This window comes from Psychrobacter sp. Arc9 (assembly GCF_041431295.1).
Classification (GTDB): domain Bacteria; phylum Pseudomonadota; class Gammaproteobacteria; order Pseudomonadales; family Moraxellaceae; genus Psychrobacter.
On record NZ_JASMRK010000005.1, the window covers coordinates 115343 to 173013 of the forward strand.

General features: G+C 42.5%; 51 protein-coding genes, 1 tRNA gene and 1 pseudogene (2 of these 53 running past the window's edge). 23 read left to right on the forward strand and 30 right to left on the reverse strand.

Annotation, left to right across the window (positions count from 1 at the left end; genetic code table 11):
• The 3 genes from glyS to QO187_RS04500 all read right to left on the reverse strand — a co-directional run.
• Positions 1-1625 carry the 5' portion of a glycine--tRNA ligase subunit beta gene (gene glyS / locus QO187_RS04490; protein WP_371547519.1) on the reverse strand. 469 nt of this gene lie to the left of the window's left edge, so the window shows 1625 of its 2094 coding nt (coding positions 1-1625); its start codon is at positions 1623-1625; the stop codon falls past the left edge of the window.
• A 9-nt stretch (positions 1626-1634) separates the two neighbouring features.
• Positions 1635-2636 carry a glycine--tRNA ligase subunit alpha gene (glyQ, locus tag QO187_RS04495; RefSeq protein WP_102092582.1) on the reverse strand — a complete coding sequence of 334 codons (1002 nt, stop codon included), beginning with the start codon at positions 2634-2636 and terminating at the stop codon, positions 1635-1637.
• Positions 2637-3111: 475 nt separating this feature from the next.
• Complete coding sequence (locus tag QO187_RS04500) at positions 3112-3324, reverse strand: PspC domain-containing protein (RefSeq protein WP_102092570.1); 213 nt, start codon at positions 3322-3324, stop codon at positions 3112-3114.
• 722 nt (positions 3325-4046) lie between these two features.
• On the opposite strand from QO187_RS04500, the gene nadR reads away from it, so the two are divergent.
• The 3 genes from nadR (at position 4047) to QO187_RS04515 (ending at position 6620) form a co-directional block, all read left to right on the forward strand.
• Entirely contained in the window at positions 4047-5105 is a 1059-nt protein-coding gene (gene nadR / locus QO187_RS04505; protein WP_102092571.1) for a multifunctional transcriptional regulator/nicotinamide-nucleotide adenylyltransferase/ribosylnicotinamide kinase NadR, read from the forward strand.
• A 126-nt stretch (positions 5106-5231) separates the two neighbouring features.
• Positions 5232-5963, forward strand: a complete 732-nt coding sequence (gene pnuC, locus QO187_RS04510) for a nicotinamide riboside transporter PnuC (protein ID WP_102092572.1) — start codon at positions 5232-5234, stop codon at positions 5961-5963.
• A 222-nt stretch (positions 5964-6185) separates the two neighbouring features.
• Complete coding sequence (locus tag QO187_RS04515) at positions 6186-6620, forward strand: DUF962 domain-containing protein (RefSeq protein ID WP_102092573.1); 435 nt, start codon at positions 6186-6188, stop codon at positions 6618-6620.
• 182 nt (positions 6621-6802) lie between these two features.
• On the opposite strand, the gene QO187_RS04520 is transcribed toward QO187_RS04515, so the two are convergent.
• From QO187_RS04520 to QO187_RS04530, 3 genes are all read right to left on the reverse strand, one after another.
• Positions 6803-7414 (reverse strand): nitroreductase family protein, encoded by a 612-nt coding sequence (locus QO187_RS04520; RefSeq protein ID WP_057761493.1) that lies wholly within the window; start codon positions 7412-7414, stop codon positions 6803-6805.
• Between the two features lie 109 nt (positions 7415-7523).
• Positions 7524-8237 (reverse strand): pirin family protein, encoded by a 714-nt coding sequence (locus QO187_RS04525; RefSeq protein WP_102092574.1) that lies wholly within the window; start codon positions 8235-8237, stop codon positions 7524-7526.
• A 349-nt stretch (positions 8238-8586) separates the two neighbouring features.
• The gene (locus QO187_RS04530; RefSeq protein WP_102092575.1) at positions 8587-8964 is read right to left on the reverse strand and encodes a DoxX family protein; all 378 of its coding nucleotides are present in this window, start codon (positions 8962-8964) and stop codon (positions 8587-8589) included.
• 137 nt (positions 8965-9101) lie between these two features.
• Between QO187_RS04530 and QO187_RS04535 the strand changes: the two genes are divergently transcribed.
• Positions 9102-10007 carry a LysR family transcriptional regulator gene (locus QO187_RS04535; RefSeq protein ID WP_102092576.1) on the forward strand — a complete coding sequence of 302 codons (906 nt, stop codon included), beginning with the start codon at positions 9102-9104 and terminating at the stop codon, positions 10005-10007.
• Between the two features lie 34 nt (positions 10008-10041).
• Here the strand turns inward: QO187_RS04535 and QO187_RS04540 are convergent, their stop codons facing one another.
• Both QO187_RS04540 and QO187_RS04545 read right to left on the reverse strand, forming a co-directional pair.
• A complete protein-coding gene (locus QO187_RS04540; protein ID WP_102092577.1) occupies positions 10042-11448 on the reverse strand; it encodes a Na+/H+ antiporter NhaC family protein in 1407 nt (468 codons plus the stop codon).
• Between the two features lie 210 nt (positions 11449-11658).
• Positions 11659-11733: transfer RNA gene (locus QO187_RS04545), tRNA-Gly, on the reverse strand.
• A 530-nt stretch (positions 11734-12263) separates the two neighbouring features.
• Here QO187_RS04545 and QO187_RS04550 point away from each other — a divergent pair.
• The 4 genes from QO187_RS04550 (at position 12264) to QO187_RS04565 (ending at position 14709) form a co-directional block, all read left to right on the forward strand.
• The gene (locus QO187_RS04550) at positions 12264-13076 is read left to right on the forward strand and encodes a M48 family metallopeptidase (protein ID WP_057761502.1); all 813 of its coding nucleotides are present in this window, start codon (positions 12264-12266) and stop codon (positions 13074-13076) included.
• 316 nt (positions 13077-13392) lie between these two features.
• Complete coding sequence (locus QO187_RS04555) at positions 13393-13713, forward strand: BolA family protein (RefSeq protein ID WP_371547528.1); 321 nt, start codon at positions 13393-13395, stop codon at positions 13711-13713.
• Between the two features lie 74 nt (positions 13714-13787).
• A complete protein-coding gene (locus QO187_RS04560; RefSeq protein WP_057761505.1) occupies positions 13788-14147 on the forward strand; it encodes a SirB2 family protein in 360 nt (119 codons plus the stop codon).
• A gap of 166 nt (positions 14148-14313) precedes the next feature.
• Complete coding sequence (locus QO187_RS04565; protein WP_371547533.1) at positions 14314-14709, forward strand: hypothetical protein; 396 nt, start codon at positions 14314-14316, stop codon at positions 14707-14709.
• Positions 14710-14915: 206 nt separating this feature from the next.
• Here the strand turns inward: QO187_RS04565 and trxC are convergent, their stop codons facing one another.
• The 3 genes from trxC to QO187_RS04580 form a co-directional block, all read right to left on the reverse strand.
• Positions 14916-15353, reverse strand: a complete 438-nt coding sequence (trxC, locus tag QO187_RS04570) for a thioredoxin TrxC (protein ID WP_102091852.1) — start codon at positions 15351-15353, stop codon at positions 14916-14918.
• Positions 15354-15509: 156 nt separating this feature from the next.
• A complete protein-coding gene (locus tag QO187_RS04575; RefSeq protein WP_102094090.1) occupies positions 15510-16130 on the reverse strand; it encodes a class I SAM-dependent methyltransferase in 621 nt (206 codons plus the stop codon).
• A 29-nt stretch (positions 16131-16159) separates the two neighbouring features.
• Positions 16160-17032, reverse strand: coding sequence for an MBL fold metallo-hydrolase (locus QO187_RS04580; protein WP_102094092.1), 873 nt, complete (start codon positions 17030-17032; stop codon positions 16160-16162).
• A 378-nt stretch (positions 17033-17410) separates the two neighbouring features.
• Here QO187_RS04580 and QO187_RS04585 point away from each other — a divergent pair, with 378 nt between their 5' ends.
• From QO187_RS04585 to QO187_RS04610, 6 genes are all read left to right on the forward strand, one after another.
• Positions 17411-17698, forward strand: a complete 288-nt coding sequence (locus QO187_RS04585; RefSeq protein WP_057761516.1) for a helix-turn-helix transcriptional regulator — start codon at positions 17411-17413, stop codon at positions 17696-17698.
• A 46-nt stretch (positions 17699-17744) separates the two neighbouring features.
• On the forward strand, positions 17745-19448 hold the full coding sequence (locus tag QO187_RS04590; RefSeq protein WP_102094093.1) for a SulP family inorganic anion transporter: 1704 nt from the start codon (positions 17745-17747) through the stop codon (positions 19446-19448).
• Between the two features lie 236 nt (positions 19449-19684).
• Positions 19685-20011, forward strand: a complete 327-nt coding sequence (locus QO187_RS04595) for a beta-lactamase hydrolase domain-containing protein (protein WP_057761519.1) — start codon at positions 19685-19687, stop codon at positions 20009-20011.
• Positions 20012-20078: 67 nt separating this feature from the next.
• Complete coding sequence (locus QO187_RS04600) at positions 20079-20411, forward strand: TIGR01244 family sulfur transferase (protein ID WP_057761521.1); 333 nt, start codon at positions 20079-20081, stop codon at positions 20409-20411.
• 387 nt (positions 20412-20798) lie between these two features.
• Entirely contained in the window at positions 20799-21656 is an 858-nt protein-coding gene (locus QO187_RS04605; protein ID WP_102078816.1) for a bile acid:sodium symporter family protein, read from the forward strand.
• A 198-nt stretch (positions 21657-21854) separates the two neighbouring features.
• On the forward strand, positions 21855-22613 hold the full coding sequence (locus QO187_RS04610; RefSeq protein WP_102094095.1) for a glutathione S-transferase family protein: 759 nt from the start codon (positions 21855-21857) through the stop codon (positions 22611-22613).
• A gap of 84 nt (positions 22614-22697) precedes the next feature.
• On the opposite strand, the gene QO187_RS04615 is transcribed toward QO187_RS04610, so the two are convergent.
• Together QO187_RS04615 and ahpF are read right to left on the reverse strand one after the other, a co-directional pair.
• Positions 22698-24146: a sodium:alanine symporter family protein gene (locus QO187_RS04615; RefSeq protein ID WP_102094096.1), complete on the reverse strand. Its 1449-nt coding sequence runs from the start codon at positions 24144-24146 to the stop codon at positions 22698-22700.
• A gap of 258 nt (positions 24147-24404) precedes the next feature.
• Positions 24405-25982, reverse strand: a complete 1578-nt coding sequence (ahpF, locus tag QO187_RS04620; RefSeq protein WP_371547542.1) for an alkyl hydroperoxide reductase subunit F — start codon at positions 25980-25982, stop codon at positions 24405-24407.
• Between the two features lie 439 nt (positions 25983-26421).
• On the opposite strand from ahpF, the gene QO187_RS04625 reads away from it, so the two are divergent.
• Complete coding sequence (locus QO187_RS04625) at positions 26422-26670, forward strand: YdcH family protein (protein WP_057761532.1); 249 nt, start codon at positions 26422-26424, stop codon at positions 26668-26670.
• Positions 26671-26840: 170 nt separating this feature from the next.
• On the opposite strand, the gene ahpC is transcribed toward QO187_RS04625, so the two are convergent.
• A complete protein-coding gene (gene ahpC / locus QO187_RS04630; protein ID WP_102094099.1) occupies positions 26841-27407 on the reverse strand; it encodes an alkyl hydroperoxide reductase subunit C in 567 nt (188 codons plus the stop codon).
• A gap of 268 nt (positions 27408-27675) precedes the next feature.
• Between ahpC and QO187_RS04635 the strand changes: the two genes are divergently transcribed.
• Positions 27676-28587 carry a hydrogen peroxide-inducible genes activator gene (locus QO187_RS04635; RefSeq protein WP_101206008.1) on the forward strand — a complete coding sequence of 304 codons (912 nt, stop codon included), beginning with the start codon at positions 27676-27678 and terminating at the stop codon, positions 28585-28587.
• Between the two features lie 40 nt (positions 28588-28627).
• Positions 28628-29299 carry a hypothetical protein gene (locus QO187_RS04640; protein ID WP_102094101.1) on the forward strand — a complete coding sequence of 224 codons (672 nt, stop codon included), beginning with the start codon at positions 28628-28630 and terminating at the stop codon, positions 29297-29299.
• On the opposite strand, the gene QO187_RS04645 is transcribed toward QO187_RS04640, so the two are convergent.
• The 7 genes from QO187_RS04645 to QO187_RS04675 form a co-directional block, all read right to left on the reverse strand.
• Positions 29277-29879 carry a methyltransferase domain-containing protein gene (locus QO187_RS04645; RefSeq protein ID WP_371547547.1) on the reverse strand — a complete coding sequence of 201 codons (603 nt, stop codon included), beginning with the start codon at positions 29877-29879 and terminating at the stop codon, positions 29277-29279. The two genes, QO187_RS04640 and QO187_RS04645, sit on opposite strands and share 23 nt — an antisense overlap.
• Before the next feature lie 197 nt (positions 29880-30076).
• Entirely contained in the window at positions 30077-30610 is a 534-nt protein-coding gene (locus QO187_RS04650; protein ID WP_371547600.1) for a M48 family metallopeptidase, read from the reverse strand.
• 216 nt (positions 30611-30826) lie between these two features.
• Complete coding sequence (locus QO187_RS04655) at positions 30827-32389, reverse strand: DUF1513 domain-containing protein (RefSeq protein WP_371547550.1); 1563 nt, start codon at positions 32387-32389, stop codon at positions 30827-30829.
• 3 nt (positions 32390-32392) lie between these two features.
• Positions 32393-33544: an imelysin family protein gene (locus QO187_RS04660; protein WP_371547553.1), complete on the reverse strand. Its 1152-nt coding sequence runs from the start codon at positions 33542-33544 to the stop codon at positions 32393-32395.
• A gap of 82 nt (positions 33545-33626) precedes the next feature.
• Positions 33627-35303, reverse strand: a complete 1677-nt coding sequence (locus QO187_RS04665; protein WP_371547555.1) for a di-heme oxidoredictase family protein — start codon at positions 35301-35303, stop codon at positions 33627-33629.
• A gap of 307 nt (positions 35304-35610) precedes the next feature.
• Positions 35611-37071, reverse strand: coding sequence for an imelysin family protein (locus tag QO187_RS04670; protein WP_371547558.1), 1461 nt, complete (start codon positions 37069-37071; stop codon positions 35611-35613).
• A gap of 355 nt (positions 37072-37426) precedes the next feature.
• On the reverse strand, positions 37427-38083 hold the full coding sequence (locus QO187_RS04675; protein ID WP_057761553.1) for an OmpA family protein: 657 nt from the start codon (positions 38081-38083) through the stop codon (positions 37427-37429).
• 374 nt (positions 38084-38457) lie between these two features.
• Here QO187_RS04675 and QO187_RS04680 point away from each other — a divergent pair, with 374 nt between their 5' ends.
• From QO187_RS04680 to minE, 5 genes are all read left to right on the forward strand, one after another.
• Positions 38458-39420: an acyltransferase gene (locus QO187_RS04680; RefSeq protein ID WP_160022419.1), complete on the forward strand. Its 963-nt coding sequence runs from the start codon at positions 38458-38460 to the stop codon at positions 39418-39420.
• Between the two features lie 381 nt (positions 39421-39801).
• Positions 39802-40899 (forward strand): hypothetical protein, encoded by a 1098-nt coding sequence (locus QO187_RS04685; protein ID WP_371547562.1) that lies wholly within the window; start codon positions 39802-39804, stop codon positions 40897-40899.
• Between the two features lie 71 nt (positions 40900-40970).
• A complete protein-coding gene (gene minC / locus QO187_RS04690) occupies positions 40971-41795 on the forward strand; it encodes a septum site-determining protein MinC (protein ID WP_371547564.1) in 825 nt (274 codons plus the stop codon).
• Positions 41796-42084: 289 nt separating this feature from the next.
• Positions 42085-42897, forward strand: a complete 813-nt coding sequence (gene minD / locus QO187_RS04695; RefSeq protein WP_057761560.1) for a septum site-determining protein MinD — start codon at positions 42085-42087, stop codon at positions 42895-42897.
• Positions 42898-42899: 2 nt separating this feature from the next.
• Positions 42900-43190 (forward strand): cell division topological specificity factor MinE, encoded by a 291-nt coding sequence (minE, locus tag QO187_RS04700; RefSeq protein ID WP_057762631.1) that lies wholly within the window; start codon positions 42900-42902, stop codon positions 43188-43190.
• Between the two features lie 85 nt (positions 43191-43275).
• Here the strand turns inward: minE and QO187_RS04705 are convergent, their stop codons facing one another.
• The 9 genes and pseudogenes from QO187_RS04705 to pilG all read right to left on the reverse strand — a co-directional run bounded on the left by QO187_RS04705 (position 43276) and on the right by pilG (position 56435).
• A complete protein-coding gene (locus QO187_RS04705; protein WP_371547567.1) occupies positions 43276-43803 on the reverse strand; it encodes a cytochrome b in 528 nt (175 codons plus the stop codon).
• 139 nt (positions 43804-43942) lie between these two features.
• Entirely contained in the window at positions 43943-44440 is a 498-nt protein-coding gene (locus tag QO187_RS04710; protein WP_201579153.1) for a hypothetical protein, read from the reverse strand.
• 17 nt (positions 44441-44457) lie between these two features.
• Positions 44458-45453 (reverse strand): chemotaxis protein CheB, encoded by a 996-nt coding sequence (locus QO187_RS04715; protein WP_371547570.1) that lies wholly within the window; start codon positions 45451-45453, stop codon positions 44458-44460.
• Positions 45443-52318 carry an Hpt domain-containing protein gene (locus tag QO187_RS04720; protein ID WP_371547573.1) on the reverse strand — a complete coding sequence of 2292 codons (6876 nt, stop codon included), beginning with the start codon at positions 52316-52318 and terminating at the stop codon, positions 45443-45445. The genes QO187_RS04715 and QO187_RS04720 overlap by 11 nt, the downstream gene beginning before the upstream one ends.
• Positions 52319-52348: 30 nt before the next feature.
• Positions 52349-53206: a protein-glutamate O-methyltransferase CheR gene (locus QO187_RS04725; protein ID WP_371547576.1), complete on the reverse strand. Its 858-nt coding sequence runs from the start codon at positions 53204-53206 to the stop codon at positions 52349-52351.
• A 185-nt stretch (positions 53207-53391) separates the two neighbouring features.
• Positions 53392-54678: pseudogene (locus QO187_RS04730) on the reverse strand (methyl-accepting chemotaxis protein); the annotation flags it as partial.
• A gap of 303 nt (positions 54679-54981) precedes the next feature.
• Positions 54982-55512 carry a chemotaxis protein CheW gene (locus QO187_RS04735; RefSeq protein ID WP_160022438.1) on the reverse strand — a complete coding sequence of 177 codons (531 nt, stop codon included), beginning with the start codon at positions 55510-55512 and terminating at the stop codon, positions 54982-54984.
• Between the two features lie 3 nt (positions 55513-55515).
• Positions 55516-55878: a PleD family two-component system response regulator gene (locus QO187_RS04740; RefSeq protein WP_057761573.1), complete on the reverse strand. Its 363-nt coding sequence runs from the start codon at positions 55876-55878 to the stop codon at positions 55516-55518.
• Positions 55879-56057: 179 nt separating this feature from the next.
• Complete coding sequence (pilG, locus tag QO187_RS04745) at positions 56058-56435, reverse strand: twitching motility response regulator PilG (RefSeq protein WP_057761576.1); 378 nt, start codon at positions 56433-56435, stop codon at positions 56058-56060.
• A 683-nt stretch (positions 56436-57118) separates the two neighbouring features.
• On the opposite strand from pilG, the gene QO187_RS04750 reads away from it, so the two are divergent.
• Positions 57119-57671, forward strand: the beginning of a protein-coding gene (locus QO187_RS04750) for an efflux RND transporter periplasmic adaptor subunit (RefSeq protein ID WP_371547579.1). The gene runs 668 nt beyond the window's last position; 553 of the gene's 1221 nt are visible here — the first part of the coding sequence; its start codon is at positions 57119-57121; the stop codon falls past the right edge of the window.

The window sequence follows — 57671 nt, forward strand, 5'->3', positions numbered from 1 at the left end:
ATCGCACGATAGCGCGAGTTTAAAAATGCCATGACTTGGGTAAAAGTATCGCCCATTTTGGCAATTTTTCTACCCTCAGCATCGCTATAGCCTTTAATCGCTTGCTCAACCAATGCCACCAGATTAATCGGTAACTGCTTTTCAATCAAAATGCGTAAGATGCCAATGGCAGAACGACGTAAGCTAAACGGATCCTTTGAACCCGTCGGTGCTTGGTCAATCGCAAAAATACCAACCAATGTATCCAAACGATCAGCTAATGCTAAGCAAATACCAATTGGTGTTTGTGGTAGCACATCGCCGCTGAATTTCGGCAGATACTGCTCTTCCAAGCTGGCAGCGACAGCTGCTGGCTCATCGTTTAGACGCGCATAATAAGTACCTGCAATACCTTGTAATTCAGGGTACTCGCCGACGAGCGAGCTGGCCAAATCCGCTTTAGACAAAATACCTGCACGTACGGTTTCATCGACATTGATATCGTGACCCTGCTGCTGCATCAACGTGGCGATGAATGCAGCTAGCTTGGCTATACGCTCAGATTTCTCCCAAATCGTACCCAATTTATCTTGGAATACGCGATTTTTTAGGCTTTCTGTGAGTGCAAACAACGGCTGCTTTTGATCTTGTAAGAAGAAAAACTCTGCATCAGCCAAACGTGGACGCACGACTTTTTCATTACCTTCAATGATTTGGTTAGGATCTTTTGATTCAATATTGGTAATAAAAATGAAATACGGCTGCAATTTGCCAGTCTTATCAGTCAAGCAAAAATACTTTTGATCCGCTTGCATAGTCGAAATAAGCGCTTCTTGCGGTACTTGTAAAAAGCGTGCTTCAAAGCTTGCGCGTAGCGCAATTGGAAAATCGACCAATGCGGTGACTTCGTCTAATAAATCTTGCGGTACGATGGCATCAGAATTAACCTCATCTGCCAATGCTTTAACTTGGTTTTTGATCAGCATTTGACGCTTATCAAAATCTGCTACTACTTTTAGACCACTTAGTAATTCTTCATAATCATTAGCATGGGCAATATTGTGATAATCAAGGCTGTGGAAGCGATGACCACGCGTTTGCGTACCCGTCTGATGACCTTGGATAGTGGCATCGATGACAGTATCATCCTGCATCAATACTGCCCACTGTACTGGACGCACAAACTCGTTACGGCTAGCACCTGAGCGCATACGCTTAGCAATTGGCAGATTATCTAGCGCGGTTTGGAAAATAGCAGGCAGTAGCTCAGTGGTCGCTTGACCACGGATGGTTTGCTCAAAACCAACATAATCACCTTTATCGGTATTAATCGTCGTAAGCTCGCTAGCTTCAATACCCAAACCTTTAGCAAAACCCATGGCCGCACGTGTTGGGTTACCCTCTGCATCAAACGCCGCTTTAATCGCAGGGCCACGTTTTTGCTCTGTACGATCAGGCTGCTTATCGCTAATACCTTGAATCTGAATTGCCAAACGGCGCGGAGCAGCAAAGGCTTTGATGCTATCAAAGGTAATATCTGCTGCCGTCAATTGCTCAGTGACACTGGTTTGTAGTGCATCACGTAATGGTTTTAGGCTTTTTGGAGGTAGCTCTTCACACCCCAGTTCAAATAGAATAGTACTCATGGGATGCTCCTATTTATCGTTAGTAGATTGGTTAGTGTCAGTAGTTTCTTTTGCTGAGTTGTCAGCTGCTAAGCTGTCTGCTGCCACGTCTTCTTTTGGCAAATACTTATCAAGCGCGGCTTGGCGATGTTCTTCATCAGCCAACGGGAAGCCCAATTTGGCACGAGCTTCGACATAACCAAAGGCAACCTTACGAGCAAGTGTACGCACACGTAGGATAAAACGCTGACGCTCAGTCACTGAAATAGCGCCGCGTGCATCAAGCAAGTTAAACGCATGAGATGCTTTTAATACCATCTCATACGCTGGTAGTGGCAATCCTGCATCGACCAATTTGTCTGCTTGTTGCTCATAAAAGTCAAACATCTCGCCCATCATCGGCACATCAGCGTGCTCAAAGTTGTAGGTAGACTGCTCGACTTCGTTTTGATGGAACACATCGCCATAGGTGACGCGGCCAAACTCACCATCTGCCCAGACTAAATCATAGACACTATCGACGCCCTGCACATACATAGCCAAACGCTCAAGCCCGTAAGTGATTTCGCCAGTGACTGGGAAACACTCGATACCACCGACTTGCTGGAAGTACGTGAACTGCGTGACCTCCATACCGTTTAACCAAATCTCCCAACCAAGTCCCCACGCACCAAGCGTTGGCGATTCCCAGTTGTCTTCTACAAAACGCACATCATGCACCAATGGATCAATACCAATGGCTCGTAGTGAGTCCAAATACAGCTCTTGGATGTTCGGTGGGTTTGGCTTTAATACGACTTGGAACTGATAATAATGCTGCAAGCGGTTTGGATTGTCACCATAGCGCCCGTCAGTAGGACGACGTGATGGCTGTACATACGCTGCATTCCAGCGCTCAGGACCTAATGAGCGCAAAAACGTCGCGGTATGAAAAGTACCTGCACCGACTTCCATGTCGTAGGGCTGCAATACAACGCAGCCTTTATCGGCCCAATAATTTTGCAAAGTTAAGATTAAATCTTGAAAAGTCATCGGTTGGGAGTCTTTATCTTGTGTCATCGGGGTTATCGCTTGGGATGTCATAGTTTCGGTTTTCATAGTAAAGCCACTGTGAAATGAGTATTATTAAATAAATCTCTGATAGCGCTCGCGCGACCTATTCGGCAACGACTCTATCTGCCTGCTCACCTTACTAAAAATTGACTATTTTATCCATATTTACATCAACTAAATTTGCATAGTGGGCACAAAACCTCGGTTGTATAGCGCATTTTCAGGCAAATCATCATGGAAGTAGTACTAATACAATAAATAAAAAAATACCCAAATGCGCTAGCATTCGGGCAGGAGGAAAATTGTGTCTTGGGCATCCTGATTGGTCAGGCTTTTTATTTTTTGAAAGTTTACTGTTTTTAGCAATTACGTCTAACTTAAATTTGGCTCTTTAACTGGTTCAGAAAACCTAATTTTAAAAAAGCTAATTTTAAAAATAACTATCAGACTCCTATTATTGATAAGACTGACTATTGGCTTTTGGCATGATTATCCATAGGATGATATAAATCAAAATGCCTGGTACTGCTGCGCTTAACGATGAGATGATTACGAATAATACTCTCACCCATATTGGCGACCAACCAGCATATTCTGCAATGCCACCCATCACACCTGCTATCATGCGATTGTTTGGTGAGCGATGTAATTTTGCTAACTTAGCCAAATCAAATACCTCTCTATTTTCTATTCTTGTTTATTTTTTTATTCTATTTTTCCGATTGTCTTACGTATTTAGCTAAAACATTATCTTGCTTTGCTAACTTACGAATCAGTATATCAATAATTCAGGATTTATCTGTTTAAGGTATAGCAGTACTTTGTGAGTTTATGCTACTCAAGCTTACCCTAATCTGTCATAGCACCATGCAAGCCCCTGATTTTAAATAGTTATTTCAAAATGTTTCAGAACCATCTTTGTTGCTATAACCTTGCAATTTCGTTTTACATATCTTGTTATTTTTAATTTAATCAAAGAGATAAGCTTGCTTTATCACGCTAAAATCGAGTCAAATTTTTAATAGTCTGAATAATATTTTAGCTAACCAATTTTACTCAGTTAAAAAATCCTCAATTAAAAAACGTGCGATTCCGCGTACATCCGATATACCTTATTTTTACAATAACCCACCTGCAAATCCTCCAAAAGCTTTATACCATGCTGATAAGCAACTTAAGTTTTCAGACGTTCTATGATGAAAGTTGTAACACTGCTCAACTATTAGATAAAAATACCTTTACGAAGAATACTAGAAGTAAAGAACGTGGTTGGTATTACTGTTCTTAATAAATGTCTACTTTGGATCATTTAACTTAGACAGTATTAGCCGTATTCTTTGGAATAGACATGGAACACTGAGATTAAAATAAAAAATAATAAGGATAACTATGTACGACACTGGATTGATGATTGGACATTTTGAGCCCCTGCACTTAGGGCAGATGCGCAGCATATTGGATGCAGCAGGACAAGCCAAAACCTTGCATATCGTTATTATGGCGCATCCATTGCCGCATCCTGATTTTACGATTACCTTACAAGACAAAGCGCGTTGGCTACAGATGGCCTGTGCCGACTTGCCATTTATTCATATTCATACTACTCATGAGAGCGAACTACCGCTGCACGAAAATCTGTATAGTGCCAGTGATGATGTCAGTATTGATGTCGCTGCTAGTAATGCCAAATTGCAACGCTTAATGGACGCACTATCACTATCAGCAGAGACTGTATTGTTTATGGCGAACAACCATCCGCTCACTCGCAATGACATACAAGAGCAGCTGCTTTTGCCAGTCGTTACTACGCCGCTACAGTCTGAGTTTGACTCTTATGCGATTGCGCGTGATCCAGTTGCCCATTGGTCAGCACTTCATCCGCAAGTACGCGCCGACTATACCAAGACTGTCGCTATCGTCGGCGGTGAAAGCTCAGGTAAGACAACGCTAGTCCATAAGCTTGCCAATTATTATGGTGCCAGCTTTGCCCTAGAGATGGGGCGGCTGTATGTCGGTACAGAGTTGGGTGGTAGCGAGGTTGGATTACAGTACAGTGATTATGGCCCTATTTGTCTCGACCATGCTGAGGCAATCCGAGAAGCCAAAGCCCGCGCAACTGCCCCTATCACCATCGTTGATACTGATTTTGTCACTACGCAAGCATTTTGTGAAGAATACGAGGGTCGCACGCATCCTTTTGTGGCTGCTTGTATTGATGAGTTTCGCTTAGACCACACCATCATGCTAGACAACAATACGCCGTGGGTTGATGATGGTATGCGATCTCTAGGTACGCCTGAAGCGCGTGGACGCTTTGAGCACCGTTTGATAGATATTTTTGCGCGTCACGATATTACGCCGCATATGATCGATCAGCCCGACTATGATGCTCGCTACCAGCAAGCACTGTTATTGATTGATCAATATATCTATGGCAAAAAATCATAAACTGTACTGAGCATATTTATAATAATTTATTCACTAGCGCACGTTATTTAACTAGCACACTTTATTTAACTAGCACATGGTAGTTAGCACTATATTGATATCAGTATTTACTTTAGGGGAAAAGCGATGCGTATTCAGCTATTGGACAACATCACCGGAAAATGGGCGATGCAATGGATTATCATTTGGTTTATTTGCGGTGTCATTGCCTTATCTGCGGGTTTTTGGCTCACGACAGACCATACCACGCTTGATTGGTTTTATTTAGCAGTCTCGTTCATTGGTTTGGTCTGCGTAGTCTCGCTATCATTCCGCAAAAACGTCATGGGCAATGGCTTTGGTATGGGGGCAACGGCAGGCGAAGTCATCGTACAGGCAACGTCTGGCGCAGTAGGTTTGATGCTTGCTCCACTATTTAACTTTTTTACCCATGTTTACGGTATCTTTTATTGGTCGAAGCATACTGACCCTGATGGCGACATGATACCCAAGTCAGCGAGTAAAGCTGTTTGGTTAATCACTGCTGCATTTATTATTGTAGGCCTCGCCCTTTTCCCAACCGTCAATGATCTACTGGCGAGCTATGGTTATGCCGTCGTAGAAGATGATAACAGTCTGTTTTTAGGGTTTATTTCTTTCTTTTGGATTAACGTCATTGCCTTTGTGCTATCTATCACGGCTCAGGCAGCTATGATTCTGCGTTACTCATTTAACTGGTGGCTGTGGATCATTGTTAACTTTGTCTGGCTCATCGTGAACCTCATGTCTGGCAACTATATCTTTGCTATTCAGACTATGGTGTATCAAGTAAACGCCTTTATCGGCCTGTATGAATGGCATCGCAGCGAGCAAGGATAATGTGTTTCTTGTAGAAAAGAACCCTTGGGAGTTTGAATAAAATTTCGCTGATATAGCATCAATAGTACGAGTAAACTTGACTGTGCCGTCTATCAGATAACATGGTAGACAGGCGCAATTAGTGCTACAACTGATATTAACAATCATCTTCATACTGAGATTAGTAGCGAGTCCATTAGCTAGTATGAGTTACTCATCTTATTTACTAACAGGCAGGTTAGTATGTCTCGTCAACCAAAAATGTCCAAACGTACGCTAGAGCAATGGCTTAGTGAGTACTCGGTCAGTCACCAGAACTTGGTCAATAAAAAAATCCATTGGCTATGTGTGCCAACCATTTTTGTCAGCCTGTTAGGCATGGGCATATCGCTATCCGTATGGTTTACCTTGGTGCTTAGCGCATTGGTATTATTGTTTTATATACGCTTATCTACGCCACTGTTTTTAGCCATGGGGATGTTTATTCTTATCTGTCTGTCAGTGATGGCAGCGATGCCATGGGGCTTTAAAGCGTGGGCAGCGGTATTTATCGTTGCATGGATTGGCCAATTCATTGGGCATAAAATCGAAGGTAAAAAACCTTCTTTCTTTAAGGATCTACAGTTTTTGTTAATCGGTCCAGCATGGGTGGCTAATAGTTTGATGCAGCGTAAATAGTCGTCAATCTCTGCGTAATTTTTGCAGGAATTTAGATTAGCTGCAGGCTATTGATAACCTCAACAAGAAAATATTACCAATAAAAAAGCGCCACCCAGAGATTACTGAGTGGCGCTTTTTGTTTTACGTAAGCTTTTGGGGCTATTAAGATTTTAGGCCTATATAAAATAGACTACCCTATCTTACGCACCAAACACTTTCATACGCTCTTCGACTGGCTTAAATGCTTTTTCGCCTGCTGGCTGCTCAATTGTTCCAAATACCAATTGTGCATTTAGCGTCCAGTCTTTGTCGATATCCCAAGCGCTGGCTACTTTTTGATCGATTACTGGATTGTAGTGCTGTAAGTTTGCGCCAACATCGATACTGGCTAATGCCGTCCAAATAACATACTGATGCATGGCACTGGTTTGACTTGCCCAGATTGGGAAGTTGTCAGCATATAGTGGCGCGGCTTCTTGCATGCCTCTGACGACTGCTTGATCTTCAAAAAACAGTACCGTACCAGCACCATTACGGAAACCATTGACACGCTCTTTGGTCGATTTGAACTTCTCTTCGTCACCAACGATTTCGCGTAATGTATCTTCGGTCATATCCCACAACTTACGATGGTCATCGCCAAACAATACAACGATACGCGTTGATTGCGAGTTAAACGATGATGGCGTGTGCAAAATAGCATGCTCAACTATTTTCACGATTTCGTCGTTAGCTACTGGCAGTTGGTTGCTTAGCGCATAGATAGAACGACGTTTTTCTGCTAGCTGCTGTAATGTTGTTAAATCTGACATAGTGTTTCTCCATGTTGTTAGTAAAATAATTGTTAATAAAAATAATTTTTAGCGTTAATATTTATTGGTATGAGTACTTTAATTGATAAAGCACTTTGCTATCCGATGACTACATAAATAGCGGCACTTCCATCACCAATACTTTTGCGGCTTCTTTTACGTCTATATCAAAGCTCGCAGTATCCCAAATACCCAAACCATCTCTACTAACCAAAGTATTACCATCTATTACGACTTCACCGCTGAGGACAAATACGTAGACACCGTTGTTAGGATTATTTAATTGGTAAGTTTGCGATATACCTTCGTCAAAATCACCCATGCTAAACCAAGCATCTTGATGAATCCAAACCCCTGCATCATCAGAATAAGGTGATAGCACTTGGCTAAACTCGTTAGGTCGCATGATATCGCCCATATGCACTTGCTGATAACGCGGTGCGACATCCATTTTGTTTGGTATTACCCAAATCTGCAAAAACCTCACAGCCTCTGCATCGTCACCGTTCATTTCACTATGCGTAATGCCTGTACCCGCTGACATCACTTGAATTTCACCAGTCTCTATGACGCCCTCGTTACCGATACTATCGCCATGAGCGAGCTTGCCGGATAGAGGAATACTGATAATTTCCATGTTACGGTGCGAGTGATTGCCAAACCCCTGACCGCCAATGACAAAATCATCATTAATAACGCGTAAGGCACCAAATCCCATACGCTCAGGATTATGATAATTGGCAAAGCTAAAGGTATGTCTGCTTTTAAGCCAGCCATGATTGGCATCGCCACGTGAGGCTGCTGCATGATAGATTGTTTTCATAATTCGTCCTTAGCTATCAACAGATTAACCCTCTATATACTTATTATCGATTAATCTATTTAAACAATGGGCTTATTATAATTATTAATTCTACATAGATAAACAACGCTAAATGCAATTAACTATTCTGTTTTGTAGAACAATCGGAGCAGTTCTAACGTAACATAGATTTTTTACATATATTAGCACAGCTAACTGTATATAAATCACTTTAAGTTATGCTTATATAAAAAACTGTCTGCTGTTGAAATTTCCTGTGAAAATGTACATGACGCTCTTTATTTGAAACTACCCCTTTATGATTGTTCTTCGTAAACGTATAAGAGGTAACTCAGCTACTTATTTTCTATCACTTACTGTCTATTGAGTAAACACCCGCACCATGAGCAAAAATCATCAAAAACCCACCTGCGATCGAAATATTTTTCATAAATGAGATCATCTGTGATTCGTCAGTCCAGAACTGATGAAAAATAATAGCTGACACGATGCTAAACCCAGCAAACAAGAAAGCGATTGGGCGAGCTTTATAACCTAGCAAGATAGCAATACCACCTAGTACTTCAAACGCGATTACCAATGGTAATAACATACCAGGCACACCTACTGACTCCATATAGCCTTGAGTAGTCGCATAATCTGTGATTTTACCAATGCCTGCAAAGATGAAAATGACTGATAATAATAGACGACCGAGCGGTGCGCTCAATTGCTGTAACTTGTCCATAATAATGCTCCAAAAGTGTGTTTAATCATGTCTCTAAGTAGAGAATAGCGCGATTATAGGCGTTGACTAGCATGGGATAAACAGCAATAATCACAAGTATAAGTTCTTGGTGTAAGAACAATCATGAGGCATCGATAATGGGTCAATTAGAAGACATGGCGATGTTTGTACGCATTGTTGAGGCAGGTAGTATTACCAAGGCTGCTGAGCAGTTAAATATTGCAAAATCAGCCGTCAGTCGCCGACTCAAAGAATTGGAAGAGCGTTTAGGCAGTCAATTAATCAGCCGTACTACCCGCCAATCTAAATTGACGCAAGCTGGTGAGCAATATTATCAGCAAGTGAATAATATCTTGCGTGCGGTTGACGCTGTCAATGAGCATGCTACTGACGCTCCTATGCGTATCGAAGGCACATTGAAGATGACAGCGCCGTTATCCTTTGGACTCATGCATCTGAACGATGTGATTGATAAATACGCCAATAAACATCCCAATCTGAGATTCGATCTGGATTTTTCTGACCGACGTATTGATTTGATTGAAGAAGGCTATGAGTTGGCCATTCGAATCGGGGAGCTACAAGATTCTAGCTATCAAGCAAAAAAGTTGGCATTGATTCGTTGTGTGATTTGCGCCAGTCCCGACTATTTGGCAAGAATGGGCACGCCTGAAACGCTAGACGACTTAGACAACCATGCGCTGTTGCAATACAGTCTCGGTCAAACCAATAGTATAAACTTGGTGGATACTGAAGGCAGAAGTCATCATCGTACGATAGATGCCAAAATCAAAGCCACCAATGGTGAGTTCTTAGTAGATTTGGCAGTCAAAGGGCATGGGATTACCTTTGTGCCGACTTTTATTGCTTATAAACAACTGGCGCTGGGCGAGCTTATACCTGTCTTCCAACACTATCAACTGCCAACCCTAACCGCTTATGCTGTTTATCCAAAGAATCGTTTTTTGTCGCAGCGTTGTCGTTACTTGATTGATTTTATTGCAGAGCAATTCGGTGACAATCCGTACTGGGATCAGTATTAATCAACACTCTTATTATCCCTAACGATATCAATTGTTACTGGTTTTGAGTCACCTTCCCCTCTTTTACTCTACTAATCGTCAGCCCCGTAAACCCGAATAGCAGTGTCAATAGCAGTGACAAATAACAGAAGAATGCATAAGGCAGATAGTCTAATACCGGCACCCCTAACGCCTGACTGATAAATACTCCGCACACGCTCCAAGGTACCAGCGGATTAATCACCGTTCCTGCATCCTCAATCGTCCGAGACAAATTCTTCGGATGTAGATGTAGACGCTCAAACGTTGACCGAAATGCTGTACCTGACAACAAGATACTCAAATACTGCTCACCGATCAGCACGTTAATGCTCAATGCAGACATCGCTGCCGCAAAGATCGCTCGCCCTGAAGTCGTCAACGCATCCTTAATACCAGATAGCAGTGCTGGTAGAATCCCTAGTGCCGTTAATAGACCACCTAAGCTTAAGGCTAGTATCACAATCGCCTGGGTAAAGAACATACTCTGTACACCGCCACGCGACAGCATACCACCTACCTCACCTAACTCTAATGACTCAGCAGGGGCATAGCCTGCAAACAGATAACCACCCAATTGACCAAAGCTTGGTGAACTATGGATATAAGTAATGATCAGTGCCGCGGCAATGGTACAGATAATCGTATAAATTGCATTGACCCGAAACAGTGCCAATCCGACTAATACCACAAAGGGTAATACCGAATACCCATGTACTAGACCACTGTCTATCAGTTGTCCTTGCAATATGATTACTTGACTCAGATCAGCACTAGTCGTCTGTCCAGAGAACATCCAAAACAAGATAACTGTCAGTATCCATGCAGGTACTGTCGTATACATCATATTGCGAATGTGCTCAAACAGATCGATACCAACGACAGAGGACGCAATAGTACAAGTATCAGACAATGGTGACATCTTATCACCAAAGAACGCACCTGATACTACTGCCCCTGCTGCTATCGCCACGTTGGCATCAAAGGCGTTACTCATCCCGATAAACGCAACACCCAAAGTCGCAGCTGTAGTTAGACTACTACCCAAGGCAATACCGATAATAGAGGTCAAAATAAAGGCAGAAATGTAATAGTACTCAGGTGAGATCAGCTGAAAGCCTACATACATCAGCGTTGGAATCGCACCCGACATCATCAAAGCCGCCACCATCAGTCCAATAAAGAAGAACAGGTAGATGGCACCAATACCACGCATGACACCTGAGGCCATTTGCGCTTGCATGTCATCAAAGCTCAAACCTTTGTACATACCAATAGCCAGTAGTACACAGATAGCCAAGATAAGAGACAGGTGCGGTACCCAGCCAAAGCCGATCATGGTGATACCCATGATACCGATGACGATGGCGGATATGATAAAGGCGAGCTTAGCACTGATTAATGTGAGGGGTTTTGGTGGCATTGGATGCCCTTATGTTGCTATAGGTTTAATTCGTTCAGGTATTCTGGTGTGCGCATCTATTCTTCAATATTGATAATCTCTATCCTACTTATAGTTAGCTTTATTTTTTGATTTCTATGTTTTCGCTATTAGCTGACTTAGGACAGATTTTACACATAAAAAAAAGCCTCACTGTGAAGTGAGGCTTTTTGCGCTTTTTCAAGCCATATTTGGAGCGGGAAAAGAGATTCGAACTCTCGACCCCAACCTTGGCAAGGTTATGCTCTACCACTGAGCTATTCCCGCTTAGTACCAATCCGTAGCGTTGTTAACAACTACTCCGTCTCGATAGGCTGGCTATTTTAGCAAATATTCTGTGGGTGTCAACACCTTTTTTAGAATTTATTTCTAATATTTTTAGCTAAATGCCCTTTTTATCGGATAAATCAACATAAGCAATTGATTTAAAAACAGGAATTAATTTTAGCTAAATGAAAAATATTTCACATTAACTATAGAGCTTTAAGTCTGGGATTCATTTCTCTTGGCTTTATAGTGGTCATAAGACAACCTATAAAAGAAAAACGCACTATTTTCACTCTAATAAAAACATATCGCACTTACAATCATACGCTTTATTGTTACTTTTCCTATCTTGGTTTTAGGTGGTTAACATTATTATACTTATGTCCAATGGCAGTTAAGGTAAACTTTTACTGTTTAAGCGGATAAATGAGCACTACTAAAAGATTAATAAACACGGCTCCCACATCTGCTGCACTATTCTTTAACTTGTTTGACTTTATGTTTTTCCATCTTATAGAGAGGATATTTTTATGAAGAAGTTATTAACCACGACAGTGATGGCCGCTTCGTTGTCAGCACTGACTTTAACTGGTTGTACCAGCACTACCAATTCTGGCGCAGTTGGTGTTGATCGTCAGCAGTTGCTATTAGTGTCTAGTGAGCAAGTATTGGCATTATCTGCCCAAAGCTATGCCAAAACAATACAAGACGCAAAATCAAAAGGTGTGTTAGATACCAATACCGCTCAGCTAAACCGCTTAAAAAATATTGCCAACCGACTAGTTGGTCAAGTTGGCGTCTACCGCGCAGATGCAGCCAAGTGGCAATGGGAAGTACACACTATCAAGTCTAACGATTTAAATGCATTTGTGGTGCCGGGTGGTAAGATTATGTTTTATTCAGGCATCATCGACCGTTTGAACCTTACTGATGATGAGATTGCTGCCATCATGGGTCATGAAATCTCTCATGCACTACGTGAGCATTCACGCGAGCGTCTATCACGCGAGTATGCAACCCAAACTGGTATTGGTCTGGCTGCTAGTATATTTGGCTTATCACAAGGACAGGCTGAGTTAGCTGGTACTGCGGGTAATTTAGGCTTGAGCCTACCCCACAGCCGCACTCAAGAAAGTGAAGCTGATCAGATCGGTCTTGAGCTGATGGCACGTGCAGGTTATAACCCTCAGGCGGCTGTTACGCTTTGGCAAAAAATGCAAAAAGCAAGCCAAGGTGAGCCACCACAATTCCTCAGCACTCACCCAACGAGCAGCAGCCGTATCGCAGAGTTACAGTCATTGATGCCAAAAGTTACGCCTCTATATCAACAGTCGCGCCGCTAATAAGTAGATAATTAGCTACTCCTACGCTTTAGCAGTGCGCATTTAGATATCATAGAAGCAAAGTACAGCCAAAGCGTTGTGCTTTGCTTTTTTAGTTATAGCCAGACATTACAGGCTTTATAATTGGCAAGCATTGCAGTTGATAAGCATTGCAGTTGATAAGCATTGTAGTTGATAAGCATTGTAATCGGCAGGGTTTGCAATTGGTCCATTTGGCAATCGCACGCTATCCCACTTACTGTGTCTGTTATAATGCCGATAAATATTATTTGCAGATTGCTCAATCAAATTGCGCAAAATACATTGAAGGATTGTTATGAGTACCACACCTACTGCCGACGCACTTCATGCCGAATTACAGGCGCTAGAGCCGCAGCATATCGAACTGATAAATGAGTCGATGTCGCATGCTGGTTACTTTGAAGGTAAAGAAAGCCACTTTAAGCTCACTATCGTTAGCGATGCATTTGACGGCAAACGACTGGTCGGGCGTCATCAGCTGATATATGGCCTAGTCGCGCCTTTGCTCACTTCACAAGGCGGCCAAGTACATGCCCTCGCCATCCATGCCTATACTCCGACAGAATGGCAAGGTCAAAGCCCTGCGAGTCCATTATGTGCTGGTCAAAACAAATAGACGATTATGTTTGACTCGCAACTAACTATTCTAAATTAGCCTATATACTGCAGTTTTAGAGGGAGCAATATTCAATGAAACATCTACATATGCTGATGGCAGCGCTGACTGTTGCGCTATTTTTATATCAAAGTTACTTAGTACTCAGCGCAGACCGCCGCGCACCACGAGCAGTCAAAATAGCCACACATATCATATATGCCCTGCTTATCCTATCAGGGGCAATGATGCTAATGCAATTGATGGGTGCCAACGCTCCTGTACAGTGGGTATTTGCCAAAATTATCTTACTGATCGCTGCTATTAGCTCAAGTATTAAAGCGTTTAAGGTTGATGCGACACCTGTACAAAGAAAAACAGGTATCCTTATTGCTGCCGTTGCTTATATCGGGATCGTAATACTTGCCTTTGCCAAACCAGCAAACTTATTTTAATAAGCGATTTTCTGTTTTAATAAGCAACCGTTTTAGAAAGCTGTCGATATGTTGATGATACGATGCGAAAATTTTTCATCATCGATGGATTTTCAATATCTTAATTGCGCTATTTTTGCTATCTTAAATAGATATAAATACAATCACTTAGCCTACTGGAGCCATTATGAAAACGTTTACGACAGCGACACTACTAGCTGGCATTTTTGCGCTCTCAGGCTGTGCCTCTACTGGTAACATTACCCCGCAATATGTACCGCCAAGTACTTATCAAAATTATAATTGCCAAGCACTTAGCCAAGAGTACATTCGCGTCAACCGCTATGTCGAAGCGGCTCGCAATGAGCAATCGACCCTATCGGCATCAGGCGTCGGTGTTGGCGTCTCTGCAGGACGCTGGGGTATCTCGCCGAATATCAGCTTTGGTCTAGGCAAAAGTAACAATACCAAAGCACGCGATGCAAAATTATCGCGTCTCTACGGTGAGCGTGATGCAATTGTCCAGTCGGCGCGCATTCAGCGTTGTAGCTTTGCCAATGGCATCAAGATTTATGGTGAGTAAAATTAAGCAAATGCAAAGCTATCTAAACGACTAAGATAGTGCCTGATACCGTAAAATAGTGTATGACACCATAAAATAGTACATGAAATAGAAAAAAAGCCAATATGCAGATCACATATTGGCTTTTTTATAATAGCTACGGTTTTTTGTAAGAAAACATGAGCGCTTAGATAGCTTGGAGAAAAAGTAATCTAGCCTGACTAATACTACGACTGTAAGCTTTGCACCCATTGGATGATTTGATGACTTGGTAACGCGCCTGATTGTCGCGCGACTTCTTTACCATTTCTAAAAGCAACCATCGTTGGCAAGCTGCGAATATTGTAAGGAGCGGCTGCCTGCTCGTATTTATCCGTTTGTACCTTAGCGAAGACTACTTGCGGTAATTGGCTAGCAGCGCTCTTGAACTCTGGCGCCATCATGATACAAGGCTGACACCAACTAGCCCAAAAATCCACGATAGTCAGCACATCATTTTTTTGAATAACCTTATTGGCTGTTTGCGCATTTAGCTCATGCGGACTAGCAGTCAATAATGGCTGACCACATTTACCGCATTTTGGCGCAGCGCTTAATCGTGCAGCAGGCACACGGTTGGTTGCTTGGCAATGTGGGCATACTAGATGAAAACTTTGCTCACTCATTATTTAATTCCTATTCTAATTATTTTGTTATTTCAAATACTGTTCATGAACCATTTTATATAAAAGCTAGTTACGTTGCTTGCTGTAGTTATAGCTGTAGTCGTTGCGTTGATTGATTACATAAATAATTTTAGCATAGTTAATTGGGCTTATCCTTTATGCCAGTTGCTGTGCCACACCGCTATACACATAGCTCATTGGTCGTGGACCAGGCAAATACGCTTCGCTCAACTCATCAATGACAAACCCACCTTCTCTGATAAGCGCCGGAATATCGCGATCTAAATGACACCCACCTGCTATAGGCTTCCAAAAAGGTGTCAATCGATGCTGCCAACGCTCAACAGAAAAATCTGGTGCCAGTCCGTGCTCACAAAATAGTAAGCGACCGCTAGGTTTTAGCACGCGCGCCATTTCTCGAAGCGCCGCCACTGGATCATCAATGCTACACAAGGTAAAAGTCATCACAATCGTATCAAATTGATCCGTATCAGCATGGATACCTTTTACATCGACGGCTATCACTTCAACCGGAATGCCAATGTCAGCTGCACGTTCACGAGCCAGCGACTGCATTTGAGCCGCTGGATCCACACCGATAATAGAAGAGACTTTATTAGCATCATAAAACTGCAAATTCAGACCGCTACCAATGCCAATCTCCAACACCTTACCGAGCGCTTGCGGAACAATTTTGGAACGTGCTTTCATGACATTGCCCGTACTACAGGCAATATCTATCATCTTTGGCAACACATAGCGCTCGTAAGGGTTCATTGCTCTCTCCAGTTATTGCATTATTTAATTTATCCACCAAGGACATTGATCGGAACTTTTAGATAGCGTGTACCATTATCTTCTGTTTCTGGAAAGCGTCCGGCATCGATATTGATTTGTACAGCAGGAATGATAAGGCGAGGCATATCTAAAGTCGCATCACGGCGCTCACGCATCTGCACAAACTCCGCTTCGTTTATACTGTCTTTGACATGGATGTTTTCTAGTTTTTGTGCGGCTACTGTCGTCGTTGGGCAGTGCTGACGACCTTTGCTCGGATAATCATGACACAGATACATGATGGTATCTTCAGGAAGTGCTAGCAGCTTCTGAATAGACTGATAAAGCGTTTTGGCATCGCCACCAGGGAAATCACAGCGCGCTGTACCGACATCAGGCGCAAACAACGTATCTCCAACGAATACCACTGTTTTTTCATCATCAGCGGCTAGATAGGCCATATCGGCACATGTATGACCAGGTACATACATCGCAGTGATAGTAATATTGCCAAGCTCTAAGGTCTCGCCTTCATCTGTTAAAATATCAAACTGGCTGGCATCAGTGCGGAAACTAGTGTCAAAATTAAAAATTTGCTTAAAGATTTTTTGTACTTCGGTGATATGCTGACCGATGACTAATTGTCCGCCAAGGCTTTCTTTTACATGGATGGCCGCTGATAAATGATCTGCATGCGCATGGGTCTCGATAATATACTTGAGCGTCCAATCCTGCTCACGTACAAACTCAATCACTTCATCGACACTGCTGGTATTGGTTCGGCCTGACTTAGCATCAAAGTTCAATACAGGATCGACAATGGCGCATAATTTTTGCTCAGTATCAGCAAGTACGTGGGTATAGGTTTCTGTATCGTTATCTAAAAAAGAATGAACTTGCATGGCGGCCTCTTCAATTATTTATACATAAGTTATTTATACATATTTTGGTTATAGGAATTTTTATCTTTAATTAACCCTTAAGTATGATATTCAGTCGTATATAATGCGTTCCTACGACTTATCTGATGCCACCAATATAACAACCACCATACAATTTATCAATTTATATAATGTAATTAATGATAACTTGCTATATGGCGTGATATCATTGATAATCAACTATATATTGTTCAAAACATCATGGTATCTGTTACCCTCTAATGTAAGGAATTTGTTCTGACTACTTCTATTTCAGCCGAAGGTACACCTACTCGCAGTACTACTGACGATGGGTCATCTGATACTGCAGATTTAGTACCTGCCGATCTTGCCAAGCAAATGCAGCAAGCATCGCTACAAGCCAGCCAACTACTAAAGTCGCTATCGCACCCTGATCGCCTACTTCTTCTCTGTCAATTGACCCAAGGTGAATATTGCGTCGGTGAGCTGGAGGATTTGGTCGGGGTTGGACAGCCGAGCTTATCGCAGCAATTGGGTATATTGCGCAAAGACGAGCTGGTCGCCACACGCCGCGAAGGTAAGCAAATTTACTATAGTATCGCAAGCGAGGATGCGCTAGCTGTACTCGATCTGCTGTATCAACGTTTTTGTGCCAAAGCAGAATAACGCCGCCCTCGCCTAATTATTTGTACTATCTACTGTGGTGATTGATATGTCCTCTATCGTCGCTCGTCTGATTCCAGCTTGGCTGCGTCAATACCAGCTCTCAGCGTTGCCGACTGATCTCGTCGCAGGCATAGTGGTGGGCGTGTTGGTCATACCGCAGAGCCTAGGTTACGCGGTGCTTGCAGGACTGCCGCCTGTCTATGGCCTATATGCAGCGATCGTACCTGTCCTCGTTTATGCGTGGCTCGGCTCTAGCAACGTGCAAGCCGTAGGTCCCGTTGCCATTACCGCCATCATGACAGCCAGTGGCCTACTGCCTTATGCTGAGCAAGGCACTGAACAGTATGCACTGATGGCCAGCCTATTGGCACTAATGGTAGGTGCACTGCTATGGATTGCAGGACGGTTAAAACTTGGCTGGATCATGCAGTTTATCAGTCGCGGTGTGTCCGCAGGGTTTGTAAGCGGTGCAGCGGTTCTTATATTTGTCAGTCAGCTCAAATATCTGACAGACATTCCGGTCACTGGCAATAGTTTGATTGGGTATCTATCTACCATGCAACGCTATGCCAGCCAGCTGCATCCATTGACCTTAGCTATCGGTATTACCGCATTTGCGCTATTGGTTGCCAATCGCTATGCAAGTGAATGGATATGGCAGACGTGGCTATCATCGTCGTATGCCAAATGGGCAGAGCGCTTATTCCCGCTTATTTTACTTGGCATCGCCATCGTACTCAGTATGGCACTGCATTGGAGCACATATGGTGTCGCGACCATCGGTCGTATTCCACAGGGGCTGCCGAGCTTTACGTTACCGCATATCTCAGACTTACAAGAAGCACTCAAACTCTTGCCCACAGCAGGATTGATGGCACTGATCGTATTTGTGTCGAGCAGTTCAGTTGCCAGTACCTATGCGCGCTTGCGTGGTGAGAGTTTTGATGCCAATCGTGAACTGACTGGGCTGGGTCTGGCCAACCTGTCTGGTGGACTGTTCCAAAGTTTTGCGGTTGCTGGTGGTTTTTCGCGTACGGCTATCAATGCCGACTCCGGCGCGAAGACACCACTTGCCAGTCTCGTCACCGTACTGGTAATGATTGCCGCGCTTATAGCCTTTAGCAATGTACTTGCCCCACTACCCTATGCACTACTGGGCGCAACTATCATGGCCTCTATCATTGGCCTGATAGATATTGCGACGTTGAAATCTGCATGGCAGCGTGATCGCTTAGATGGTGCTAGCTTTTTGGCCGCGTTCGTCGGTGTTCTGATATTTGGGCTAAACACGGGACTGGTCATTGGTCTAATGGTGTCATTCGCCAGTCTCATCTGGCAGTCGAGTAAGCCGCACGTGGCTATCGTTGGACAATTGGGCGGTACAGGACATTTTCGTAATATCAATCGCCATGACGTCGTAACTTTTAGCAATTTATTGATGTTGCGTATCGATGAGAGTTTGTTCTTTGGTAATAGTGAATCTGTACATCGACGCATCCTCAATGCCATGCAGCAATATCCCGATGCCAATGAAATCGTATTGATTATGGCCGCCGTCAACCATATAGATTTGACCGCTCAAGAAATGCTTTGTACCTTGAACCACGAATTGGCGTTACAGAATAAGCGCTTACATTTCAGCTTTATCAAAGGTCCTGTAATGGACATCATCGGTCACACCCCATTGATTAGCGAGCTATCAGGACAAGTCTATCTAAGCACCTTAGATGCTGTCGATGCGTTAAAGTAATCTATATTTTGACCACAACAAAGTTGCTGATACATTAATTTCGCTCAACCTCAATTACTATTGTCGCCTACAACACAATATCGCTATGATAGCGCCTGTGTTATGCTAGACGCACTAAATAAGTAATCAATTAACCTAGAAATCGGCCTAAAAAATGCTGATTTATAGTCTTTTGATATTCTTAGCCTAACCTTCAATAATAAATATACCTTAACAAATATAACTGAATCTATTTTATGACCGATGATTTAACGATTTATAAGCAAATATATCCAAGTCAATGCGTTAAGATTGCTGAGCTTGGTTATCGTTCAGTGCTTAATATTCGGCCAGATGCCGAGATTGAGACACAGCCTAATAGCTGCGATTTGGCAACGGCTACCGAACAGGCAAACCTAGCGTATCAGCATCTGCCGTTTGATGATGAGCGCTTAAGTATGCTGACGGTCGAGCAGTTTGCCGATTTCTATCACTCCATGCCCAAGCCTATATTAATGTTTTGTGGCACTGGTGCACGTGCCAAGCTACTATACCAAAGCGCATTGATGCAAGGTCTGTTATAACGATAACCGTCGCTCGAACTAACACGTTTTATAAACCCAACAACACCAATAAAAACAAGGAGCTCTTATGAGCCATGAAGTTAGCTTTACCGGACAAATCACGCCTGACCAAGTGCCTATGATTGCCGAAAATGGTTTCAAAACCATTATTAACAACCGTCCTGATGGTGAAGAGCCAAATCAGCCAACCAGTGCCGAAATCGAAGCAGCCGCCAAAGAAGCTGGTCTTGCTTATAAAGAGATTTCTTTTGCAGGTAATGAGCTAAATCAAACTCACGTTGAAACGTTTGCAGATTTCTTTAATCAAGCTGAGCAGCCAATGCTGATTTTTTGCCGCACGGGTAACCGCTCAAACGGTATCTATGAAGCAGCCAAGCAAATGGATTTACTAGACGACTAGTGCAGCATAAGTAGACTAGAAAGTTAGCGTATTTAGCCCACAGAATCTTGTGGGCTTTTTACTGTGCGTATCATTATGCTCAAAGTGTCATTAGCCACAAACAACTCAATCACTACCTAGTCACTGCCTAATCATTTCCCGATAGCTTCCAACAACCTCGACCAACCTCAATAGTCACGACAAGTGGGTTACTATACGAGCGTAATACCGCTATTATCATTTGATAGGCTTGATCTAGCTTAGTGGTTAAGACACCTCATTAGCTAGACGATTAAATACCTAAACACATGGATTGTGAGCAGCTGCCTGATGACAAGGTTGCCCCGCTGCTATTTACTTTCAAAAAGCCATCTTGATATGGCATTTTAGTTTTACAAGGAATGTTTGATGAATAATACCGCGCTAGCATTACTGCCACTAGCCCTTGCCTACATTATGTTCACTCTAGGAGCAGGGCTAAAACTGAGTGATTTTAAGGTCATTGCCAAATATCCGAAAGCGTTCTTTGTTGGCTTAATCAATCAAGTTGTGTTGGTACCGTTGGTTGCGCTAGCAGTCGTGTTAGTGACGGCTCCGCCACCAGCGATTGCTTTTGGGATTATGCTGATTAGTTTTTGTCCCGGTGGCGTCACTAGCAACATGTTGACCTACTATGCCAAAGGAAATGTCGCGCTCTCTATCGCGTTGACCGGTGTGGTCAGCATATTGTCGGTGATTACATTGCCCATTTTAATTACGTTGGCTTTTGATCATTTTATGAAAGATCAGGCGAACTCTATTAGCGCGATAAAGATTGGCTTAGTCATGTTCTTATTGACCACATTGCCAGTATCTCTTGGTATGCTTGCTCGCCACAAATTTACTGACTTTATGGTACGTCGTAGCAGCCTTCTAAACGGCTTGGCCAGCGTGTTTTTTGTACTAATTGTCTTTGCTGCTATTGCCTCTAACTGGCAACTACTACAATCACAGTTCACTCAAATTGGTTTAGAGCTGGTCTTTATCATTGCTATTTTATTTGCTATTAGCATCTTAATCTCTAGAGTCCTAAAGCTCAGCTGGTTTGATACCAAAACCATCTCAATAGAAACCAGTATCCAAAATAGTACGACGGCTATTACCTTAGCCCCTATCATCATGGGTGTGAGCACACTGCCAGTTATAGCACTGCCTGCTGCTTTGTACGGTGTGCTGATGTATGTCGTTGCGCTGCCTGTTATTTTCCTAATTAAAAACAAGAACTGATTGTAGTAAGTACGAGAAATAAAAAGCGCCCTTCTCAATAAGTGCTCGTCTAAATAAGCGCCCTTCCAAACATTGGAGGGGCGCTTTTTTTGTAATATGATTTAAATGATAAAAATATAGCTCGGGTTATAGACTGGTCAATACTCAAGATTGAGTACATAATAAAATGCTACTGTTATCGCTTAATAGGACTCTATGATGGAAAAACCGCTATTAATTATTGGGAATAAAAACTACTCATCTTGGTCGCTACGAGCGTGGCTATTGCTCAAAGCATTCAATGTTGATTTTGATGAGCAACTTATTGAGTTGTTTCATCCATCAGCACGTTCAACGCTCGAAGCACATTCGCCAACGGGTAAAGTACCTATTTTAGTCTATGGTGAAAAAGATAATAAAGTAACCGTTTGGGACACCTTAGCGATTGCGATGCATGTCAATGAGTACTTTACGGATATTGATATTTGGACAGGTATTGATAAATCTAACGCTGAAAAACGAAATAATAATCAAAGTAGAATAAATAGTGCCTATTGCCAAAGCATCGTGGCTGAGATGCATTCGGGATTGACAGGCATTCGTAATGAGATGCCGATGAATATACGAGCAACGGCTAAGATACAACCAAGTAGTGCTTGTTTGGCTGATATCGCTCGTATCGAAAACATCTACGCCGATTGTTTAAAAGGTCGCTCAGCAGACAGTTTCTTATTCGGAGATTTCACAGCATCCGATGTGTTTTTTGCTCCAGTGGTGCTGCGATTACAGACTTATGCTGATGCGTCTGATATTGCTTTGCAGCCACTGACCAAGCAGTATTGCCAAACTATGCTAAATCATCCACACATACAGGCGTGGCAACAATCAGCACTGACAGAAACTCGAATTATTGAAGAAGATGAAGCAGGAGAAATACTGTCTGTCGTTGGCGTATTGGCGAATAACCATTCATTTTAGGCATAAATAGTATCTTGCATAAAAAAACCACTTCAGCTTAGCTAAAGTGGTTTTTTCTTTCATGAGAAATAAAGCCTACAGGTACTACTGTTTTTGGTCTAACGCTTCTTTCACTGCTTTTTTACCCCATGCGCTCAAATCGAGATCCAACTTTTCATACTCTTGTGCATCAAATAAAGGCTCTTTAACCCCTGATCTTAACTGACTTGCAAAGTCGTCAAGTAGACGCTTAGCTCGCGGAAATAACATTATCAAGGCCAATAAGTTTGCTAGCGCTAGCACGCCCATCAACGGATCAGCGAAGAAGAACACTGCGGTTGCTGCAGGAGCCACTGCGCCCAAGAATAATACCGCAATCACCACAACTCGCAAAACTAGAGTCGCCATTTTGATATTCTTTTTGATCAAGAAATTAATGGCATTTTCACCCATATAATAGTTATACATAATAGAGCTTAGGGCAAATAGCAATATCGATATGGTGAGAATATACTGTGCCCAATCCCCAAGTTGGGTCGTTAGCGCCTGCTGTGCCAATACAATACCATCGACTTCAGCACCTGGTTGATACACGCCGCTCAGTAAAATCATAAATGCGGTGGCACTACATACGATTATCGTATCAATAAACACAGACAGTGACTGCGAGATACCTTGACTAACAGGATGAGTGGCGTAAGCGGTGGCGGCAATATTAGGCGCAGAACCTAGACCCGCTTCATTAGAGAATAAACCACGCTTCATACCTTGCTCAATTGCCACACCAATACCACCGCCCACGACAGACTCAATGCCAAAAGCATTTTTGACAATCATTACCATCAGTGCAGGCAGTTCTGTAAAGTTAAACGCAATAATAATAAGTGCCATACTGATATAGATTAATGCCATAACAGGAATGACAACGTCAGCTACTTTTGCAATGCGCTGAATACCGCCAAAGACAATAAATCCACCTGCAATCACCAGAACCAGACCCGTTATCCAGCGGTCAATCCCAAAGCTTTCAAGCGCTGAGCCTGCTACCGTGTTGCCCTGAAACGCCACAAACCCGATAGAAAAAGACAGTAGTAGCGAGATCGCATAAATGACAGCGAGCCAGCGATAGTCTTTACCTAACCCATGTAAAATATAGGTCGCAGGGCCACCGCGAAAGTTACCATCATTGTCTCTACGCTTGTAAAGCTGGGCTAAGCTACACTCGACAATGCTGGTCATCATGCCAATTAAGGCCACAACCCACATCCAGAATACCGCTCCCGGTCCTCCTAAAGAGATGGCAACAGCAACACCAGCAATGTTACCGCCGCCCACACGTCCACCGATAGAAACGAGCAACGCCTGACGGGCAGAGATTCCGTCGTCTCCTACTTCATCCGTTTTGAACACACGGAACATACGTTTAAAATATTTAAACTGAGCGAACCTACCTACGATGGTAAATAATAAACCAAAGATAATTAGCATAGGCACGAGCGCCCAGCCCCACGTTAGATCCCCGACTAGGGCAAAAAAAGCTTCAATGTATTCCATGCCTATTTTCCTTATAGTTCATGACGCTATGATAGGTTTTATTGCATACATTATTGCATCAACAACACGAGTTTGTAATGCAAATGTCGAATTTGTAACGTAAATACTGATATTTTCTGAGTGAAATCGCGTTATTTGTTTACTTAAGAGTCCATTTTCTAATTATCAGGATTTTTCTATATAGACGTATTTATGCGATAGCACAAAAAAACCACCTCAACCGAGGTGGCCTTTTATACTGAAACTAAACCGAATAACTTACTGCATGACCAAGTATTCAAACGCTGACAGTGCCGCTTTACTACCTTCACCCATCGCAATGTTAATCTGCTTAAATGGCACGGTGGTTACGTCACCACAAGCGAAGATACCTTTACGATCTGTACGGCAGCGCTCATCGATTTCGATCTCACCAAAGCGGTTTAGATCAACGAAGCCTTTGATGAATCCAGTGTTTGGTACTAAACCAATCTGTACAAACACCCCTGATAAATCACGCTCATGAGTCTCACCCGTGCTGCGATCTTGATAGACGATAGACGATACTTTGCCATCAGTCGCTTTGATCTCTTGTGTCGCTGCACCGGTAATGAACTCAATGTTGGTCTTCTCTTTCGCTTTGTTGATCAGTACTTGGTCAGCTTTCAATTCATCAGCGAACTCAAGTACAGTAACGTGATTGACGATACCTGCCAAATCTAGTGCTGCTTCAACACCTGAGTTACCGCCGCCGATTACTGAGATATCTTTACCCTTGAAGAATGGGCCATCACAATGCGCACAGAAAGCCACACCTTTACCGATATTCTCTTCTTCGCCCGGTACACCAAGCTTTCTCCACTGAGCACCTGTCGCTAAGATAATACTACGAGTATTAAATGTCTCACCAGTGTTTAGGTGAATACTGTAGTTCTCTTCTTCAGTCTCGCCAATTTCTTTAACGCTCACATGCTCTTTTAATGTGATGTTGTATTCAGCCAAGTGCTTAACGAAATTGGTCGATAAATCTGTACCATTGGTTAGCGGTACTGAAATCAAGTTCTCGATATCTTGCGTGTCTTTTACCTGTCCACCGATACGATCAGCAACCATCGTAACTTTTAAGCCTTTACGCGCTGTATAAATAGCAGCAGCCACACCTGCAGGGCCAGCACCGATGATAGTGACGTCTTGCTGCTCTAATTGCTCAGCATCATCTTCTACTTCTGACAATAGATCAGGGAACTGCTCTTGCAACTTCCCGATCAATTTAGCAGTATCGATTAGGCCGTTAGCAAATGGCTTACCGTTTAAAAATACAGCTGGTACACCTTGGATTTTGTTCGCTTCTACTTGCTCTTGGAACAATGCACCATCGATCATTTCATTGCTGATACCATCATTTAATAGCGCAAACTGGTTCAATGCTTGAACGACTTCTGGGCAGCTATGGCATGACAATGACACGTAGGTTTGGAACTGTAATGGCTTATTAAAGCGCTTAACTAGCTTTTGGATACCTTCATCTAACTTTAGCGTATGACCACCGGCTTGCAAAATCGCCAAAATCAATGACGTAAACTCATGACCACCTGGGATACCGCTGAATACGATACCAGTATCGTTTGATTCGCCATCAATGTGACTGACTACTTTAAAACTAATCGCACTAGGCAAACTATCGTCAGTTGCTTCTGCATCAAAGTTGATTTTGTCTGTTGTTCCAGCAATCTTGGTCAAAAAATCTACCAATTCTGCACGTTTTGTATGCGTACCATTACCCAATACAAAGGTAATTGGACGTGTCATGTTTTCGCTATAGCTCTTAACGGCATCTAATAAATTCTGATCTATCATGTTTGTTCCTCATTATGACTGAATATGTAACGGCAGCTGTCATGCCACACGTCTAAATATGAAATAGTTGGTGTTAATAATTTTGTATAAAAGATTATATATAGTGGGCTCATGCCCTTTGATGTGTCTATTATCAAGCGTTTAACGAGTTTCGGCAAGCTGAGAAACTCAAACTTTATGTTTTATAAAACCAATCGTTTATTGCTTTAAATAATTAAATATAAATACATAAACAAATGATAGTGATGGTGCATATTCTATTTTTTCGCTACAATCGAATGGTATGGATAGCAATATGTATTATCAATATCGTGAAATAACTATCTTTATTACCATTAAACTTTCACCCCTTCCAAACAAAGTCTCACCATCATAAGCGTCTTAACCATAACGTGCTTACGCTTATTCTAAGCTTGCACTAAATAACAAGGATGACAACATGACAATGACAGACACATGGCAAGATCACAGTGATATTATCGATGAGCTCAAGCAAAAGGACACGCATTTTGCGAGTATCTTTGACGAGCATACAACTCTAGATAGGCAAATTAATAAGCTTGAAAACGATGTGGTCAAGCATGCCAGTCGCGACGAAGAAATCGAACAGATGAAACGACGAAAGCTACAACTCAAAGACGAGATTTATAAAACTATTGATAAAAATAAAGCACAGTCTCGCGCTTGATATTGCGTCTATACTTAGAGATATGCTGAAAAAATAATACTAACAATACCTATGCTTAAGACGTAAAAAGACCCCATCAACTTATGTTAATGGGGTCTTTATTTGCAGCACTGACTTAAATCAGAGATTTAAGGTACAGCACTACTTTTATCTAAATATGAAATATCTACTTAGATTTTACCAACTAGGTCAAGACTTGGCTTCAATGTGTCGCCGCCTTGTTCCCAAGCTGCTGGGCAAACTTCACCGTCGTTTTCACGAACATACTGTGCTGCTTTTACTTTACGTAGCATGTCTTTTGCACTACGGCCGATACCGCCAGCATGGATTTCAGCGACTTGGATCAAGCCATCAGGATCTACTAAGAATGTACCGCGCTCAGCCAAACCTGCTTCTTCAATCATGACATTGAAGCCACGAGTGATTTTACCAGTAGGATCGCCGATCATTGGGTATTGTACTTTACCGATAGCTTCTGAAGAATCATGCCATGCTTTATGCGTGAAATGCGTGTCAGTAGATACTGAGTATACTTCAACACCAAGGCCTTGTAGCTCGTCATAATGAGCAGCCATGTCTTCTAGCTCAGTTGGGCAAACAAACGTGAAATCGGCTGGGTAAAATAGGAAAATCGCCCAGTTGCCTTTTACGTCTTCTGAAGTGATGGTTTTGAACTCACCGTTTACGTATGCATCTGCTGAAAATTCTGGGATTTCTTGATTGATGATAGACGCCATGGTTGGCTCCTCTATAGTTAAGTAAATTGGAAATTAATTATGTGGTTTTTTCAATTAGCCCTCTAGCTCTCTGGGCTACCTGACAAACTATACGCGAATTCTATGGTTAATCCAGTTAAAAGTTTTTAATGTGATGTTTTGTTTTATTAAACTTGTTAAACTATTATCTCTACATTTTATCATTGGTGCTTAATTGGTAATTTGCTACCTTATAAAGGTTGACCAAACATAATAAATTGCATTAAAAACCCACTAACAGAGATGTTTTATGATTACTTTACGACAACTTGAGTTTGCCCTAGCCGTCGCCAAACATCGTCATTTTAAACGTGCGGCTGAAGATTGCAATATCTCGCAATCTGCACTAAGTTTGGGTATCGCAGAATTAGAAAAACAGCTAGATACTCAGATTTTTGAGCGCAACAATAAACAGGTATTGATTACCCCTATCGGTCAAGACATCCTCACACGGGCGCAGCGAGTGTTTTCTGAGGTCAGCGATTTGACCACGCGTGCTCATAGCCATCAGACGCCGCTTGCCTATCCCATGACTGTCGGTATCATTCCGACGATTGCGCCTTATTTGCTGCCAAAAGTACTGCCTGCGCTGCGTGCACAATATCCAGAGTTCCGTATGACCATCGTCGAACAACAGACAGAGCGTTTGCTTGAACAGGTACGCTACGGTCATATCGACACCGCTATTATTGCGCTACCTTATGCGGTAGATGGGCTACACAGTTTTGAGTTTTGGAGTGAAGACTTCTTTGCTGTATTTCCAAAAGATGACATACATGCCAAGCTTGAGACCATCAATGCTGACGAACTGGCAACTGCCAACCTCATGCTACTTGGTGAAGGACACTGCCTAACTGACCAAACCCTGTCTGTTTGTCATTTCGACCGCGCACAAATGAAATCAAGCTTCTCAGATGCCAGTTTAAACACTTTGATTCAAATGGCACTTGCCAATATGGGCACAACGCTAGTGCCTGAAATGGCGCTCGATCAGCTACACCTGCAAAACCAGAATGCCGTTGCCATACCATTGGCTGAAGACGGGCCGCATCGCCATATTGCCTTTGTCACCCGTCTGAACTATGCGCGTGTCGATGATGTTAGCTTGCTTGGTGAGGTGTTTAATAAAGCATTTAAAGACGCAGTGGCTAACAAAGAATAATCAAACCATTTTTACCACGGTCATAGTGAAAAAATGACATATGAAAACTGTCTCAAATAAGCATGATGAGCTTGGCAAGTGCTTTGCACAGCATTTGTCAACTATGACCAGTGATATCTCGCCAAAGCAAATAGATAGGCTTTGGCAAGATATCGTGACGCGCTATGGTGAACCACAACGTGCTTATCATACACTCAATCACATTGAGCAGTTATTGGTACAGTTTGAGAATATTAAGCACCATCTTGCTAAGCCACATATCATTGCATTGGCACTGTACTATCATGATGTGATTTACGACCCAACACGCTTCGACAATGAGCTAAAAAGTACAGAATTTGCGACAGATGCTTTGGGCCCTTATCTAAGCACAGAGCAATGCCAACACATTCACGTTCTCATTATGATGACGGCTAATCATCAGATAGATATGTTGGTAGACAGGGACAAATATAACGATGCGGCATATCTGTTAGATATGGATTTAAGTATGTTGGGTGCGCCTTGGTCTGCATATGAGCAGTATGCAAAGGCGATACGTCAAGAATATGCACACGTCGCCGATGACAGCTACCGTGATGGGCGTACTGCAGTGTTACAAGGGTTACTAGCGCATCCCAAACTCTATCTGACTGACCATTACTATGAGCAGTTAGAAACGCAAGCTCGAGATAATATTAAGCGCGAGCTTACTTTACTTGCAGCTTTATAAATAGCTCACTACCTTGCCGTGCTGGATGTGAATTATAGCTGGGCTGCATAATATCGATATCAAAATGACTTTGAAAACGCTGTTGGTACTCTTCCTTGCTGCCGCCGAATGGTGGCTCTTCCCGTCCAAAATCTGTGTCGAATAACAACCCAACTAATTTGCCTTGCGGCTTTAACAGCCTTGTCATCTGTTGCACATATTCATCACGGCGTGATGGATTAATCGCACAAAAAAACGTCTGCTCAAGTATCCAATCAAATTGATACTGCTCAGCTGACAAACTAAAAAAATCTGCACAGATCAGGCGCTCAGAGGGGAAGTTAGGATAACGCTCTGCAAATGTCTCAATCGGTGCAGGGGCAAAGTCAACTAACGTGACATTGGTAAAACCTTGCTCATATAGATAGCCCACTTCATAGGCATTGCCTGCACCTGGCACTAATATCGCTTGATCTTTCGCGCTCTCAGGTAACTGGTCAATATAAGCTTTGAGCGGTGGCGATACCTGTCCCATATCCCAACCGATGCTGTTCTTCTCATAACGCTGCTGCCAAAACTCCGCTTGGTTGACGTTTTCCATATGACATCCCTGTATATAAACCTATTGTTTAAACGAAACGATTTGTACCGTTATTCCTTATCATATCAGGCTTATTCAGACGTGTCCCTATTTTAAAAAATGATGATGAAAATAGGAGTTATTGCTCAGCATAATGAAAGTGACGCAGATGATATTGAGCTATTTACGAGGGCTAGTTAGATAGTTAGATGATACGTTTAATCCAGCTGCCCTGTCTTGCCCGCTAGGATATTATGCCATTGCAAATAATCTGGCATCGCTGTCGCAACCGTTTGCCAAAACGCTCGGCTATGGTTGGCATGATGCAAGTGGCACAGCTCATGAACGATTACGTATTCGGTGCATTCGATAGGATAGGCAGGAAGATAGACTGATAGCCAAATTCGTTTTGCGCGCGTGTTGCAGCTGCCCCAACGCGTGTGCATTTTTTTTAATCTTACTTCATTGGCATAAGTGCCAACGATTGGCTGCCACTTTTCAAATAGTGCAGGTGCGACTTCGGAGAGTTGTTGCCGATAGTAGGTGATTTTTTGATCGGGACTGAGCGTAAATGATTGCGCTGCACCCCATAATAAAACTGAATTATTAGCAGTTGAAAAGTTTGACGACGTATTCTGTCTACGTTTGTATTGCTCTAATACTTGCGGGTGATTTGCAATAGCCCAAGGCACCCGCTTAGCAACAGCATGCAACATTTGTGATGCGCTGACATGCATCGGTGCAGATACCATCAACGTATGGGGCTTTAAGCGAAAATTGATATTTTTAACACGCTTTTGACTGATATGTAGCTCGATGCCTGCTTGTGCAAGCTGATGTCTGACAGTATCTAAATTGGTGTCTAAGCTAATGCTCTACCTCCTTGGCTGACTATTACTGTCATTCTAGTGATAGTCATTATTAATCACCATGCCTGTTCGTCTGTCGCTCTTGTTGAACATCATGGGTCACAGTGCTTGCAAATGGTTGTCAAACGACATCATATGCAGTTGACTGTCTTTGATAATCCGCTCATGAGTTTCAACGTCGTTTACGTCCAACTTTACTTCAGGCAAAACATTTACCCTTAACGCTGTTAACTGACCTTGACCATCACTAACGATAAAACCTGTCGGCTCGGCATGTTTATCAATTTTACTCATTGAAGCACTAGAATTAGCTAACACCGAAGCCCCTGCACAATCTGGCAGACTTATATCATCAATCAGTTTGCGAGTACGCAAATCATAAATCGCCGCACAGCCACCTATCGGTGTAGTCACGCAAAGTAGGTTACGCTCACTATCCACTGCCACGCTAGCGATATATTGGTGAAAACGTTGCCATTGATTGTTTGGCATGGTCAGTGGGGTCAAGCTGGCATCACCACGTTTATGGGTCAATACCAATGGGACATTGATATGTTTTTCACCTTGGAACTGAATACCGATCATGACAGTGCCGTCATTGTGCATGGCTAAGTGGCGCACACTCATCTGATTGTGTTCGGGAGTCACTTGCTCAAGCAGGGTGCCATCATGACGATTCAGATAAACCAGTGAGGGTCGCATGGTATCTAGATTTAGCTCTTCGCGTGAGGCCTGCTCGGTTTTGATACCACCGTTTGCAATGACGAGCGTTTCGCTATCAGGATGCATAATCAGCTCATGCGGGCCTATACCATATGAGTCAAATTCTGCTACTTTTTGATAAGCATCATTGGCATCATAGATACCAATTTTACCTGCCAAACTCACTGTGTCGTTCTCGGTTACGTAGAGCAAGCTGCCATCTAAGCTATAGCAAGCATGACCATAAAAGTGACGGTTTACATCAGCTTTAATCGCATATTGAACTTGCCCATTTGATGTATTAAGCACCCAGAATTTTTCGCTTGGACGACGACCCATGACGACGACATCACGTTTTTGATCGACATTGCTATGCTGAGTTTGAGCTTCAGATACATTGACAGATACAGGCTGAACAACGATGTCATGGACGCGCTCAGGCATAGTCGTCTGCCAAACGATTTGTCTGTCAGCATCAATACCTATCACACCAAAGTCATGCTCATTTTGGCTTGATGAGGTCTGATCTTTTGGCATGGATGCGACGCCACTGACCCAGCTGACTGGGCGCGCCAGCATCGTTGTCGTATGCATGACAGCAAAGTCAGGCGTGTTACTTTTATCATCACCTACAGCATGATAAGCCTGCTTCCATGTTGCCGCTGCTTGCTCACAAGCATAGCGCAAGCGCGAAAGCTTCGGCGTTGAAACAGGTGCCGCATGTAATGCCTGCAACTGTGTACAAATACCATCTACATAATCTTGTAGACTGGCATCTGGATGCTGCTGCTTACGATAACAATGGTGAATACCGACCAATGCTGCCGTACCCACTGCTGTCAGCACTGAAGTCGTCAAAAGCTCATGAGCTGACGAAGTTGTCCCAGACCGATTAGACCTATTTAACTGGTCATGAGTCTGGGCTGCTGACACTGCTGTACTCGCTTCGATAGTAGACATTGTCTAATCGCCATCAGTGCTATTGAAGCCCACGCGAATACCAAGTGCTGGGATTAACTGGCGCTTAATCAGACGAGTGACATCAGTCAAATGATCGTATAACGCTTGTTGGTCGTCCTTACTAGCCTCTGATAAATCTTCTGGCATTTGTGCTAATAATGCGGTTGTATCAGCCAATGCAGTTGATAGATTATCCGAAACTTTGTTTTCGTCATTGCTGCCAAGAATAGCCGTCAATACAGGGTCAGTCATGGCTTTATTAATCGTATCTAACTTAGCATTGATGATAGCGCGGCTTTGACCAGCAGTAGCAGCAGGCAGATGACCTTTTGCCTTACCTGTCAGACCGAGTGGCTGATCAATGGCATTAGACTTCATGGTCTCAATCAATGACAGTAGAGAGTTAATCCACTGATTTAGACCTCTATCGCTCTCTGCTGTTTTGTCTATCGCCAATAAATCAGTCGCGTTTTGCTGCCAGTTTTTCTCGATGTCTTTTAGACGCGTACTCAACGCACTACTGGCGCTAATCACGTAAGCACACTGACCGGCGTCTAGACTTTCATTAGCAAACAAAGCTTCTTCTAACCCTGGCACACCCTGTACGATAGCGCTCTCGCCAGCAAGTTGTTCTGGCGTTAGTTTTGGATTGGCAGCGATTAAATCAGCCACGCCACTGTGTACGAGTCCGCGCTCGTCAGGATAGTAGTTGATGTATAGATTGCTCATACTAGCAGTCGCAGGACCAAAGTTGACCATCTCAGCACTTGACCATGCTTGTGCCAATACTAGCCACTGTGCACGTAATGCTTGTAGCTCATCCCCACTTACTGGCGCTTGGGTACAATGCTTCTGCGCCAACTCGTTCAACAGATCGCTTTGCTTGGCTGCATCAGCATACGCAGGAATCACGATATCGTCTGCCACATGCGTCAAGTACGTTTTTGCAGTCTCAGGGCTGATATCTACTGCAACGATTTGCTCAGTACTTTCTTTGCTGTTTTCTACTGAGCTGTCAGTAGCTGCACTGTCTTGCACAACTTTTTGGCTGTCTACATCTGCAGTTTTGTTGTCATCGGCAGGTTTGACACAACTGATCAGCAGTCCAGCACTCAATGCAGATAGCGCCATTGCCAAAGCGTGGTTTATTTTCATAGGTTTCTCGGTAATGTTGTAGGTAGTAATTTATAGCGTTTTATACTGGTCTTATAATAGCGACTTTATTACAATGATTTTATTATAGCGACTTTAGGAACGCATTAAGCTCTGCGCGACCTTGTTTATCTAATTTCAATACTTGTTGCTTTTGCTTTTCGGCTTCTCCGCCATGCCACAAAACAGCTTCCATCAATGTACGGGCACGGCCATCATGCAAAAACGTCGCTTGAGGATCAACTGTCTGCGCAAGCCCTACGCCCCAAAGTGCTGGTGTGCGCCATTCATAAGAGTTGGCTAAAAACTCAACTTGGGCATCTTTTGGTGGTAGTTTGCCAGCAATCGTACGATCAGCGAGATCATCGCCCATATCGTGCAATAGCAAATCTGTGTAAGGATAAATCACTTGTCCATGCTGCTCAAGATGATCATCGTCGGTTTTTGGCAACTGATATCTTGGCGTATGACAGCTTTGACAACCCATGTCATAAAAACGCTTTTTGCCAGCCAGCACAAGCTTATCATCTGCATTACGGCGATGCGGCACTGCTAAATTGCGAGTATAAAACTCTACAAATTTCGCTACCTCATCGTTTACTTCAACGGGTGATTTACCATTGCCCTGTTCATCAGCACCTGTCGCTGCATCTAGGCATGCGGTCTGCGTTGGCATACAGGATTCGTTAGGACGGATGTTCGACGTCAGACCCATGTCTTCGTTAAAGGCACTTTGGTTTTGGGTGATAAGTTTGGTTTGACCCGCTTTCCACCCAAATCGTCCAAGCGCACGCTTGCCCGTTTGTGGATCCGTCACCCAGTTAAATTTACCACTGATATCACCATTACTACTGTCGCTGGCTTGCTTTTTAATGTCATCGTCAGGTATTTGCTCTAGTAGCCCAAGCCCAATCATCGGTAGCGCCACACGCGGCGATACCATCATGTCATCGTCAAAAGCACCGTAACCAGGTTTGGTCAAATTAAACGTTGGCGCACGTAGTGTCTCGACATATCCGTCAGCAAAGGTAACTGGTTTGTCTGTCCATTGCACCGCAATTCTCGCTTCAGCAGGCACGCCCTGAATACCGCGATCTTGTAGCTGGCTACCATACATAGGATGAACCACCTTTTCAATTAGCGAATCCTGTAGCTGCTGACGTTGCTCATCGGTCGTCGCTGGCATAGACAGACGAATTAATAAACTATCAGCATCGTCATCGGCAGTCATCGGCGCGTGACCGCGCCCATCTTTGACATGACAGGACTGGCAAGCGGCTACATTGAATAATGCACCCAGTCCATCACGACTATCAGTACTAGCAGGTGCAACGACCCATGGCTGCTTAAAGAATGCATTACCAATAAAGAACGATCCTTTTCGAGAAGCTGCTAGGTTCGATGAGGGCTTTGAGTAGCTCTCAGCACTGCTAATACTAATACCAGAGTCGCCGCCCTGCTTAATCTCTTGAGGGTCAAAGCTCACCAATTGCTGCATTGGCACGCCTGCTAGTACTTCTATATTTTTGGCATGCTCAGATGACAGCGCTTGGCTGTTTTCACTGCTGCTTTCATTACTTGAGGCCTGCTCTGAAGTGTTATCAGAAACATTGTTAGAAGTGTCGTCAGAAACGCTATCAGATGGTTGACACGCACTGATAGCCATTGCACTGGCGATAATTAGCGCAAGCTTAGAAGGTATATGTCGTAGGATTTGAGTAGCAAGAGGGGAATCAGAGGGGTTAACATAATTGGCGTTCATAGAAATTAATTGCCTTAGCGCTAGAGTAGAACCATTAAAATTTTGTCATACCGTCTCATTATATGTCGTCACAATCATTGCTTATCGACATATAATGAGATGGTAAACCGGCCAATTGGCTTATTTAATGCTCGTAAAAATGCGTTGCCAACGGTGGCTGACAACGCACGTATTATATCTAATCTAAGTATCCAATAAACAGCGGTTGCTGACCTATAACGACTAATAAAACGTCGCAAAGCCAATGAAAGGCTTTTAAATAAGTGCCGCTAGCTTATAGATAAGGACCGCTAGCCTAAATTTTTTCTTAAAATTGTGACCCGGCATCTGCGTCTAGATTATCGATTCCAACTGCTTTTGCAGCGTTTTCGATACTGGCGGTCAGCTCTTGTAAGCTAGTGATACCCGCTTCAACCCATCCACGACGGACGTTTTGTTCTTCAGCAGAGATACCTTCTTGGCTGGCTTGACCGACAGTTGCAATCATCTGGTCAATCTTGATACCGTCTTTTTCGCCTTTTTCAACGATAACGTTAAACGTGCCTTCTACTTTGTTGAACTCAGCAGCCAATTTATCAGCAGCTTCTGTGTGGCCGTTATCCGTCAGATAATCTTTGATACCGTAGCCGCCCACTGTCTTACCAGCGACTGTTGTATAGCTACCATTAAAGACGTTTTGAATACCGCGCGCATTATTGGCATAGCTCAAATGAGTCAAATCACTAAAGCATTCGTGCTCATCTTCGGTAGAGCCAGTAACGAAAGCGACCTGCATACGCTCAGAAGCAAGCTCACCTAGTGCTAGGCTGCCCATTTGATACATAATTTGGCGCAGACCATTGTCATATTTGCGCGCTATCAAATCACTACGTAAGGTATTCTCAGTATCAGGCTGCCACTGGGCTTCCATCGCGGTCAAATCATCGACCAATAGTTGAGTTGCAGCGGTTAAGAATTCCCCGCGGCGCTCACAGATACTGGCATCTTCATTGACGGTCTCACCACTAGTACACTGTCCGGCTTCAGTCGCATAGTCAGTGACTGGGCGATTACCTGCGCCTTCTTTCACGCCATTGTTGTCTTGACCCCACAGCATAAATTCAATCGCATGATAGCCAGTCGTTACGTTGGCCTCACTACCACCGATTTCATTCATTTCTGCGAGTAGCTCAGGTGTAATCGTACTGGTATCTTGCTTGATACTACCGACAGTAATGCTGTCGCTATTAATGATGTTCTCTTGGCTGTTATATTCGCCTTCATAGTCATCACCAACATAATCAATCAGCGCTTCATCAAGTGGCCAAGCATTGATCTGCCCTTCCCAGCTATCGATGCTGTTGATAGCACGTTTATCATTGGCAGTCACAAAGCCTTCATCAAAACGGAAAATCTCAGTTTGTGAATATGGTTGGCGTGCTGCTTTATAGGCAGCCTTTGCAGCATCAAGGTTCTCTTGTGTTGGAGTGGCCACGTAAGTTTCTACCGCAGTTTGTAGCGCTTTAGCAGTGTCCAACGAGTCTTTATAGGCGGCGTGTGCCATATTTGCATAACTGATAATCAATCTATCAATATGTGCTTTTTCGGCAGCAGTCATCTCTGTATTATCAGTTGTCTCTGTGTTTGCTACTTCTGTTTGCGTTTCTGTCGCAGCATTGGTGTCTTCATCGGCTTGCTTTGTACAGCCCGACACCATTAACAATCCTGCAAGTGCAACAGCTAAAGTAGTTGGTAAAAGCTTACGGCTCGTTACTGTGGTAATCGTCATACATATCCTCAAGAAATATAGCAAAAAATTCGTTTTAGTTAAGTAGCCTCAATTATTTTGATAATCAAGCCATGTTACAGCAGGCTATCTTAGCCATGCACATTGACTCTCAGTGCGCACGATAAGACGTTTAATATTGCATTAATAGCAAACACTGACAAATTATAGTGTTATTGATAATCATTATCAATATTTAATTTAATATTAACTTTATCTATCAATACTCAATGTTTTATTCAGACTGAAAACATAAAAAAAGAGCCAGCATATCGCTGACTCTTTTTGAAATATATGTGCTCAAATATCTAGCACATACTTAATAGCTATATAACTATTTATTAGTTATAGCTATTTATTAGTTTACGCTCTGTGGTGCATTAACTGTTAGCTCAACACGGCGGTTTTGACCACGGCCGTATTCAGTGTTGTTGTCTGCGATTGGACGTGACTCACCGTAAGCAACAACGTTTACACGGTTTGAAGCAACACCGCGAGCTGTTAAGTAGTTAGCAACTGAGTAAGCACGATCACGTGACAGACCCATGTTGTAAGATGCAGAACCCTTGCTATCAGTGTGACCAGCGATAGTAATTGTGTTTTGGTTATACTGGTTCATCGTTGAAGCAAGCTTATCAAGCGTTGGCTTGAATGATGAGCTAAGGGTTGCATCATCAAATGAGAACGTGATGCTACCTGGCATAACCAAATCAATGTTACCAGTGGTTGGGTTCTGCTCAACAGTTACGCCTGTGCCAGCCATTTGCTGCTCAAGTTGACGAGCTTGACGCTCCATGTAGTAACCAACGCCTGCACCTAGTGCTGCGCCGATAGCCGCATCACGACCAGTTTTGTCGCCGCCTGTTGCTTTTGAAATAGTTGCACCGCCTGCTGCACCAACTAGACCACCTAGAGCAGCTTTGTTTAGACGCTGTTGTCCAGTGTTTGGATCTGTTGTACAGCCGCTAAGTGCTAGACCTGATGCTACTGCTGCAATCATTAAAGTATTACGCATAATATTTCCTCTTAAGTTTAAAAATCGTGCTTTTTATAAAGATTGTCCATTAATCTTTTTTAAGTACTTATCTACATTCCCTATTATTATGGCAACTACAACCTATCTCTGTGTAATATTTTGTCATACCTATGTATGAGAAGTGCAGGTTATATTTCAATGATTTTATAGGTCAAATTTTCGCGCCTTGCTACCACTAGTCACGTTTACAACCGTACACTACAACATGTTTCTGCTAAAATTATATTGCTGAATTTGTCGGCTTTAAATAGTCATGATTTGAAGCTTTACGTTCATAATATTCCTGACTTGACTAGGACAGATTCAGCGGCATACGGCTTATTATTAATCAGATAGACTGAAAAGGATTGAGCATGCGATTGACATCTACCATTCGAAAAATGCATAAACGTTCGCCTAAATTGGGTAAAGCTGTGTCGCTTGCAACAGCTACTGGTGTCATCGCCGCCAATAGCTTCGGTGGTAGTATTCCTTTATGGCTAATGGGCGTCGGTAAAGTCATTACTGGCGCCTCTATTGCAGACAAAGCCGTCATAAAAATTGCTACTCACTGGATCAGTAGCAACAGTGCCTTGATCGATAACATGTTGCCTCGTAAAGATTGGCGTATCAACCTACCGGACGATATCCATACCAATGGTAAATACCTGCTAGTGAGCAACCACCAATCATGGGTCGATACTAGCATCGTGCAGTATATTGGCGAAAAACGTTTGCCACTTACGCGATTTTTTACCAAGTTTGAGCTGATCTACATCCCTATCGTTGGTCAAGCTTTTTACTTTTTAGATTTTCCAATGATGCGCCGACACTCAAAAGAAGCCATCGCCAAAAACCCTGCGCTAAAAGGCAAAGACATCGAAGAAGCCAAACGTGCCTGCGCCCTACTAAAAGACAAACCTTTTACCTTATTAAATTATTTGGAAGGTACTCGTTTTACCAAAGCCAAACAAGCTCAGCAAAAATCGCCTTATACGCACTTATTAAAACCTCGTGCAGGCGGATTATCATTGGCTATCAGCGCGCTAGGTGAAGATATCGATGGCATATTAGACATGACCATCGTATACCCTGATGGTGTGCCAAGCTATGGGGATCTTTGGAAAGGTAATATCAAACGCTTGGGCGTTGATTTGCGCTACATCGACATACCAGATGCGTTGTTCGAAAGTATCAAACAAGGTGGCTACGAAAATGATGAAGACACAAAAGCTCAAATGTTCGACTGGGTTGAGCAAGTGTGGCGTCAAAAAGATGAACGTATTAGCACTATGTTGGTAGATTTTGAAACCAATCCTAAAACGCAAGATGCCTAACAAAGACGCTCAGCAATACTAAACTGGCTGTCCGTTAAATCTTATCAAATACCAAGCACAGTCTATACAAGCATACTAAGTACTAAATATCGATGTAACAAACGTTAATGTAATAAGTATCGAGCACGAGATAAAAAGTTATTGGACAACAAAATTACGGGTACAAATGTCACAATAGTCATATCTTACTTATGATGCCTACTGTTAAAACAGCCATGCATCATAAGTAAATTTTAATCAAAGATGGGTTGTTTTTTAGCCTTATTCATTGATAATGTGACTAATCATGAACTCATAGATTTTCGATGTCTACTTTGATAGTAAATGGTAGTAAATATCGAATTCTTACCCATTTTTTGTGCCATTTATTACTTATAAGGTATGACTGTGCCCACCTCTACTACTAGCTCGCCGTTAGCTACCGAATCTGTTTTGAGTCAGCCTCCTTATCCAATAAGTGATGAGCCGCCAAGACCAAACCACCCAAAGCCGAGTCGCTTTAAGCTCACTTACGATATCGTTATGATTATTGCGATCAGTATTGATCTGCTATTGATCAGTATCGATGCTATTTTGATGAGCAATTTTAGTAGTAATGCTGCAGAATGGCTAACCATCAGTGAAGCGCTCAATTGGTATCAGAGCACTCTACATGATCCTCTACGCACTGCTGGAGGTTTTTTTACTATCTTTTTAGTCGTTGAGTTGTTATTGCGCTGGGCGATTGCCATCAAACAAAAAGTCTATTATCGCTGGTTCTTTTTCCCATTCGTTCATTGGTACGAAGTATTAGGCTGCTTTCCGCAGCTACGTGCTTTACGACTGCTGCGAGCGGTGGTTATTGGACGACGTCTATATCAGCTTGGCTATCAAGTACTGCCGCAGACGTGGATCAACCGAATCAAGTTCTACATTGACCTACTGTTAGAAGAGCTCTCTGATCGCGTTATTTTGACCGCGATACAAAACTTTCGACAAGAGCTAACCAGTTCAGACACGCATAAATCATTCATCGAGTCGACGATTGCAAAAAATCGAAATGAGATTGAAGCAGCTGTATTGTCTATGCTGCGTACAGAGCTTGCACCAAAGCTGCAGGAATTGGCTGCCTCATCAGGTGGCGGCAGTATATTGGCAAGCGAGATGGGCAATGCTATTGAGGAAGGATTGGCCAACACACCTGAATTGCGCCGCTATCTACGCATGATACCTATCGCGGGCAGCCTGATTGAATCACAGCTGCATCACGTCGGGCACAATATCGGTGAGAACGTCGTAAATGCATTAAACAAGCGACTTTTAGACCCTAAGCGCTTGGATATATTAATGATAGAAATTGCTAGCGGTATTGCGCAAATAGATACTAATAATACAGCGCTAGATACTTTAATTTCTAGTATCATTGATGACAGTTTGACTGCGTTTGAAGCGCAAGTAAAAGTGCAGCAATGGAAGCACCAAGATATACTAAATCTATAGTTTAGCTATCTAATAGCATGATGTAATAAGAGACATAATACCGTGACAGAATTATTTTTAAGGGTTTGTATATGACAGTTTCAGCTAACGATAACCAGACTGCACCAGCGCTAGCTTTCTACGGCAAGATGCTGACGTTTTCACGCGTACAGTTTAGTACAAGCGATCTAGCAGCTATAGAAGCTCAGCTAACTGAAACGCTCAGCAATAAATCGAGCAATATCCCTATCCTTATTGATAGTGACGTTGAGCAGGATTTATCAGCACTAGTAGAGCTGTTATGGGCATGGGGATTGCAGCCTATTGGCGTGGTGACAGGTATGCTTGATGCGCAAGCACGTGAGCAGCGCTTAGCGATATTTCCAGCAGATGGTAAGCGTATTGAGCGTATATTACCAAATAAAAAAGCCCCTATCCCTACCCAACCATCACCAGGAAATGATAACGCCGAAGCAGTTAATGCTAATAGCGTCGATAATGCTTCTACCACGAGCGAACCTGCCACTGAAACCACACTATCTAATATGCCCACCGAGACGTTGGTAAGTACTCAGCATATTACCAGCTTAATCTATGATCAAATGCTGCGTTCAGGACAAAGCCTCAATCACGTTGGTGGCGACTTGATTTTGACCAGTAGTATCAATAGCGGCGCTGAAGCGATTACTGACAATAGCTTGCATGTATATGGCCGTGCACAAGGGCGTCTGGTGGCAGGCGCAACAGGGGACAAAGATGCCCGTATATTCTGCCAAGTCTTTAATCCTTCACTGGTATCAGTAGCAGGAACTTACTGCTTACGAGACAACTTACCTGAGCATGTCATCGACAAGTCGGTGCAAGTGAAATTTGTAGAAGGCGAAGGCTTAGTATTTACTGTGATGGATGAAGTTTAGAACGCCATTAAAAATAATACACCGTGAAGTGACTTTATAGAAAACTAAGGTAGTTAAGCTGCTCTATTCGACAAGCCAAAAACCATAGTTATAACCCTACTAATATTACGCAGAGAGGCTAATTTAGCGATACATAGGTTGTTTTTCTGCTTTAGTATCGAGCTGCTATAAATTTTTGTTTATTTATGCTAGGCTAGCTTCGAAGATAGTGTATATATGTTAGGTGAATAACATGTAATTTTGCTATTTATATAAAAGATATCCCATTGATTCATAGGAGTGTGCCATTGTGGCGAAGATAGTTGTAATCACTTCAGGTAAAGGCGGTGTGGGTAAAACCACGACAAGTGCTTCTTTTGCCGCTGGTTTGGCGTTACGTGGCTATAAAACAGTTGTTATCGACTTTGATGTAGGTCTACGTAATCTAGACTTAATCATGGGTTGCGAAAACAGAATTGTTTATGACTTCGTTGATGTCATCACTGGAAATGCGCGCTTGTCGCAAGCACTTGTCAAAGACAAACAGCTTGAAAACCTGTATATCCTGCCAGCCAGTCAGACACGCGATAAAGACGCATTGACTGACGAAGGGGTATCGGAGGTAATGGCTGAGCTCTCTAAACAGTTTGACTATATCATCTGTGACTCACCTGCCGGTATCGAGCGCGGTGCACAGCTAGCGATGTATCATGCGGACGAAGCTATTATTGTCACTAACCCTGAGATCTCTTCAGTGCGTGACTCAGATAGAATCATCGGTATTCTGCAAAGTCAGACGAAAAAAGTAGAAGAGAACCAAGGGACTGTTCGCGAGCATTTGATTATCACTCGTTACAATCCTGAACGTGCGGCTGCCAATGAGATGATGGATATTGATACTATCTCAAATGACATCCTAAAAGTTCCACTACTTGGTGTTGTGCCTGAGAGCCATTCAGTGCTTGAAGCGTCCAACCATGGCGAACCAGTTATTCATTATACCGACTCTGTTGCTGGTCAATGTTATGAAGACATTGTCGCCCGTTTTTTGGGTGAAGAGCGTCCACTACGTCATATTGACGTGAAGAAAAAGAGTCTATTACAGCGCTGGTTTGGAGGATAATGATGACTAAGAAAAAAGGATTTTGGAGTAGCCTATTTGGTACTGACGACAACAGTAACGCAGGTAGCGCGAATTTAGCAACTGAGCGTTTAAAAGTTATCGTTGCTAGCGAAAACCGATTGAACAATCGATTAACGGTTGATCGTATCGAAAAAATGAAACGTGAAATCTTAGAAGTTGTGAACAAATACGTTAACGGTGTGCAGATTGATGATGTCAATATCAACCATCGTTCTGAAGACAGCTTAGATGTGTTAGAGATGAATATTAATTTGCCTGAGCATAAGAAATAGCATTCTAACAGTACGTACTTTCGCAACGAATAAAAAAAGCCCCAAGTTTGATACTTGGGGCTTTTTTATGTTTATTGGCCATAGACTACTTCATACGGGCAATCAGATTGTCTTTTTTGACAAACTGATGGTATAACGCGGCGGCTATATGCAAGACCGTAAAACCAATAATCATTGGCCAGATAATCTCAGTATGCAAGTTATTGTAAAAACGAGCCAAACTTCTATCTGGGGTCACGAATACAGGGATCTGAAAGATACCAAAAATATCGACTGGTCGACCGCCATATACTGCCATCAATAAGCCAACCATTGGCATAGCAATCAGTATGGCATAGAGAGCAAAATGTGAAAGCTGAGATACGAGCATTTGCCATTTTGGCATAGCTAACGGTGGTGGCGCCTTAGTAAAAACGCGGTTGATGACTCGAGCAATCATCCAGAATAATAAGCTCACGCCGAACGCTTTATGGTATCCAATAAACAGATTGCTATCTAAATTCTCATATAGCAGTATCATTATCCATGTGGTTAACAGTAAGGCTGCACTAATCCAATGAAAAATACGGCTACTAACCGACCACTTTGATACATTCGAGTTGGCATTATTCATGAGTGACTCTACTACCTTTATCAGGAATTATCTCTAATCAGTTTTATAAGCCAGTTAATAACTCTTCAACAGATGAGGTCATTAACATTACTGGCTCACTATTTATAGAATGGAGAATACCTTAAATACAGGTGAGAATCTAGCCATCTAAATCAATCAGGTGATAGGCAATTTTATCCAAATCTGGCACTAAATAGATTTCGTCATCAATCATTACTGTTTGATATAGGTAAGATGAGATGTCATTTTTATCAAAATACTCTTCCCTATCTTTGCCATTGGTAGTACTAAACTGTTCCGGTGTCTCTACATCTTTCACTTCAGAAATTCGTGCTTGCAGCTGACGCAAATCACCTGCCGTCTGTAAGGCAAAACGGTGATCAGTCGTATTACCTTCCAAAACAATCATTTTTTCTGGAGTTTGATTTTGCAGTAGCAAATTAAATACAGCCAAATCTTGTTGTTGCCAATCGTATCTAGAAACCTGCTGCTGGGACTCATTCACACTCAAAATTAGGCTGCTTGGAATGATCCAGTCCGGCTGGTTAGCTGCTGGAACAATAGTAACGTCAAGCATACCGTTGTTGGTAGTCAACAGACTCACAGCCTCAAACGAATGTTTTAAAATTTGTGTCATACGTCACTCGCAATAAGTTAATGTGAATGGCTAGCTGCCCTTTCACCAATGTAATCGGTTAGTTTTTTTGCTAAATCGGTAGGGCTACCAACAAAATTGCAATACCCTGAGTCAATGATAGCCTGAGGCTGACTTGGACATGCGCTCAAGCTCGGATCTTGTGCCCATAATTGACTGTTATTATCTTGGATTAGGTCCAAGTATTGAGAGCCATCATTACCCATACCTGAAAATATAATGTTAATAAGCTCGCTACCATGAACATCACTGGTATTTTTGAGCAGCTGCCCAATTGCAGGCTTATATTCACCATGCCAATCTTGATCCAATAGTATCACGCGACCTGTTGAATCACAGACAACTTGCTTATCAATAGGAACTATCAGACACTCTCCTGCACGTAGCCGCTGTGAAGAAGCGATAATCTTACAGCGCCAGTCATTGTGACGATTAAGTATGCGGGGCAACGTACCAATCATGGCCTGATTGAAATGATGCGCCAATAAAATACAAATTGGCAGTGTGGCTGGCACATTATCTAAGAATTCTTTGACCGCGCTAGGACCGCCCATAGAGGCACCCAAAAATACGACATAATGCCAGTCAGTATCAGCACTCTTGTAAGCTGGAGCATCTACTAGTGTTGGCAAGTCAAGCAATTGAGCAAATTTACGCTTTAACTTACGCTGCCATTTTGCATATTCTTGTGATTCGTTTAGGTACGGAGCCTGACTGAAGCCCACCAGTACTGCTGCTGGTTTGGATGCCACCGTCGCTATTGCCACACTGTCATCATAATCACTGTCTATCAGCCAAATATCGATAGCTGAATTAGAAAGCTCACCTGTTTCCTGCCACTGTGCTCGTGACACACAGCCGACTAGCATAAAGCCGAACCCACGTACCGTATCTGAAAAAGCCATGCGCTGGCGATGGTCTTCTGCCACCACCATCACTTTAATATCGTTTCTATTTTTTTTTCGCAGCGCTAAAACACGTGCATTATCCTTCATTAGTCAGGCTGACCCCTTCACCTAGTAATTTTTGCATTTTATCAAGCAGCTCTTTTTCTTGGAATGGTTTACCCATATAGTCATTCACACCAATCTCTAAGGCACGCTCACGATGCTTTTCGCCAGTACGTGACGTTATCATAATAATCGGAATTTGCTTTAGACGACTATTATGTCGGACTTGAGTGGCGACCTCGAAGCCGTCCATACGAGGCATTTCGATATCAAGCAATATCATGTCTGGTGTCATATCTTGCAATATCTCAATTGCGTCAATACCATCTTTAGCGACTGCCACATTGAACCCTTGGCGCTCTAAGAAACGTGAGGTTACTTTACGTACCGTCACGGAGTCATCGACGACTAGAATGGTAGATTTAGACTCTATATGTCCTCTTTTAGCATCAGCAGCTTTCGTAATATTCTTGACCAATTGCGCATTACGCATAAGGGCAATCAAATCTAAGATGAGCATGACCGAGCCATCACCCATAATAGTAGCAGCTGAAACCCCTGGAATATTTGATAACTGTTGGCCTAAAGGTTTGACAACAACTTCTATGCGCGAACCTGCAATCTGATCCACTTGCAAAGCGATATTCTGTCCAGTACGGTTTTTAATAATGATAAGCGGTAAGCTGGTATTGGTATTTACCACCAACTCATTTAACTTATTGCCTGATAAAATTTCATTTAGATAACGTACTCGATACTCAGTGTCTTCAAAATTCAATGTGGCATCATTTGATTGATAGTAGTCATAGAGCTTCTCTGGATTCATTCGAACCACGCGCTCAATCTGTACCAATGGAATCGCATAGTAGCGATCTGCAGCACGAACAACCAACGCGTCAGACACGGCTACCGTCAGTGGTAGACGCATTGTGAAACTTGAGCCTTTACCCAACTCTGAAACGACGGATACCGCTCCACCTAGTTGACGAATTTCACTAATAACAACGTCCATACCAACGCCGCGTCCAGAAATCTGAGTCACTTGCTGACTAGTACTTAATCCAGCGTTGAAGATGTATTGCATAATATCAAGGTCTGACAGACTATTATCATCTGCATCAATTAGACCCTGAGAGATGGCTTTACTACGTACTGCTTCAACATCAATACCTCGCCCATCATCTGTTAATTGAATGACGATTTCACTACCTTCACGACGGACCTCAAGTGTGATACGACCGCTACGCTCTTTGCCTGACTTCAGACGGGTTGACGTGGTTTCAATACCATGGTCGACAGCATTACGTAACATATGCTCAAGCGGTGACGTAATGCGCTCTAGGATGGTTCTATCCATCTCGTCATCAGCATTAACAATGGTCAATTCAACAGACTTATTAAGCTCGTTAGCTGTTTGACGTACGATACGTTCAAGACGTGGTGTCAAGCGTGTAAATGGCACCATACGTGAATTCATCAAACCGTCTTGCAGTTCCGTCTGGGTACGAGATAACTGTAGCAGCAGGCTTTCGCTATCACGTGTCTTTTCTAATAATGTATGATTAATATCAACCAAATCTGAGGCCGACTCTGTTAAAGATTTAGACAGCTGATTCAAAGATGAGTATTGATCCATCTCTAGAGGGTCAAAGTCTTCATTATCGATGAGTTCCTCATCTATTTGAGATAGAATCTGTGCTTCTAGCTCGATCTCCATACGACGTAGCTGATCTGCCAAACGTTGTACTGTCGTACCCATCTCTTCAATACTGTTTGTTAGACTACTGATACCCATATCGATACGAGCACGGTTAATCGCTGACTCACCAGATAAATTAATCATGTGCTCAATTAAACCACCCGAGATACGAATCATCTCATTGCTACTAGCGCTCTGATCTTCCTCGTGAGTATCTCTAAGCATAGACGGCATTTCACTGATATCTTTTGCAAGATACTGCAAATCTTGGTTTTCTTTGGCAATCAAGATTGCTTCACGCTGGGCTTGTAGAGACTCTTTAGGTATCGTTTTTAGGCTATCAGGGTTTCTACCAAACTGCTCCAACGCTTCAATTAACAGCGTAGGCGTCGGTGGATTAACATGTTGTTGAAGAATAAATACTGCATCAGCCAGCCAGTCATGACTTGCAACCAGCAACTCTAATACTTTTTTGGTGGCTGGACGTCGATTACTGACAAAATCCGTATAGACCGACTCCATCTCGTGCGCCAAATCAGCAATACCAGAGGCAGTGACCATTCGTGCGCCACCCTTTATGGTATGCAAGTCACGTTGGAGCGCTTGTAACGCTGTGGTATTACTCGTATCTTTTAAGAACAAGTGCAGATACTTATTACGATTGGTAAGCTCTTCTGCTTCTTCTAAAAATACCGCTAATATATCAGGATCAGGCAATCCATTGGCCCATGATTGCTTAATCATGCTATCCAGACTTAGGGTACTCAATGCCTCATTATCACTATCAACAACATTGGCAGCAATGCTACGCTCTGTAGGTTCAAAGTGATTTTTTGGTACTGGTATGACTAGATCGACTACCTCTGGTAACGTTTTTGCTTTTTCAAGCTGATGCAACTGTTCAATTAGCTCTGGAGTAAAGAAAGATTTCTTATGACTCACAATATGCATCACTTGTAGTGACATCGTATCTTGCACCATTTGCATGATTTCAAGCCACTGCGCGGTTGGCGCTCTTCGGTTCTCTACAAACGACTCATAGACGCTTTCTGCTTCGTGGGTTAAATCACCAATACTACGGATACCGGCCATCCGTGCACCGCCTTTAATCGTGTGCAAATGACGCTGTAGAACTTTCAGCGCATTGATATTGGTGATATCGGCACGCCATTTATTGAAGCTTTCATCTAGTGCAGTATCAAGCTCTTGTGCTTCTTCTAAAAATATCTCTAATAGCTCGATATCAGTATCAATGGTTTCGAACTGTAGCTCAGTTGCTGGAACAACTCTAACGGTGAAGCCAACGTCCTCGTTCTCATCCCTTTCTTGATAAATACTCTGTAGATCATCAATGACTTGTTTATCTATTTTTAAGGAGGTACTTCCAGCTAAGGCATCGAACAAGCCAATCAGCTGAGCATGACCTGCATGCAATATCGCTTGAATGTCTTGATTTTGAGCTTTATCGATATTATTACTCAAATAACGATACGCATTACCCAGCTCATCTAAAATCGTGACAAATTTTGGAAATGCTTGCGCCTTTTCCATGAGAGAGGCTATTTGAGAGATTTGCTGCTCTATATAACTTTGAATATGCTCTATTTCAGTATGATTCAACGCATCATCTAGTTCCCACTCAGCATCGAGCAACGTATCAATATTACTGTCTAATAACTCTTCTATCGTCGGTTTATTGTTTGTCATGACAGTAGTGTCATTAGCCACGTATTGCCCATCAAGCATGGCCTGCAATGACGCTATATCATGCTGACTCTGCGACCCATCGTCCTCTGTTGATACATCGTGCTGCTCTATATTTTGCTTATAGTTATTTAGATAACCCTCTATTAATGTGGCTGACTGGGCTAACGCTGCTAAGTGCTGAGCATTCATGCCTATATCTTGTTGTTGTAATGACTCCAAGCTATGCTCGATGGTCGCACTGACTTCGCTGATAGCGGCCAAAGCACTAGAACCCGAAGCACCGCGCAAAGTATGAAATGCGCGTACGATTTCATCTGTGATTTCTATATGATGCTGTTCTCTATTGTCTTTGACAAACTGTTTGATACAATCAAGCAGCTCTTCTGCTTCATCAATAAAGATCTTACAAAATGCTTTTTCTTCTTCAGTTTGAGGGGTAAGAACAACCGCTGCCTCTGCCATTTTTTCATTGACCGAATGAAAGGTCTGTAAGGTAGAGTCTATAGCTTCATTACTGTTGTCATCATAAGCATTGCCAGTCTTAGCCGTATCAGACCACGGCGTCTTTTCTTCCATCTCATCTATAGAACTATCTATTGATTGTGCAAACAAAGCAGAGTAGCTAAATTCACTCCCCTGCTGTTTGCTATACGCATCAGCACACGCAATCCACACTGGAACAACAGCTGGATAGTCTTGAGTACCCTGTTCAAATGCTATGAGCATATCAGGATAAGCTGCCAGTACATCTGTAATCAACTGACGCATATCAGCTGAGATAGCGACACTATTATCTAAAACACGGTTAAGCATGTTTTCTATAGACCATGCTAGTTCAGCTGTATAGTTAGCGCCTACCATGCGGCCCGAACCTTTCAAGGTATGGAAACCACGGCGAATATCTTTCAAGCCCTCTAGATCGGTCGAATTTTTCTGCCAGCTTTCATACAACGGCACAATTTCTGCCAATACTTCATTGGCCTCTTCTATAAATATCTCTTTGATATCAGGATCTGCATCGTCGGCATCAGCTGGTAGTTGATCAGTCTCTCTAATAAAAGGTACAAGACTTTCTGGAATATCTAACGTAGATAGATATTTATTAATATTTGCGTCTTCGTTATTCGAGTCAGTAACCAATTCGGTACTATCGTTATTAGAGTCGTTATCAACATCATCAATTTCTAATAGCGATTTTTCTAATTCTACATCCTCTGACATAAACTCTTTGGGAGCAAGTTCAGCTGTCGTCAGTCCAGTGTTGACCGGCTGCTGACTCATAAGATTACTACTTTGTAAAATAGTAATAGCAGGATCAAAGCTTGGTGGTCGCTGCGCTGAAAAATCTGCTACCAATGCTGGTAGAATTTTTGTGGTATCAACCACTAGATTTACAACATCATCTGTTACTGGCAATGTTTTATCTAATAAACGATTGAGTAGGTTTTCGATTGACCATGCTATCTCGCTGATACTAAAGGCACCAACCATACGACCTGAACCTTTTAGAGTGTGAAAACCTCTACGCACTTCAGTCAATGGTGTTAGATCTTGTGAGTCTTGCGCCCAGATAGGAAGAAAATCTTCAAGATCAGTGATAATTTCGGTCACTTCTTCAATAAAGATATCGTGGACATCTTCATCTGTTTCAAAGTTATCAGGCTTCACGTGTTCACGAGCCTGCTTTAGTGCATCACTTTCAGTATTGTTGGACAGACTCAACTTATCTTGTTCAACTATATTTGCATCGTCTATATTGATAATAGGGTTAATTTCGCCACTATCATCATAACGTACAACATTCGTCGCAGCTGGCTCTTGAGCGAATACAGTTTCATTAAGCGTTGCTGGTGATTCGATATCAGTATCAAGAAGCTGTGTTGCTCTGGCCGTATGTGTATTTGCTAAAGTGAGCAACTGCTGGTCGAAAACCTGCTGCGCAAGATAATCAAGTAATAGCTCAATAGACGTTAAGCTCTCAGCCAACGCCTGCACCAAACTCCAGCTCGGGGTAGTAATATTACGAGTAGTTAACTGTGTAAATAAACTACCAATATCATCCATAGTATGACGAATTTCTGGCAATTCCATATCGTCAAAGGCTTGACCAATACTGGTAAAATCAGTAGACGCTGGTAATAACCCAATATCTTGGTGTTGTATATAGTCGTTGAAGTTTTGCTTTATCTCTTCTACTGCAATTCGAAGCTCACGTAGGCCATCATCGGTAGGAATAGAGTCATGTTTACCTTTTAATTCTGTCTCGTTACTATTTATCACTTCAGGCACAGTAGCGAAAGAGGTTGCCTCACCAATCTTAAGAGAAATGGTTTGCTCAGTGCTATAAATAGCGTTATATAACTCTTGCAGCTTGCGTTCAATTTGCCACTGCTCTTGCGCAAAACTTGTTTCTGATACAAGAGACTGTTTCAAATCTGCAAGGATTGATTCCACCTGAGACACATAGTAAGTCCAGCCTCGGTTTTTGAGCTGCTCTTTGATATGTTGTAAAGGAGCTACCAAGCTATCTGGATCATCCAGTTTGAAAATAAGCGCATCGAGCTGAGTTAATAATTGCGGTAAAAAACGAGACGCTGTCGTGCTACTTTGAGATACTTTATCCAAAATAGACTGAGTACGTTTGCTACTGTGCGCTAGATAACTCAATTCGACATAGATTGCGGTGGTCAATCTTACAACTATAGTTGAAGGTACTTCATTTGATTGGGCACAAGATTCTATAACTTGATCAAGCTGACCTAATAATGGTGCATAACGCTCAGGAAGTGGCGTTTCGTTTTGGGCCAGATCACTGAGCAATAACTCAGTCAAACACCATAGTCTTTGTAAACCACTATCGTGTGTTGTCTGCCTAAGATACTGGCTAGCTTTTTCTAAGGTACTGAGTGCTGATGAGTGATTTGTATTAGTGATTAGTAATGCTTGTACTTGCTGACGCCATACGAGTAGCAACTGCTGACACTGTTCACTTGTCAAGCTAGCAGTAATTTGTTCTGTAGGTAGGGCGGCTTCAATATTATTGATAATATTTTCGTTATTCGCATGATCGTTTGCGTATTCATGCTGAACGTCACTAACATTTACAAGAATGTCAGTTTCTATATCTCGTTGAGACAAAGCTTGGGTCAGCTCATCAATTGCTCTACTTATTAGACCTCTATGATAGATTCCTGTACGCGCATACTGATTAATCTCTCGTTGTAATAATCGATGAGAGAACTGACCTATACGGCGCTCTTTAATAGAAAAATCGTCACAACTTTGTAATCCTGCGAGTTGACTCAACTTACTAGCAACACCCGCTAATAAGGGAAGTTTAAGTATGATGAGCGCACCACTAATCTGATGATAACTTGATGTCAGTTGCTCATGGTCGATGCTAGATTCACCTAATTGCCAACCGTCAGATATCTGTGCTAACTGCTGATTGAATAATGGTAGCAACCACTGAAATGTCACGATGTCATTGGGCTGGTTTTTCATAGGTTTATCCTAACTCGTCTATGCACTAATTTAGGCACTAATTTTTTGCCACACATTAACCTGTGGGTGCGCAATGCGGCGCATATTTGAAGGACGCCAGAACAACGCCTCACCTGGAGCCAATATAATATATCCCTCTAACGCGCACTGCTCTGATAACCGTGCCAAAATATCACGCTGATCAAATTTACGAAAATATAGCAGCATGTTTTGGCAAATAATCACATTCTGAAGATGCGTAGTGGGTGGTTTTTGTTCAATAATATTGTGTACAGAAAAATTGACATATGGCTGCAATACAGGTGCTACCTGCCAATTTTCTTGCATACTATTAGCCGCTTCTGATGTGCTAGGCTTCAATCTGTTTAATGTACCCTTAGAAGGCAGCGGCTGAACAAACGGCTGACACGGTTGCGGGATTAGAGATTGCTGCCTGTTATCGTATTGCCCCAACCGTGCGCTTTTAATAGCCTCTTCACTGATGTCTGTCCCTAATATGACATAGTCTTGACATCGCTGTGCGGCCAAGCTCATGGCCAGTGACCAAGCTTCTTGTCCACTTGCGCAGCCAACACTCCAAATACGAAACAAACTATCGATGTTGCCTGCTTTATGATGCTGCAATGCATACTTTGTGACAAAGTCGATAGAGGGTCTATGTCGAAAGAAGCGACTCTCATGAATGAGTACTTTATCTAGCAACTGCTGACGCAACCCATCATTTTTCGATAATTGATACCATAATTGTTGAACGCTCAATCCATTCGACATAGCCGTACAGTCAATTGCATTAGCCAGCCACTGTAGCTGTATGTCTGGCAGCACAAATCCAGTTTCTTGCTCTATGTAGTTCTGCCATCGCTGCACATCCAAACTGTCGACTTTCATCAAAGTATTACCCAATGTCAGATCAACTGTATTAAGCAGATGATTTGGCTTATTAACGTTATTTAAGCTAGATAAATCACCTACTATGATTACGGCTTCTTTTTATCACTCTTACAGCAGCAAATTTGTTCAATACGCAGAACAATCAAATGCTGTCAAGCTTGCTCTAAAAGAATAGCTAATCACTAAACGCTTTCTTTCAATGCGCCTTCCGTATCTAACACTTCATAATCTACTAGCTCGTCGTCGTTCGATACCTTAAAGCCTGTTACCGATTCCTGTAGTGCTGCTGCCATTTCACTTAGCTCACCAATAGAACGGGCTGTTGCCATCGTTCCGGAAGACGTTTGTGAGGTAATATCTTGAATGATGTTCATGGTGTGAGAAATATGACCCGCAGACTCAGCCTGTTGTAATGCAGCGTTTGAGATGTTTTGAATCAAGTCAGCCAAAGTATTAGAAACGCTCTGTACTTCTTCTAGTGCTTCACCCGCATCTTTCGCTAAGCGTGCGCCGCGTACAACCTCAGAAGTTGTTGATTCCATCGACATAACTGCTTCGTTGGTATCAGCCTGAATGGTTTTTACCAATGTTTCAATCTGCTTAGTAGCGTTTGCTGAACGCTCAGCCAGACGCTGTACCTCATCAGCAACAACCGCGAAGCCACGGCCCGCTTCCCCTGCCATCGATGCCTGAATAGCGGCGTTCAATGCCAAAACGTTGGTCTGGTCAGCAATATCGTTAATTAGTCCAACGATATCACCAATCTCTTGCGAAGACTCACCAAGGCGCTTAATACGTTTTGATGTTTCTTGAATCTGATCACGAATAACGTTCATACCCTCAATAGAGCGTTGTACAACTTCTGCTCCATTGTGAGAAATAGCAACTGAACGCTGGGCAACCGTTGCAGATTCCGCAGCGTTGTTTGAAACCTGATCAATTGAGACAGTCATCTCATTAATAGCGGCCGATACACCAGCAATTTCTTGTGCTTGGTGTTCAGAAGCTTCTGCCAGTTCAACAGCATTCATCTGCGTTTGCTCTGAAGACTGTGAGACTCGGTCAGCAGTGCTGTTAATAACCAAAACCAACTGTCGTAATTGGTCAATCGCAAAGTTGACTGAATCAGCAATCGCCCCTGTAAAATCTTCTGATACAGTCGCATTAACAGTCAAATCACCCTCTGCCAAATCACCCAACTCATCAAGCAGACGTAGAATAGCGATCTGGTTACGTTCGTTTTCTTCTTGGATTTGACGCGCTCGCTCAGACTCAGCTTCTGCTTCTTGGCGACGACGCAAGGTTTCTTTCTCAATAAGTGATCGCTCTGATCCACCACGGTGTTTCAGTAGCTGGTACAAAGCAAACACAATCCCTAATGCGCCGATTGCAAATACAGCCGCTGGCAAGATAACGGATTGATTGAAACTATCGAAATACTGACTTACCGATGATAGCGAATTAACTAGCCAAATCAGACAAGCCAAACTTAATAGAACAAAAAATCCTAACAGTAGCTTCCAAGTACTATCAGCATCTCTGCCATCTGCTGATGTTTTGGACATACCAGCTACAGGTTTTTTTATCACATCACTCATCTTGCGTCTTCCTTTCAAACAGTCATCAAAGTCTAATTGTGGCTGACTTTGACAATCGTATTGTTATCTAAACAATGATTAGCAAAGCCTGTATAAATGCTGACATCGAACCCCATTATGTCAGTCACTATTTCTCTATCGTTACTCAATAGACAGGTATTTTATAGTTGATGGCTATATCGCAGCATCTGAATACTGAGGATCCTGTGCGAGCAAACTTGGCATAAATACATACCAGTCTTGGTCGTTTTTGAAAAACTTGCCATGGTTATAGGGCGCAAATGGCGACTCTGGATCTATGGCTTCTGGACGATACTGTTCTTGTGTGAACTGTTCGATACCAAGTACTTGATCAACCAGCAGTCCTGAAAAGTTATTGTCATAATCAATGACGATAACTTTTCGTTGGCTCATTTGTGTCAAGCGACTAGGTACTTGCAAAAAATGCGACAGATCTGTCAAAGGTAATAGTCGCCCACGAATGTTAGCAATACCTAGCATCCATGGCTTTACTAGAGGTAGGCTAGTATATTCTGGCATAGATAATACCTCTGATACCTGACCCATAGGGGCAACTAAGCGCTGCCCACCAATTTCAAATACCACACCTTGCCAATCAAACTCTTGGCCACCGCGGCGACCGCTTTTGCGCGCGCGTGCCAAATCTGCTAAACGCAGAAGCTCAATAAATCCTCTAGAAGCCACAAGTTACTCCATCACTTTGCGAATCATATTGACCAATCCACTTTCATCAACTGGTTTGTTCATATATTCTTTAGCGCCTTGACGCTTGCCCCAAACTCTATCTGTTTCTTGGTTTTTGGTACTGATCATGATGACAGGGATATGAGCAGTGGTTTTACCGCGGGTAATCTTGCGCGTGGCCTGAAAACCATTCATTTCAGGCATTACCACATCCATCAGGATTACATCTGGTAAATGTTCAGCTGCCATCTGGCAACCCTGCTCACCATTGGTCGCTTCCAACACTTGGAAGTTGTTTTTGGCAAGCATATCGCGAAATTTCGCCATTTCTGATGGCGAGTCGTCAATGACTAAAACGGTAGTCATAGGAGGTTCCTTTATGTTCTAAAATATCTATGAAGATATATTGATATATGGTTCAGATAAAATGATTAAAAATAGCACTTATAAATCTACTGGTAGCGATTCTTTAATCATAGTTATTCAGTATTGAATAATCTGGAGCGATAATATCAATCACTCCCTGTAAGTCTATATTTATTCGATTAACGGTACTGATTAATAGCATCAAAAAGTTCATCTTTACTAAATGGCTTTGTCAGATACTCATCAGAACCCACAATACGACCACGTGCTTTATCAAATAAACCATCTTTAGATGACAACATAATTACCGGTTTATTAGCATAATCAGGGTTATTTTTTATCAGCGCACAAGTCTGATATCCATCTAGACGTGGCATCATAATGTCGACAAAAATAATATCTGGATTGTTATCTACAATCTTCGCTAACGCATCAAAACCATCGATAGCGGTCACTACTTCACAGCCCGCTTTTTGTAATAAAGTTTCTGCAGTACGGCGAATGGTTTTTGAATCATCAATTACCATTACTTTTAAACCTTCAAAATTATTTTCCATTCTCATTGTCCTGTAAACGACTATTTGTTCGTAACGCTATCTAGCAATACAAAGTTTGCTTGGCTATTTTAAACTTTTATATCATCTATTGTCAGATCGATATAAGTACCTATATTTGCATTGTCTGCGTTGAAATTTGTGATAACAGCGAATCTTCTACAATTGATGCCTAATGACTAATCGCGGTATCAATATAACGTACTATACGCACTTTATTATTAATCTTACAAAATCTAGCGTTATTTAAGTGCCTTGGATAGGTTAACTTACCCTTCAAATATCTAATAAAAAAGTCAAATATAAAAATTATTCCAATTAACTATAAATCCAATTTTAAACATATAAATAGATTGAAATGTGAATAGAAGGCAGCGTTATTATAATTCTGTATTGTATATAACTGGCAATGATATTACTGAATAATTTTCATTTGTAATAAAAATGTATCAATGTATTTTATAGTGTTTGTTTTAGCACAGTTATTATTGCTTTTCCAGTAATTAGCAAAATTATGTTCGAACTCATTAGTATTACAAATAGCTGTTCTTATTTATTAAAGCTATAACTTCAACTCTTCTCAATACTGAGTTATCAACTTTCTTAAGTTTAGTAAATATCTTACAGTCGTTCCACCGCGTTACAATTCACTATATAATAATATGACGATTACAATGGTGACTGCTATGACAGCTTCTAGACGTTTAAGAAAAATCCTCTATTTATTCAGCGTACTATTTATCGCAGCTTGTCAGCCGTCACCTGTAAATGAATCGACTGTTACTGACACTGAAGCAGAGACCGCTGACACGCCACTTATCATCACAAGTGATAGTGTCACAATGACGCCAGAACATATCTTGAGTATCAAACCTTCAAGGTATCAGCCGAGTCTCGGATTACAAGGTAATATCGAACCTATCAAGCAGACCACATTTGTTGCGGTACATCCGATTCGTATAGAAAAAACACTGGTTAGTGAAGGTCAATGGGTAGAAAAAGGCACGCCACTGCTTGTCTTTAGACGTACGGGCACGGCTAGCAAAGCTGAAGATTTGAAAAAGCCTGAACAAGGTAATTCAGAATCAGGGGGTACTAATCAAAACAATCAAGAAGATACGCAAAACTCTGATGCTAACTCCGCACAAGCTGCGCCAGACGCAGATATCGCTGTTGTAAGAAAAACTGACAGTGATAAAACGTTAGAAGCAAATTCTGCGATAGATACTGATAGCAACA

Excerpts from the sequence above, each read along its gene's own strand:
- glyQ (WP_102092582.1), bottom strand. The coding sequence starts at position 2,636 with ATGACTTTTCAAGATTTAATCTTAACTTTGCAAAATTATTGGGCCGAT.
- nadR (WP_102092571.1), top strand. The coding sequence starts at position 4,047 with ATGTACGACACTGGATTGATGATTGGACATTTTGAGCCCCTGCACTTA.
- pnuC (WP_102092572.1), top strand. The coding sequence starts at position 5,232 with ATGCGTATTCAGCTATTGGACAACATCACCGGAAAATGGGCGATGCAA.
- QO187_RS04515 (WP_102092573.1), top strand. The coding sequence starts at position 6,186 with ATGTCTCGTCAACCAAAAATGTCCAAACGTACGCTAGAGCAATGGCTT.
- QO187_RS04520 (WP_057761493.1), bottom strand. The coding sequence starts at position 7,414 with ATGTCAGATTTAACAACATTACAGCAGCTAGCAGAAAAACGTCGTTCT.
- QO187_RS04525 (WP_102092574.1), bottom strand. The coding sequence starts at position 8,237 with ATGAAAACAATCTATCATGCAGCAGCCTCACGTGGCGATGCCAATCAT.
- QO187_RS04530 (WP_102092575.1), bottom strand. The coding sequence starts at position 8,964 with ATGGACAAGTTACAGCAATTGAGCGCACCGCTCGGTCGTCTATTATTA.
- QO187_RS04535 (WP_102092576.1), top strand. The coding sequence starts at position 9,102 with ATGGGTCAATTAGAAGACATGGCGATGTTTGTACGCATTGTTGAGGCA.
- QO187_RS04540 (WP_102092577.1), bottom strand. The coding sequence starts at position 11,448 with ATGCCACCAAAACCCCTCACATTAATCAGTGCTAAGCTCGCCTTTATC.
- QO187_RS04550 (WP_057761502.1), top strand. The coding sequence starts at position 12,264 with ATGAAGAAGTTATTAACCACGACAGTGATGGCCGCTTCGTTGTCAGCA.
- QO187_RS04555 (WP_371547528.1), top strand. The coding sequence starts at position 13,393 with ATGAGTACCACACCTACTGCCGACGCACTTCATGCCGAATTACAGGCG.
- QO187_RS04560 (WP_057761505.1), top strand. The coding sequence starts at position 13,788 with ATGAAACATCTACATATGCTGATGGCAGCGCTGACTGTTGCGCTATTT.
- QO187_RS04565 (WP_371547533.1), top strand. The coding sequence starts at position 14,314 with ATGAAAACGTTTACGACAGCGACACTACTAGCTGGCATTTTTGCGCTC.
- trxC (WP_102091852.1), bottom strand. The coding sequence starts at position 15,353 with ATGAGTGAGCAAAGTTTTCATCTAGTATGCCCACATTGCCAAGCAACC.
- QO187_RS04575 (WP_102094090.1), bottom strand. The coding sequence starts at position 16,130 with ATGAACCCTTACGAGCGCTATGTGTTGCCAAAGATGATAGATATTGCC.
- QO187_RS04580 (WP_102094092.1), bottom strand. The coding sequence starts at position 17,032 with ATGCAAGTTCATTCTTTTTTAGATAACGATACAGAAACCTATACCCAC.
- QO187_RS04585 (WP_057761516.1), top strand. The coding sequence starts at position 17,411 with ATGCAGCAAGCATCGCTACAAGCCAGCCAACTACTAAAGTCGCTATCG.
- QO187_RS04590 (WP_102094093.1), top strand. The coding sequence starts at position 17,745 with ATGTCCTCTATCGTCGCTCGTCTGATTCCAGCTTGGCTGCGTCAATAC.
- QO187_RS04595 (WP_057761519.1), top strand. The coding sequence starts at position 19,685 with ATGACCGATGATTTAACGATTTATAAGCAAATATATCCAAGTCAATGC.
- QO187_RS04600 (WP_057761521.1), top strand. The coding sequence starts at position 20,079 with ATGAGCCATGAAGTTAGCTTTACCGGACAAATCACGCCTGACCAAGTG.
- QO187_RS04605 (WP_102078816.1), top strand. The coding sequence starts at position 20,799 with ATGAATAATACCGCGCTAGCATTACTGCCACTAGCCCTTGCCTACATT.
- QO187_RS04610 (WP_102094095.1), top strand. The coding sequence starts at position 21,855 with ATGGAAAAACCGCTATTAATTATTGGGAATAAAAACTACTCATCTTGG.
- QO187_RS04615 (WP_102094096.1), bottom strand. The coding sequence starts at position 24,146 with ATGGAATACATTGAAGCTTTTTTTGCCCTAGTCGGGGATCTAACGTGG.
- ahpF (WP_371547542.1), bottom strand. The coding sequence starts at position 25,982 with ATGATAGATCAGAATTTATTAGATGCCGTTAAGAGCTATAGCGAAAAC.
- QO187_RS04625 (WP_057761532.1), top strand. The coding sequence starts at position 26,422 with ATGACAATGACAGACACATGGCAAGATCACAGTGATATTATCGATGAG.
- ahpC (WP_102094099.1), bottom strand. The coding sequence starts at position 27,407 with ATGGCGTCTATCATCAATCAAGAAATCCCAGAATTTTCAGCAGATGCA.
- QO187_RS04635 (WP_101206008.1), top strand. The coding sequence starts at position 27,676 with ATGATTACTTTACGACAACTTGAGTTTGCCCTAGCCGTCGCCAAACAT.
- QO187_RS04640 (WP_102094101.1), top strand. The coding sequence starts at position 28,628 with ATGAAAACTGTCTCAAATAAGCATGATGAGCTTGGCAAGTGCTTTGCA.
- QO187_RS04645 (WP_371547547.1), bottom strand. The coding sequence starts at position 29,879 with ATGGAAAACGTCAACCAAGCGGAGTTTTGGCAGCAGCGTTATGAGAAG.
- QO187_RS04650 (WP_371547600.1), bottom strand. The coding sequence starts at position 30,610 with ATGGTATCTGCACCGATGCATGTCAGCGCATCACAAATGTTGCATGCT.
- QO187_RS04655 (WP_371547550.1), bottom strand. The coding sequence starts at position 32,389 with ATGTCTACTATCGAAGCGAGTACAGCAGTGTCAGCAGCCCAGACTCAT.
- QO187_RS04660 (WP_371547553.1), bottom strand. The coding sequence starts at position 33,544 with ATGAAAATAAACCACGCTTTGGCAATGGCGCTATCTGCATTGAGTGCT.
- QO187_RS04665 (WP_371547555.1), bottom strand. The coding sequence starts at position 35,303 with ATGAACGCCAATTATGTTAACCCCTCTGATTCCCCTCTTGCTACTCAA.
- QO187_RS04670 (WP_371547558.1), bottom strand. The coding sequence starts at position 37,071 with ATGACGATTACCACAGTAACGAGCCGTAAGCTTTTACCAACTACTTTA.
- QO187_RS04675 (WP_057761553.1), bottom strand. The coding sequence starts at position 38,083 with ATGCGTAATACTTTAATGATTGCAGCAGTAGCATCAGGTCTAGCACTT.
- QO187_RS04680 (WP_160022419.1), top strand. The coding sequence starts at position 38,458 with ATGCGATTGACATCTACCATTCGAAAAATGCATAAACGTTCGCCTAAA.
- QO187_RS04685 (WP_371547562.1), top strand. The coding sequence starts at position 39,802 with ATGACTGTGCCCACCTCTACTACTAGCTCGCCGTTAGCTACCGAATCT.
- minC (WP_371547564.1), top strand. The coding sequence starts at position 40,971 with ATGACAGTTTCAGCTAACGATAACCAGACTGCACCAGCGCTAGCTTTC.
- minE (WP_057762631.1), top strand. The coding sequence starts at position 42,900 with ATGACTAAGAAAAAAGGATTTTGGAGTAGCCTATTTGGTACTGACGAC.
- QO187_RS04705 (WP_371547567.1), bottom strand. The coding sequence starts at position 43,803 with ATGAATAATGCCAACTCGAATGTATCAAAGTGGTCGGTTAGTAGCCGT.
- QO187_RS04710 (WP_201579153.1), bottom strand. The coding sequence starts at position 44,440 with ATGACACAAATTTTAAAACATTCGTTTGAGGCTGTGAGTCTGTTGACT.
- QO187_RS04715 (WP_371547570.1), bottom strand. The coding sequence starts at position 45,453 with ATGAAGGATAATGCACGTGTTTTAGCGCTGCGAAAAAAAAATAGAAAC.
- QO187_RS04720 (WP_371547573.1), bottom strand. The coding sequence starts at position 52,318 with ATGAAAAACCAGCCCAATGACATCGTGACATTTCAGTGGTTGCTACCA.
- QO187_RS04725 (WP_371547576.1), bottom strand. The coding sequence starts at position 53,206 with ATGAAAGTCGACAGTTTGGATGTGCAGCGATGGCAGAACTACATAGAG.
- QO187_RS04740 (WP_057761573.1), bottom strand. The coding sequence starts at position 55,878 with ATGACTACCGTTTTAGTCATTGACGACTCGCCATCAGAAATGGCGAAA.
- pilG (WP_057761576.1), bottom strand. The coding sequence starts at position 56,435 with ATGGAAAATAATTTTGAAGGTTTAAAAGTAATGGTAATTGATGATTCA.